At 44.2% G+C, this 54,385-nt stretch carries 53 protein-coding genes and 1 tRNA gene; 33 read left to right on the forward strand and 21 right to left on the reverse strand.

Annotated elements, in window-relative coordinates; all coding sequences use genetic code 11:
• Positions 1 to 327: hypothetical protein (locus QZX97_RS03965; RefSeq protein ID WP_295664217.1), on the forward strand; the 327-nt coding region annotated here is incomplete at its 5' end.
• Between the two features lie 34 nt (positions 328 to 361).
• Here QZX97_RS03965 and QZX97_RS03970 read toward each other — a convergent pair.
• The gene (locus QZX97_RS03970; RefSeq protein ID WP_295664219.1) at positions 362 to 1,915 is read right to left on the reverse strand and encodes a PglZ domain-containing protein; all 1,554 of its coding nucleotides are present in this window, start codon (positions 1,913 to 1,915) and stop codon (positions 362 to 364) included.
• Between the two features lie 135 nt (positions 1,916 to 2,050).
• On the opposite strand from QZX97_RS03970, the gene QZX97_RS03975 reads away from it, so the two are divergent.
• From QZX97_RS03975 to QZX97_RS04015, 9 genes are all read left to right on the forward strand, one after another.
• On the forward strand, positions 2,051 to 3,274 hold the full coding sequence (locus QZX97_RS03975) for an HD domain-containing protein (RefSeq protein WP_295664220.1): 1,224 nt from the start codon (positions 2,051 to 2,053) through the stop codon (positions 3,272 to 3,274).
• A 65-nt stretch (positions 3,275 to 3,339) separates the two neighbouring features.
• Positions 3,340 to 4,383 (forward strand): UDP-3-O-(3-hydroxymyristoyl)glucosamine N-acyltransferase, encoded by a 1,044-nt coding sequence (gene lpxD, locus QZX97_RS03980; RefSeq protein WP_295664222.1) that lies wholly within the window; start codon positions 3,340 to 3,342, stop codon positions 4,381 to 4,383.
• Between the two features lie 30 nt (positions 4,384 to 4,413).
• Positions 4,414 to 5,820 carry a bifunctional UDP-3-O-[3-hydroxymyristoyl] N-acetylglucosamine deacetylase/3-hydroxyacyl-ACP dehydratase gene (locus QZX97_RS03985; protein ID WP_295648045.1) on the forward strand — a complete coding sequence of 469 codons (1,407 nt, stop codon included), beginning with the start codon at positions 4,414 to 4,416 and terminating at the stop codon, positions 5,818 to 5,820.
• Positions 5,817 to 6,599: an acyl-ACP--UDP-N-acetylglucosamine O-acyltransferase gene (lpxA, locus tag QZX97_RS03990; protein ID WP_295648049.1), complete on the forward strand. Its 783-nt coding sequence runs from the start codon at positions 5,817 to 5,819 to the stop codon at positions 6,597 to 6,599. The genes QZX97_RS03985 and lpxA overlap by 4 nt, the downstream gene beginning before the upstream one ends.
• A 75-nt stretch (positions 6,600 to 6,674) precedes the next feature.
• Entirely contained in the window at positions 6,675 to 7,298 is a 624-nt protein-coding gene (locus tag QZX97_RS03995; protein WP_295648053.1) for an ABC transporter ATP-binding protein, read from the forward strand.
• Positions 7,299 to 7,380: 82 nt separating this feature from the next.
• Positions 7,381 to 7,944 carry an elongation factor P gene (gene efp, locus QZX97_RS04000; protein ID WP_295648055.1) on the forward strand — a complete coding sequence of 188 codons (564 nt, stop codon included), beginning with the start codon at positions 7,381 to 7,383 and terminating at the stop codon, positions 7,942 to 7,944.
• Between the two features lie 311 nt (positions 7,945 to 8,255).
• Positions 8,256 to 9,236, forward strand: a complete 981-nt coding sequence (locus QZX97_RS04005; protein ID WP_295648059.1) for an ATP-binding protein — start codon at positions 8,256 to 8,258, stop codon at positions 9,234 to 9,236.
• A 9-nt stretch (positions 9,237 to 9,245) separates the two neighbouring features.
• Positions 9,246 to 11,702, forward strand: a complete 2,457-nt coding sequence (locus QZX97_RS04010) for a S8 family peptidase (protein WP_295648061.1) — start codon at positions 9,246 to 9,248, stop codon at positions 11,700 to 11,702.
• Between the two features lie 1,161 nt (positions 11,703 to 12,863).
• Complete coding sequence (locus QZX97_RS04015; protein WP_295648064.1) at positions 12,864 to 13,442, forward strand: 5-formyltetrahydrofolate cyclo-ligase; 579 nt, start codon at positions 12,864 to 12,866, stop codon at positions 13,440 to 13,442.
• On the opposite strand, the gene QZX97_RS04020 is transcribed toward QZX97_RS04015, so the two are convergent.
• The 3 genes from QZX97_RS04020 to QZX97_RS04030 form a co-directional block, all read right to left on the reverse strand.
• Positions 13,439 to 13,576, reverse strand: a complete 138-nt coding sequence (locus QZX97_RS04020) for a hypothetical protein (RefSeq protein ID WP_295648067.1) — start codon at positions 13,574 to 13,576, stop codon at positions 13,439 to 13,441. The genes QZX97_RS04015 and QZX97_RS04020 overlap by 4 nt on opposite strands.
• An 87-nt stretch (positions 13,577 to 13,663) precedes the next feature.
• Positions 13,664 to 13,987 carry a hypothetical protein gene (locus QZX97_RS04025; RefSeq protein ID WP_295648069.1) on the reverse strand — a complete coding sequence of 108 codons (324 nt, stop codon included), beginning with the start codon at positions 13,985 to 13,987 and terminating at the stop codon, positions 13,664 to 13,666.
• Positions 13,988 to 14,063: 76 nt separating this feature from the next.
• Positions 14,064 to 15,011 carry an SPFH domain-containing protein gene (locus QZX97_RS04030; RefSeq protein ID WP_295648071.1) on the reverse strand — a complete coding sequence of 316 codons (948 nt, stop codon included), beginning with the start codon at positions 15,009 to 15,011 and terminating at the stop codon, positions 14,064 to 14,066.
• 93 nt (positions 15,012 to 15,104) lie between these two features.
• Between QZX97_RS04030 and QZX97_RS04035 the strand changes: the two genes are divergently transcribed.
• Entirely contained in the window at positions 15,105 to 15,290 is a 186-nt protein-coding gene (locus QZX97_RS04035; RefSeq protein ID WP_295648074.1) for a hypothetical protein, read from the forward strand.
• A 64-nt stretch (positions 15,291 to 15,354) separates the two neighbouring features.
• Here QZX97_RS04035 and QZX97_RS04040 read toward each other — a convergent pair whose 3' ends face one another.
• Complete coding sequence (locus QZX97_RS04040) at positions 15,355 to 15,954, reverse strand: NlpC/P60 family protein (RefSeq protein WP_295648076.1); 600 nt, start codon at positions 15,952 to 15,954, stop codon at positions 15,355 to 15,357.
• 235 nt (positions 15,955 to 16,189) lie between these two features.
• Between QZX97_RS04040 and pdhA the strand changes: the two genes are divergently transcribed.
• Both pdhA and QZX97_RS04050 read left to right on the forward strand, forming a co-directional pair.
• The gene (gene pdhA / locus QZX97_RS04045) at positions 16,190 to 17,182 is read left to right on the forward strand and encodes a pyruvate dehydrogenase (acetyl-transferring) E1 component subunit alpha (RefSeq protein ID WP_295648078.1); all 993 of its coding nucleotides are present in this window, start codon (positions 16,190 to 16,192) and stop codon (positions 17,180 to 17,182) included.
• A 28-nt stretch (positions 17,183 to 17,210) separates the two neighbouring features.
• Positions 17,211 to 18,833, forward strand: a complete 1,623-nt coding sequence (locus QZX97_RS04050) for a pyruvate dehydrogenase complex dihydrolipoamide acetyltransferase (protein WP_295664225.1) — start codon at positions 17,211 to 17,213, stop codon at positions 18,831 to 18,833.
• Between the two features lie 70 nt (positions 18,834 to 18,903).
• On the opposite strand, the gene QZX97_RS04055 is transcribed toward QZX97_RS04050, so the two are convergent.
• Positions 18,904 to 19,968, reverse strand: a complete 1,065-nt coding sequence (locus QZX97_RS04055) for a branched-chain amino acid aminotransferase (protein ID WP_295648081.1) — start codon at positions 19,966 to 19,968, stop codon at positions 18,904 to 18,906.
• A gap of 149 nt (positions 19,969 to 20,117) precedes the next feature.
• Here QZX97_RS04055 and QZX97_RS04060 point away from each other — a divergent pair, with 149 nt between their 5' ends.
• The 3 genes from QZX97_RS04060 (at position 20,118) to QZX97_RS04070 (ending at position 21,913) form a co-directional block, all read left to right on the forward strand.
• A complete protein-coding gene (locus tag QZX97_RS04060; protein ID WP_295648084.1) occupies positions 20,118 to 20,501 on the forward strand; it encodes a hypothetical protein in 384 nt (127 codons plus the stop codon).
• Between the two features lie 81 nt (positions 20,502 to 20,582).
• Entirely contained in the window at positions 20,583 to 21,101 is a 519-nt protein-coding gene (locus QZX97_RS04065; protein ID WP_295648086.1) for a cation transporter, read from the forward strand.
• On the forward strand, positions 21,101 to 21,913 hold the full coding sequence (locus tag QZX97_RS04070; RefSeq protein WP_295648089.1) for a hypothetical protein: 813 nt from the start codon (positions 21,101 to 21,103) through the stop codon (positions 21,911 to 21,913). The genes QZX97_RS04065 and QZX97_RS04070 overlap by 1 nt, the downstream gene beginning before the upstream one ends.
• Here QZX97_RS04070 and aat read toward each other — a convergent pair.
• The 3 genes from aat to mqnB all read right to left on the reverse strand — a co-directional run bounded on the left by aat (position 21,896) and on the right by mqnB (position 24,175).
• Entirely contained in the window at positions 21,896 to 22,531 is a 636-nt protein-coding gene (aat, locus tag QZX97_RS04075; protein WP_295648091.1) for a leucyl/phenylalanyl-tRNA--protein transferase, read from the reverse strand. The two genes, QZX97_RS04070 and aat, sit on opposite strands and share 18 nt — an antisense overlap.
• Positions 22,532 to 22,705: 174 nt before the next feature.
• Positions 22,706 to 23,548 (reverse strand): 1,4-dihydroxy-6-naphthoate synthase, encoded by an 843-nt coding sequence (locus QZX97_RS04080; RefSeq protein WP_295648093.1) that lies wholly within the window; start codon positions 23,546 to 23,548, stop codon positions 22,706 to 22,708.
• A 9-nt stretch (positions 23,549 to 23,557) separates the two neighbouring features.
• Entirely contained in the window at positions 23,558 to 24,175 is a 618-nt protein-coding gene (mqnB, locus tag QZX97_RS04085) for a futalosine hydrolase (RefSeq protein ID WP_295648095.1), read from the reverse strand.
• A 70-nt stretch (positions 24,176 to 24,245) separates the two neighbouring features.
• On the opposite strand from mqnB, the gene QZX97_RS04090 reads away from it, so the two are divergent.
• The 5 genes from QZX97_RS04090 to QZX97_RS04110 all read left to right on the forward strand — a co-directional run bounded on the left by QZX97_RS04090 (position 24,246) and on the right by QZX97_RS04110 (position 30,101).
• Positions 24,246 to 24,662: a 6-carboxytetrahydropterin synthase gene (locus QZX97_RS04090; RefSeq protein WP_295648163.1), complete on the forward strand. Its 417-nt coding sequence runs from the start codon at positions 24,246 to 24,248 to the stop codon at positions 24,660 to 24,662.
• A gap of 8 nt (positions 24,663 to 24,670) precedes the next feature.
• Positions 24,671 to 25,306: a GTP cyclohydrolase I FolE gene (folE, locus tag QZX97_RS04095; RefSeq protein WP_295648098.1), complete on the forward strand. Its 636-nt coding sequence runs from the start codon at positions 24,671 to 24,673 to the stop codon at positions 25,304 to 25,306.
• A gap of 102 nt (positions 25,307 to 25,408) precedes the next feature.
• Positions 25,409 to 26,290, forward strand: a complete 882-nt coding sequence (gene fabD / locus QZX97_RS04100) for an ACP S-malonyltransferase (RefSeq protein WP_295648100.1) — start codon at positions 25,409 to 25,411, stop codon at positions 26,288 to 26,290.
• Between the two features lie 68 nt (positions 26,291 to 26,358).
• Positions 26,359 to 26,589: a hypothetical protein gene (locus QZX97_RS04105; protein WP_295664228.1), complete on the forward strand. Its 231-nt coding sequence runs from the start codon at positions 26,359 to 26,361 to the stop codon at positions 26,587 to 26,589.
• 86 nt (positions 26,590 to 26,675) lie between these two features.
• Positions 26,676 to 30,101: a HAMP domain-containing sensor histidine kinase gene (locus QZX97_RS04110; protein WP_295664232.1), complete on the forward strand. Its 3,426-nt coding sequence runs from the start codon at positions 26,676 to 26,678 to the stop codon at positions 30,099 to 30,101.
• Between the two features lie 15 nt (positions 30,102 to 30,116).
• Here the strand turns inward: QZX97_RS04110 and QZX97_RS04115 are convergent, their stop codons facing one another.
• Positions 30,117 to 31,040: a hypothetical protein gene (locus QZX97_RS04115; protein ID WP_295648106.1), complete on the reverse strand. Its 924-nt coding sequence runs from the start codon at positions 31,038 to 31,040 to the stop codon at positions 30,117 to 30,119.
• Positions 31,041 to 31,371: 331 nt separating this feature from the next.
• On the opposite strand from QZX97_RS04115, the gene QZX97_RS04120 reads away from it, so the two are divergent.
• Positions 31,372 to 32,907 (forward strand): family 10 glycosylhydrolase, encoded by a 1,536-nt coding sequence (locus QZX97_RS04120; RefSeq protein ID WP_295648109.1) that lies wholly within the window; start codon positions 31,372 to 31,374, stop codon positions 32,905 to 32,907.
• A gap of 3 nt (positions 32,908 to 32,910) precedes the next feature.
• Here QZX97_RS04120 and QZX97_RS04125 read toward each other — a convergent pair whose 3' ends face one another.
• The 5 genes from QZX97_RS04125 to QZX97_RS04145 form a co-directional block, all read right to left on the reverse strand.
• Complete coding sequence (locus QZX97_RS04125; protein ID WP_295648111.1) at positions 32,911 to 33,690, reverse strand: MlaD family protein; 780 nt, start codon at positions 33,688 to 33,690, stop codon at positions 32,911 to 32,913.
• A gap of 6 nt (positions 33,691 to 33,696) precedes the next feature.
• Positions 33,697 to 34,461, reverse strand: coding sequence for an ATP-binding cassette domain-containing protein (locus QZX97_RS04130; RefSeq protein ID WP_295648114.1), 765 nt, complete (start codon positions 34,459 to 34,461; stop codon positions 33,697 to 33,699).
• A 1-nt stretch (position 34,462) separates the two neighbouring features.
• Positions 34,463 to 35,236 (reverse strand): ABC transporter permease, encoded by a 774-nt coding sequence (locus QZX97_RS04135; RefSeq protein ID WP_295648116.1) that lies wholly within the window; start codon positions 35,234 to 35,236, stop codon positions 34,463 to 34,465.
• Positions 35,237 to 35,328: 92 nt separating this feature from the next.
• Positions 35,329 to 36,036: a pirin family protein gene (locus tag QZX97_RS04140; protein WP_295648118.1), complete on the reverse strand. Its 708-nt coding sequence runs from the start codon at positions 36,034 to 36,036 to the stop codon at positions 35,329 to 35,331.
• 145 nt (positions 36,037 to 36,181) lie between these two features.
• Positions 36,182 to 37,255, reverse strand: a complete 1,074-nt coding sequence (locus tag QZX97_RS04145) for an NHL repeat-containing protein (RefSeq protein WP_295648121.1) — start codon at positions 37,253 to 37,255, stop codon at positions 36,182 to 36,184.
• Between the two features lie 178 nt (positions 37,256 to 37,433).
• On the opposite strand from QZX97_RS04145, the gene QZX97_RS04150 reads away from it, so the two are divergent.
• The 4 genes from QZX97_RS04150 (at position 37,434) to QZX97_RS04165 (ending at position 43,237) form a co-directional block, all read left to right on the forward strand.
• Entirely contained in the window at positions 37,434 to 39,311 is a 1,878-nt protein-coding gene (locus QZX97_RS04150) for an ABC-F family ATP-binding cassette domain-containing protein (RefSeq protein WP_295648124.1), read from the forward strand.
• Complete coding sequence (locus QZX97_RS04155) at positions 39,308 to 39,559, forward strand: hypothetical protein (protein WP_295664235.1); 252 nt, start codon at positions 39,308 to 39,310, stop codon at positions 39,557 to 39,559. Before QZX97_RS04150 ends, QZX97_RS04155 begins: the two co-directional genes overlap by 4 nt.
• Before the next feature lie 49 nt (positions 39,560 to 39,608).
• Positions 39,609 to 41,471 carry a tRNA uridine-5-carboxymethylaminomethyl(34) synthesis enzyme MnmG gene (gene mnmG / locus QZX97_RS04160; protein WP_295648129.1) on the forward strand — a complete coding sequence of 621 codons (1,863 nt, stop codon included), beginning with the start codon at positions 39,609 to 39,611 and terminating at the stop codon, positions 41,469 to 41,471.
• 155 nt (positions 41,472 to 41,626) lie between these two features.
• Positions 41,627 to 43,237 carry an Ig-like domain-containing domain gene (locus tag QZX97_RS04165; RefSeq protein WP_295648130.1) on the forward strand — a complete coding sequence of 537 codons (1,611 nt, stop codon included), beginning with the start codon at positions 41,627 to 41,629 and terminating at the stop codon, positions 43,235 to 43,237.
• On the opposite strand, the gene QZX97_RS04170 is transcribed toward QZX97_RS04165, so the two are convergent.
• Positions 43,227 to 43,742, reverse strand: coding sequence for a gamma carbonic anhydrase family protein (locus QZX97_RS04170; RefSeq protein ID WP_295648134.1), 516 nt, complete (start codon positions 43,740 to 43,742; stop codon positions 43,227 to 43,229). The genes QZX97_RS04165 and QZX97_RS04170 overlap by 11 nt on opposite strands.
• A gap of 33 nt (positions 43,743 to 43,775) precedes the next feature.
• Between QZX97_RS04170 and QZX97_RS04175 the strand changes: the two genes are divergently transcribed.
• A tRNA-Gly gene (locus tag QZX97_RS04175) sits at positions 43,776 to 43,848 on the forward strand.
• Between the two features lie 5 nt (positions 43,849 to 43,853).
• On the opposite strand, the gene nadB is transcribed toward QZX97_RS04175, so the two are convergent.
• Positions 43,854 to 45,449 (reverse strand): L-aspartate oxidase, encoded by a 1,596-nt coding sequence (gene nadB / locus QZX97_RS04180; RefSeq protein WP_295648137.1) that lies wholly within the window; start codon positions 45,447 to 45,449, stop codon positions 43,854 to 43,856.
• 409 nt (positions 45,450 to 45,858) lie between these two features.
• On the opposite strand from nadB, the gene nadA reads away from it, so the two are divergent.
• The 3 genes from nadA (at position 45,859) to QZX97_RS04195 (ending at position 48,973) form a co-directional block, all read left to right on the forward strand.
• On the forward strand, positions 45,859 to 46,851 hold the full coding sequence (gene nadA / locus QZX97_RS04185) for a quinolinate synthase NadA (RefSeq protein ID WP_295648140.1): 993 nt from the start codon (positions 45,859 to 45,861) through the stop codon (positions 46,849 to 46,851).
• 104 nt (positions 46,852 to 46,955) lie between these two features.
• A complete protein-coding gene (gene thiL, locus QZX97_RS04190; RefSeq protein ID WP_295648142.1) occupies positions 46,956 to 47,999 on the forward strand; it encodes a thiamine-phosphate kinase in 1,044 nt (347 codons plus the stop codon).
• Positions 48,000 to 48,109: 110 nt separating this feature from the next.
• Positions 48,110 to 48,973: a hypothetical protein gene (locus QZX97_RS04195; RefSeq protein ID WP_295648145.1), complete on the forward strand. Its 864-nt coding sequence runs from the start codon at positions 48,110 to 48,112 to the stop codon at positions 48,971 to 48,973.
• On the opposite strand, the gene rmuC is transcribed toward QZX97_RS04195, so the two are convergent.
• On the reverse strand, positions 48,970 to 50,307 hold the full coding sequence (gene rmuC, locus QZX97_RS04200; RefSeq protein WP_295648148.1) for a DNA recombination protein RmuC: 1,338 nt from the start codon (positions 50,305 to 50,307) through the stop codon (positions 48,970 to 48,972). The two genes, QZX97_RS04195 and rmuC, sit on opposite strands and share 4 nt — an antisense overlap.
• Before the next feature lie 126 nt (positions 50,308 to 50,433).
• Between rmuC and QZX97_RS04205 the strand changes: the two genes are divergently transcribed.
• The gene (locus QZX97_RS04205) at positions 50,434 to 50,649 is read left to right on the forward strand and encodes a hypothetical protein (RefSeq protein ID WP_295648151.1); all 216 of its coding nucleotides are present in this window, start codon (positions 50,434 to 50,436) and stop codon (positions 50,647 to 50,649) included.
• Complete coding sequence (locus QZX97_RS04210; RefSeq protein WP_295648153.1) at positions 50,643 to 51,014, forward strand: type II toxin-antitoxin system VapC family toxin; 372 nt, start codon at positions 50,643 to 50,645, stop codon at positions 51,012 to 51,014. Before QZX97_RS04205 ends, QZX97_RS04210 begins: the two co-directional genes overlap by 7 nt.
• A 3-nt stretch (positions 51,015 to 51,017) precedes the next feature.
• Here QZX97_RS04210 and QZX97_RS04215 read toward each other — a convergent pair whose 3' ends face one another.
• Genes QZX97_RS04215 through QZX97_RS04225 form a run of 3 tightly spaced genes read right to left on the reverse strand, consistent with a single transcriptional unit; the run spans position 51,018 to position 53,997 of the window.
• Positions 51,018 to 51,506 carry a gliding motility lipoprotein GldH gene (locus tag QZX97_RS04215; protein ID WP_295648156.1) on the reverse strand — a complete coding sequence of 163 codons (489 nt, stop codon included), beginning with the start codon at positions 51,504 to 51,506 and terminating at the stop codon, positions 51,018 to 51,020.
• On the reverse strand, positions 51,506 to 52,846 hold the full coding sequence (gene ricT / locus QZX97_RS04220) for a regulatory iron-sulfur-containing complex subunit RicT (protein ID WP_295648159.1): 1,341 nt from the start codon (positions 52,844 to 52,846) through the stop codon (positions 51,506 to 51,508). The genes QZX97_RS04215 and ricT overlap by 1 nt, the downstream gene beginning before the upstream one ends.
• 2 nt (positions 52,847 to 52,848) lie before the next feature.
• On the reverse strand, positions 52,849 to 53,997 hold the full coding sequence (locus QZX97_RS04225; protein ID WP_295648161.1) for a hypothetical protein: 1,149 nt from the start codon (positions 53,995 to 53,997) through the stop codon (positions 52,849 to 52,851).
• Between the two features lie 147 nt (positions 53,998 to 54,144).
• Between QZX97_RS04225 and ruvX the strand changes: the two genes are divergently transcribed.
• The coding region (gene ruvX / locus QZX97_RS04230; RefSeq protein WP_295648165.1) for a Holliday junction resolvase RuvX at positions 54,145 to 54,385 on the forward strand (241 nt) is incomplete at its 3' end.

Here is a 54,385-nt window from a genome sequence, read left to right on the forward strand (position 1 = left end):
ACTTTGATTGTTACTGCCGGCTTTGCCTTTAGCGTAAACGCACAGGGTTTAAAACAACAGCCAAAACTGTTTAATGCCGATACTTTGCATAACGCCGATTCATCGTTGCTTTCGCATTACCTAAAGCACAACCCCAATCTTTTTAAGGCGCAACCAATGGATACCGTTACTGCAAATATCGATAGGTTAGTGGTTTATAGCACGATGCCGGTAGCCCACATTGGCCAAAGTGCAGACCGTATGCCGGTAGACCACCTTAGCAGCAGCGATAAAATGCCCGTTAAAAAAGTAGAAGTGCAGCGCCCTTTTAATAAGCTGACCCCATAAATTTTTCCGGATAATCTTAATTCCTCCTTTGGGCTTACTTCGGCCCGTAGATAGCTATGGGTATAATCATCTCCTCCAACGATATGCCGCCGTGCTGGAAAGTCTCGTTATAAAAGTTTACAAAGTGGTTGTAGTTGTTGGGGTACACAAAGTAATTATCAACCTTGGCAAATACAAAACTTGAGCTTAAGTGCAGCTTTGGCAGCATGGCATCGTGCGGGTTGCGGATGTGGAATACCTCTTTTGCATTAAAGTTGAGGTTTTTACCTTGTTTGTAGCGCAGGTTGGTATTGGTGTTGCGGTCGCCGACAATTTTACTTGGGTTGCCCACTTTTATGGTACCATGGTCGGTGGTAATGATGACTTTTACCTGTTTGGTGCTCAAAAACTTTAACAAGTCGAACAGGGGTGAATGCTCAAACCACGACAGGGTTAAAGAGCGGTAAGCAGCATCGTCGCTGGCCAGTTCGCGTATCATCTGCATATCGGTACGGGCGTGCGACAACATATCGACAAAGTTGTATACCACTACGTTTAAATCGTTGCCCATCAGGTTGCTTACGCTTTCGTTTAGGGCGCGACCTTCGTCAATGTTCAGTATTTTGGTGTATGAGTGTTTGCACTCTTTTCGCCAAACGCGTTTTAGCTGATCGGTTAAAAAATTCGATTCAAATAAATTCTTTCCGCCTTCGTCCTCATCGTTCTGCCACATTTCGGGGTAGCGTTTTTCCATATCGAGCGGCATCAGTCCGGAGAATATGGCATTACGGGCATACTGTGTAGCCGTAGGTAAAATACTGAAGTAGGTGTCCTCTTCCTCCAGACGGAAATATTCGGATATGATGGGGTTGATAATCCTGAACTGGTCGTATCTTAAATTATCTATCAAAATAAAAAAGACGGGCGTTTTGCTTTCCAATTGCGGGAAAACCACCTTTTTGAACAGGCCAGGCGACAAGGTTGGCGCATTGTCGGGGTTTTTTACCCAATTGAGGTAGTTCTTCTCTATAAATTTTGAGAATTGTACGTTGGCTTCGGCCTTTTGCATGGTTAATATCTCGTGCATGCCGGCATCTTCCAGTTTCTCCAGTTCAAGTTCCCAGTATATCAGTTTTTTGTATACGTCCACCCATTCCTGGTAGCTCAGGTTTTCGTTCAGGGTCATCCCCAGGGTCTTGAAATCCTGCTGATAGGCCATGGTGGTTTTTTCGGTAACCAGGCGCTTGTTTTCGGTAAACTTTTTAATGGTGAGCAATACCTGTTTAGGGTTTACCGGTTTGATGAGGTAATCATCTATTTTCGATCCGATGGCATCTTCCATCAGGTATTCTTCTTCGTTTTTGGTAATGAGCACCACCGGCACATCGGCATTGATGTTTTTTATTTGGGCAAGCGTTTCCAAACCGGTTAGCCCGGGCATATTCTCGTCTAAGAAAACAAGGTCGATATATTCGTTTTTAAACACGTCTACTGCGTCGTTGCCGTTAGTTACGGTTTTAACGATGTAGCCCTTTTCCTTTAAAAAAAGTATATGCGGTTTTAGCAGGTCAATTTCATCGTCGGCCCATAAAATGGTGGTCTCTTGCATGTTTTTCGTTCTATTGCTATTTAACCCGTAAACTTAGCTTTTGTTATAAACAAAAGTGGGCATTAACATAAATTAACTAAAATAAAACAGCAAACATGTAGTATAATTTAACATTTTTGTATCATTATAGATAAATTGAATAAAAAGAAAATTATAAACGACCCCGTTTACGGTTTTATCAGTATTCCATCGGAACTGATATTCGACCTGATAACGCATCCGTATTTTCAGCGCCTTCGGTACATCAAACAATTGGGCATGACACACCTGGTTTATCCCGGTGCGTTGCACACACGCTTTCACCATGCTTTAGGTGCCATGCACCTGATGGGCATGGCTATTGAAACCCTGAAAAGCAAGGGCCATCATATTACAACACAGGAAGAGGAAGCGGTAACTATAGCCATATTATTGCACGATATAGGCCACGGCCCTTTCTCGCACGCGTTGGAGCAAACCATTGTGGAGGGTATTTCGCACGAGGATATCTCGTCGTTGTTTATGGATAGGCTGAACGATGAGTTTGACGGCCGGCTGAATATGGCCATCGATATTTTTAAGGACACCTATCCGAAAAAGTTTTTGCATCAACTGGTATCGAGCCAACTGGATATGGACCGTATGGATTACCTGATGCGCGACAGTTTTTTTACCGGCGTATCGGAAGGGGTCATCAGTTTCGACCGCATCATCAAGATGTTGAATATTAAAGATGACCAAATCGTTGTTGAAGAAAAAGGCATCTATTCTATCGAGAAGTTTTTGGTGGCGCGGCGTTTAATGTATTGGCAGGTATATCTGCACAAAACCGTCATCGCGGCGGAACAATTATTGGCCAAAATTTTAGAACGGGCACGCGAGTTGGCGTTAAACGGTGAGGAATTGTTTGCTACGCCCGCTTTAAGTTACTTTTTGAACAATAATATCAATATAAAGACATTTATACATAGCAAGCCTGATTTGGATACCTTTGCAAGTCTTGATGATACAGACATTCTGTCGGCCATTAAAGTTTGGTGCGGGCATGATGACTTTATCTTATCGATGCTTTGCAAGAACCTGATCAACCGGAATTTGTACAGGGTGGAAATCAGTAATGAGGCGCCATCGGCCGAAAGGGTGAACGAACTGGTTTTGCATGCGATGGATAAGTACGGTGTAAATGAAGATGAAGCCTCGTATTTTGTATTTACCGACAGCATAACCAACAAGGCCTATAAAGTGGGCGATGGCAGTATAAAAATACTGATGAAAGACGGAAGTGTGAAAGATATTACCCTGGCAAGCGACCATTCCAATTTGGAGCCGTTGGCCAAAACCGTAAAAAAATATATATTATGCTATATAAAGGGCTTGTAGAGGGTTGTAATAGCACCGGGATTATTATAATTTGCTGCTTTAATTTTAACGTTTAAATTTGTCCGATGCAATTCACCGCGCAGGAAATAAGTTTGATGCTTGAAGGTACCGTTGACGGTGACCCAAATGTGTCGGTTAACCAATTAGCTAAGATCGAGGAAGCCGCTTCGGGGTCCTTGTCATTTTTGGCAAACCCAAAGTATGAACAGTTTTTGTATACCACCAATGCTTCGGTGGTGATCATCAATAAAGATCTGGTTTTAAATGAGCCGGTTTTAACAACGTTGGTCCGTGTTGAGAATGCCTATAGCGCGTTTACGGTACTGCTCGAAAAATACAATACCATCAAAATGAATAAAAGCGGCATTGAATCGCCGAGTTTTATCCATCCCACCGCAAAAATCGGCAAAAACGCGTACATCGGTGCATTTGCATACATAGGCCCCAATGTGGTTATTGGCGATGACTGCAAGATATTCCCGAACACGTATATTGCCGATGACGTGATTATTGGCAATGGCGTTACCTTATATGCCGGTGTAAAAATTTCTTTCGATTGCCATATCGGCAACAACGTTATCATCCACTCGGGTGCGGTTATTGGCGGCGATGGATTCGGGTTTGCGCCGAAACCGGATGGTACTTACACCAAAGTAAGCCAGATTGGCAATGTGATATTGGAAGACAATGTTGAGGTTGGTGCGAATACCACCATCGACAGGGCAACGTTGGGCTCGACTATCATCCGTAAAGGAGTGAAATTAGACAACCTGATACAAATAGCCCATAATGTTGAAATTGGCTCGGATACGGTTGTCGCTGCGCAAACCGGCATATCGGGCAGTGCTAAAATTGGCGAAAACTGCATTATTGGCGGGCAGGTGGGTATTGTTGGCCACATTAACGTAGCCAAAGGGTCGCAGATACAGGCAAAATCGGGCATCAGCCGCTCGATAGATGAAGAGGGCAAAAAATGGGCGGGTGCGCCGGCGACCTATTACCAGGACCATATGCGTAGCCAGGTGGTATTGAACCGTTTGCCCGACCTGGAAAAGAAAATAGAAGAATTGGAAAGAACAATTGCCGCGCTGAAAAACGAGGCAAAATAAATAATTGCAACACAGCCGATCACGAATAGTATGAACGCAAAGCAAAGAACCATCATGTCGGAGGTTACTGTTTCAGGTACCGGTTTACACACCGGCGAACCTGTAACGATGACCTTCAGGCCTGCAGCCGAAAACCATGGTTACAAATTCAGAAGGATAGACCTGGAAGGGTCGCCGGTAATTGACGCCGATGTGGACAATGTTACCGATACTTCGCGGGGTACCACCATTACCCAGAACGGGGCAAGCGTAAGCACCATCGAACACGTTTTGGCTGCACTGGTGGGCCTCGAAATAGACAACGTGCTGATAGACCTTGACGGGCCTGAAACACCTATTATGGACGGCAGTTCTATTTTATTTGTGGATGCCATTTTAGAGTCGGGAATAATGGACCAGGCCGCCGACCGGGAGTATTACCATATTACCGATAACATACACTACTCGGAGCCCGACCGCAAGGTGGAAATGGTGGCCATGCCGTTGGACGATTACCGCTTTACCTGCATGGTGGATTATAATTCGCCGGTGTTGGGCAGCCAGCATGCCAGTATATCGACGATATCTGAATTTAAAAAAGAAATAGCTTCGAGCCGCACTTTTTGCTTTTTACATGAGCTGGAAATGCTGTTAAAGCACGACCTGATAAAAGGCGGGGATTTGAACAATGCCATTGTGGTAGTTGATAAACACGTAAGCCCCGGCGAACTGGACCATTTGGCCAAGTTGTTTAACCGCAAAGATATTGATGTTGCCCCGCAAGGCATTTTGAACAATATTGAGCTTCGCCACCAAAACGAACCGGCCCGCCATAAACTATTGGATATGATAGGCGATTTGGCTTTGGTTGGTGTGCCTATCAAGGGCCATATTATGGCAGCGCGCCCCGGCCATGCGGCCAACGTGGCTTTTGCCAAAAAAATAAAGGCTATTATCAAAAAAGAACGCAGCCGCAAGCATTTTAAAGTTTACGACCCTAATGCCACCCCGGTTTACGATACCGTTCAAATTATGAACATGCTGCCGCACCGCTGGCCGTTTTTGATGGTGGACAAAATACTCGAACTATCCAAAACACATGTGGTTGGACTGAAGAATGTAACCATGAACGAGGATTTGTTTATGGGCCATTTTCCGGGCTCACCGATTTTCCCGGGGGTATTACAAATTGAAGCCATGGTACAAACAGGCGGTATTTTGGTATTGAACACCGTTCCCGATCCGGAGAATTATTTGACGTTGTTCCTTAAAATAGAAAATGCCCGCTTTAAAAGTAAAGTGGTGCCGGGTGATACCCTGATATTTTATTGTAACTTGCTGCAACCTATCCGCCGTGGCATTGCGCAAATGCGGGGCGTGGGCATGGTAGGCGAACGTATTGTTGTTGAAGCCGAATTAATGGCACAAATTGTAAAAGTAAAAGGTTTAGAAGCATGATCCAACCATTAGCATACATACATCCACAGGCGAAAATTGCCGGCAATGTGGTTATCGAACCATTTGTAACCATCGACAAGGATGTTGTTATTGGCGAAGGTACCTGGATTGGCCCCAATGTGGTCATTATGAACGGTGCCCGCATCGGTAAAAACTGCAGGATATTTTCGGGCTCGGTTATTTCGGGTATACCGCAGGACCTGAAGTTTGCCGGCGAAGACACTACTGTTGAAATTGGCGACAACACCACCATCCGCGAATGCGTAACCATTAACCGCGGCACAAAAGACCGCTGGAAAACCGTTATCGGCAGTAACTGCCTTATTATGGCTTATTGCCACGTAGCGCACGATTGCGTGGTGGGTAACAACTGCATCTTCTCGAACAATACCACCCTGGCCGGCCACGTTACCATTGGCGACTATGTGGTGCTGGCGGGTATGGTGGCCATACACCAGTTTTGCCACGTAGGTTCGCATGCTTTTGTTACCGGTGGTTCGCTGGTGCGGAAGGATGTGCCGCCGTATGTGAAGGCCGCGCGCGAGCCGCTATCGTATGTAGGCATCAACTCTGTGGGTTTGCGCCGCAGGGGCTACTCGTCCGACCAGATAAACGAGATACAGGATATTTACCGTACTATTTTTGTGAAGAAACACAACTTTAGCAACGCCCTTGATATTATTGAAGCCGAACGCCAGCCCACCGAGATACGCGACGAGATACTGGATTTTATCCGCAACTCCAATCGTGGGATTATGAAGGGGTTTGGTAATCAGTAGATTTTAGTTCATGGTTCATAGTTGATAGTTCATAGTAACCCATCGCTTCATTCCATGAACCATGAACCATGAACCATGAACTTCAGTATTTCCCTCCAAAACATTGGCCGACGTTTTAACCGCGAATGGATATTCAGGGGGATAGACTACACTTTCGAAAACAATCAATCGTATGCCATATTGGGGCCTAACGGGTCGGGGAAGTCGACTTTGTTGCAGGTATTGAACGGGAGCCTGGCGCCATCTGAGGGGACCTTGGGTTATGCTTACAACGGCTCGGTTGTGGAGGTTGAATCGGCGTATCTGCATTTAAGTTTGGCCGCGCCTTACCTGGAGCTGATAGAGGATTTTACGCTCGAAGAAATGGTGGAGTTCCATTTCAAATTCAAAAAACACATCGCGGGTTTTGATACTGATGCGGTGATAGACCTTTTGGGTTTGCAAAGCAGCAGGCATAAGCTCATCAAATACTTTTCGTCGGGCATGAAACAGCGCACCAAACTGGCTTTGGCTTTTTGCGCCGATACCCCCATGTTGATGCTGGACGAACCGACCTCGAACCTGGACGTACAGGGTGTGGACTGGTACCTGAGCCTCATCAAAACCTATACGGCCAACCGGCTGAGCATCATCTGCTCGAACCAGCCGAACGAATATGCCTTTTGCGATAAGGTTTTGAACATTGCCGATTATAAATAGTTGGGCTATGGCCGCTATTTGCAATTTGTAAGTTTGGAAGCAAGTGTATAAGTTTGCGGTTCAATTTTTTTAAGCGTATTTTATGGCTAAAGCGTCAGATATTAAAAATGGAAGTGTACTTCGCTTTAACGGCGAATTGGTACAGGTAGAGGAGTTTTTGCACCGCACACCGGGTAACCTGCGTGCTTTTTATCAGGCGCGTATGCGCAACATCAAAAGCGGTAAACTGGTTGAATACCGTTTCCGTACGGATGAAGAGGTGGACATTGCCCGTGTTGAAACCAACGATTACCAATACCTGTACGACGAAGGCGACTCGCTTGTAGTAATGGACAATAGCACTTACGACCAGTTTTCGGTACCAAAATCACTGTTTGGCAATGCGGTGCGCTTTTTGAAAGAAGGCAGCAATGTAATTGTGGCCTTGGAAAGCGGCGAGGCCATTATGGGCACCGTGCCTAACTCGGCCGAATTGTTTATTACCTACACCGAGCCCGCCGTAAAAGGCGATACCTCCAGCGGTGCCATGAAAAATGCGACCGTTGAAACCGGTGCCGAAATTAAAGTGCCCTTGTTTGTAAACATTGGCGATAAAGTAAAAGTTGATACCACAAGCGGTGCTTATGTGGAGCGTGTGAAAGCGTAAGATGCCCGATAGTATATAGAAGTAAAGCTCGTTATGGGCTTTTTTTGTTTGGGGTGTCGCCAATCAGTCTTTAATTCTAAACTTTGGCGAGCTGGTGGGTCAGAATAAACTTACCTTATATACATGCTAATATTTTTAGTATATTTACGAGGGATAAAATAAGATGATTGGATAATTATTCTCAACAGTTTATATAGTTACTCACAATTGATGTTTACTTAAATTATTTATTGATAACATCGTATATTATCGTTCTATTAATTCGTTGAATCTTTAATGCAGATTAATAGTTGTTATTTTGTAACCTAACTATGGCAGCGGCAGAACAAATAAAAAGTTTAATTAAATCATTTGGCGAAGGTGATGATAGCCGTTTTTACGCTACCGCTATGCAAATTGCAGCGACGGAAGCAAAAAAGGGGCATATCGCGCTGGCAGATGAATTAAAGAAATTAATCGATAACGCCAAATCGGGTAAAAGTAAATTTCACGGCATTATCAGAAATATGCCGGTTAACGCTGCTCAAAAGGAACTTTCTGACCTTCTTGAACTTGTGCAACCAGAGATTAAGCTAAAACAAATGGTTTTGGCTCCTGAAATCACAAAAGCGATAAAACGAATACTTCAAGAACAAAATAAACTGGAGTTGATCAAGCAACATAATTTACAACCCAGAAAAAAATTGCTATTTACAGGGCCTCCGGGATGTGGAAAAACCATGTCGGCAAAAGCACTAGCTAGCGAATTGGCTATTCCTTTATTTATTATACGACTAGACGGATTGATTAGTCGTTATATGGGTGAATCAATTGCAAAACTTCGATTGATTTTCGACGCAATGAAGCAATTTAGAGCTGTGTATCTATTTGATGAATTTGATAGCATAGGGACGACGAGAACGAATGGTAATGAGGTAGGCGAAATTAAGCGCGTATTAAATAGTTTCCTTTTACAAATTGAAAAAGATGATTCTAACAGTCTTATCATTGCAGCCACAAATCTTCCGGAATTTCTTGACAACGCTCTGTTTAGAAGATTTGATGATATAATTGTTTATAGATTACCGGAATCAACCGAAATTCGTCATTTATACGAAAACAGATTAAAAGAATTAAAATTACATCAAAACTTCGATTTGAATGTTATCACCCGGGAATCAATGGGTTTAAGCTATTCAGATATATCAAGGATATGTGAAGACTTAGCGAAGGATGTCTTAGTTTATGGAGAAGAAGAGGTTTCACAAGATATCTTCATTGAAAATATCAGACAACGAAAGAAGCCTTTTTAAACCTATGATATGCCTGAATTTTACAGAGACCACATCCTTTTAAACGAAAATACCCTAACTCTACCTTATACTTCGATAAATCAAGGTCGTAGCAACGTTGTTCCACGGACAAACATAGATCGAATCGAACAAGGTAATAAGGTAAGAACAGAATTCAACGCCGCGGTTGAAGCCTTTACTTTGGATGCTCCAATTGAGGATTTTGTTTATATTGTCTTTAAGTCAGTCCCTGGTTTTTTTCTTGACCTTGACAAGTTCGATAAAGGTAATTTTCGTTTGGCATCCTACCGAAAAATTAACCAAGACCCCGGAGATGAAACGTACGAGGCTACTGTGTATTTAAACAGAAAGGCTATAGCACAATTCCTAACAAAAATTGAACAGTATATTGCTATTGATACGGCAGGCGGTAATCCCAGGCATAAATCCTTATTAGCTAATTTGGATGAAATTAGGGTAGCAACGCTCGAAAGTTTTTGGCAGGAACCCGAACTGCCTTTTCCAGATATTCAAGATAGTACTTGGTGGGAAATATGGCTAAGCCGCGATTTAGATAGATCAGTAGAGGATCAACTTACTCCAATATTTAAATTATTAGAAACGGCCGATATTCAGGTTGGAAGTAACAGATGGCTGGCTTTTCCTGACAATTTAGTTTTTTTGGTTCGGGGTACATCGGAGCAATTAGGGGCCACGTTGCTATATACGGATCGTTTAGCTGAATTGCGCAAACCCCGTGAAACAGCGGAATATTTCACTTATTTGGATAAACCAGAGCAAGGAGCCTGGATAGCTGATTTACTAGGTCGGCTGGAATTAAACAATTTAGGAAGTAATGTTACCATTTGCTTATTGGATACAGGAGTAAATATTAACCATCCACTTTTAAATAACATTATCCCCCAAAATCACCTTGATGCTATTGAGCCCCATTGGGATAGGTCGGATACCCATTTACAGGGACATGGTACGCCTATGGCAGGTCTTGCGATTTATGGAGATTTGTCTGATGTTTTTCCATATAATCTCCCCGTCAGAATATTTCATCATTTTGAAAGTATTAAAATTATAGAGCGTAACCAACCCAATAACCCTGAATTGTATGGTGCAATAACCCAAGAAGCAGTTGGACGCGCAGAAATCATAAATCCCGAGTTTAAAAGAATTGTCTGCATGGCTATAACTTCAGCGGATTTAGTCCATTTAGGTCAGCCTTCATCATGGTCAGCCGCTATTGACCAGTTAAGTTTCGGTGATGTTAACCAACTTAATCAATCAACCTTGTTTTTTATTTCCGGGGGTAATTTACCATTAATGGAAAGAATTAATTTTCCAATAGCGAATGATGGTGCTTCTATCGAAGATCCAGCACAATCATTCAATGCGATTACAGTAGGAGCATATACACTTAAGGATCAAATAGATTTACAACAGTTTCCCAATGCTTTAGTCATTGCTCAACATGGCGAAATGGCACCTTCAAATACTACTTCTATGCCGTGGTTACAAGAGTGGCCGAGAAAACCTGATATCGTTATGGAGGGTGGAAATCATGGTATTTATAACGGTTCACTAATCGACCCGGATTCTTTGCAATTGTTATCAACAGGAAAGGGTGGGTTGGGTAGACCATGGTTTACTGCATTTGGCGATACAAGTGCAGCTACTGCCTTAGCAAGCAAATTTGCCGCAGAATTGTATTATTTCTATCCAGCTTATTGGCCAGAAACAATTAGAGCATTGATAATACATTCAGCTGACTGGACACCTGCAATGTTAGGCGGACACCAGTTAAATGAATTAACTCCTCATCAAAAACTCAAATTAATTGCTACTGTCGGTTATGGTGTCCCAAGTTTCTCAAAAGCAAGATACAGCGCGAGCAACTCACTTTCGTTAATTATTCAAAGAACACTTAAGCCATACAAATTTGATGATGGCAGAGTCAAAACAGACGAATTCCATATACTTAGTTTACCATGGCCGGTCGAGGCCTTGCAGGAAATGCTTAACACCGAAGTTCAACTTAAAGTAACACTTTCTTATTTTATTGAACCTAATCCTGGTAATAAACAGTATGAAATGGCGGCAAGCTACCGTTCGCATGGTCTTCGATTTAAAATGATTGATACCTATGAAAGTGATGAGGCTTTCGCTGCAAGAATTAGCAGGGAATCAAGAAACGAAGAGTATTTGCCTGAAGGAGGTGAACATTGGATATTAGGTAATCAAATTAGGGACAAAGGTTCCGTTCACAAGGATATTTGGCACTCTACTGCTGCTGACTTAGCTACAAGAAGTAAAATCGCCGTGTATTCTGTTGGCGGCTGGTGGAAAAACCGGAAAGCCTTAGAAAGGTTTGATTTTACAATCCGTTACAGTTTAATTGTAACAATTGATACTCCTGACAATGGAATTGATATTTATACACCCGTTCTAATAAGTATTCCTATTGAACTGCAATAAATACAAATTTCGTTAGTCCGGGTTTTTCATCTAGAATAAAAAAAGTAGAAGATTCGTAAACTGCAATCTGACTCCCCCCCACCGGACGAAGGTTGCACCTTCGTCCTAAAATATGTTAAGCTCTGCCTGTCGGCAGACTGGTTTCAGCTTAACTACGCAAGCAGAATGCTTGCAACATTGTAGCACGAAGTTACGCTGCGCTAAACTTCGATCACGACTCGAATTTGACTCACCCCGACTGCGCTACGCTGGCCGACCCTCTCTTCCGCGTGCGGGAAAGAGGGTGAAAAGAAGCTCTTGGGGTGGCTGCGGTTGTTGGTGATAACACCCAACAACGGCAGCGGGGGCATAGTTTATAGCGATGGGTTTGAAACCCATCGCTATGGAGGTGCCGACGGTGGGCGTTGTAAACGCACAACCATGTTAAGCACTCGTTGCAAACGAGCGCAAGAAATGCAGGTATTTTTTGGATATGAGGTCAAATTTTCGTACATTGTAGAGTTTTGAGCAAGGAACAATGATGAGAGCACAGGGCGAAATGAAAGTTGAAATATTTCTTACTTTTTCCCCCCTATGCTCAATGATTGAATGATTGATTGACTGAATGATTGAATGGAAAAAAGGTTAAATATTTCCTACAATTTCCCCCCTGCGGGAAGAGTTGCAGTTGCAGTGGCGAGTGGCAGGAATGGGGAAGGGTTGAAAAGTTCTTACAATTTCCCCCCTGGGCAGTCATTGGTCATTGGGTCATTGCATGGCGGGTTATCTATCGCGTGGAATGCTGAAACAAGTTCAGCATGACTTGGTTTTTTTTCTTACTTTTTCCCCCCTGTTGTGGGTCATTGGGTCATTAAGTCATTGCATGGCGGTTGAAAGGAATGAGGATAATAAAATGTTTGAAAAGTTCTTACTTTTTCCCCCCTTGGCAGTCATTGGTCATGGGGTCATCCCGATAGCTATCGGGAAGTCATTGTATGGCGGGTTACTTAGCATGTGGGGTGCCGAAACAAGTTCGGCATGACTTGGTTTTTTTTCTTACTTTTTCCCCCCTGGGGTGGTTCATTGGTTCAATTGTTCATCCCGATAGCTATCGGGAGTTTATTGGTGATGAAGGATGGCTAATATTTCCTACTTTTACCCCCCACGAGGGTGGTAATTGATATGATTACATCGACAAAGCAACAACTACGTAAACAATACCTGGCCAGGCGGCTTGGGCTTTTGGCGGATGAGTATGCGCGGTTGAACGGGCTGTTGCTGGCCGGGTTTAAGGGGCTGGACCTGCGGGGCGTGGGGTGTATCCATATTTACCTGCCCATGCTGCAGCGTTTGGAGCCGGATACCAGACTGATGATTGATTGGTTGAAGGGACATCATCCCCATATTAAAAGGGTGTTCCCCAAAACCGACTTAGCCAGCCTGCGGATGGATGCCTATGCGGATGACGGGGCGCTTGAATTGGAAGAGAACTCGCTGGGCATTTTGGAGCCCGTGGCGGGTAATTTGGTTGACGTTGGGGATATTGATATGGTGATTGTCCCCTTGCTGGCCTTTGACAAAAAGGGTTACCGGGTGGGTTATGGCAAGGGCTTTTATGATCGGTTTATGGCGCAATGCAAGCCGGGGACGCGGTTTGTGGGCCTGTCGTTTTTTGAGCCGGTGGAGGCCATAGCCGATATTGACGGGTATGATATTCCATTGCATCTATGCATTACGCCCGAAAAGGTGTGGGTGTTTTAGTTGGCGCTGGCCAGTTCAACATTGTCGAGCTGTTTTGAGAACCATGCGTTCCATTTGTCCTGGTTCAGCACGTTAGTCATGTGGTTGGTACTGGCTTCGTAGTCGCTGTTGAGCTTTTGGTACTTGGCCTGCACCTGGTTAAACAGGTAAGCAATCTCGTTATGGTAGTTGGCGGTATAACGGTGGTGGGTTAAAACGGTGTAGGCTTCGCATTTAAGCAGCTAGGCGATGTTGTAATGGCCCTGTTCGTGGCGGAGTATCTGCTGCAGCTGTTCGCGGCTGTTAACCTGGTCGAGCCGGATGTACGACTTGTCGTTATCCATGGTGAGCTGCACGTAAAAGCGGATGTCGTAGTTATCGGCTTTGTGGATGACCTCGTAGGTATAGTCGACGTGGCAATTGGTATAGGCAATATCGCCGTTATATTGAGGCGCGTTGCCCCCGAAATCGGCAGCAGCCAAACGATGGTAAGATTGCGCCCCGGCAAAAACCGGAGCGGCTGTCAACAAAAGTACCAATAGCCATCGCGTTGTCTTATTTTCCATCTATGCTGTGTTGTCAACACGATAGACTAAACGATTATCCGTTGGTTTATTGTATGCCCCTAAATAGAATTTGGTGTTAAGATTTAGCGCTGCCGTCGGTTTGCTGGCCCAATACGTTGAGGGCCATCATTTCCTTCATGGTTTTCTGCATGTTCTCGCCCGAACCGTCCAGGAATATGACATTGCCCTTGGAGTTTTCGGAGAAGTGCTTGATGGCTTCCGTCCACATGGTAAACAGGATGACCGAGGTATCCATATTGGCTTCCTGCATTTCTTTCGCGGCAACGGTCATACCTTTGGCCACTTCCTCGCGGAACAACGCGATACCTTGTCCGCGGAGTTGGGCAGCCTGGCGCTCGGCTTCGGCGGCTATCTTGATGGCATTACCTTCGGCTTCGGCGGCCTTTGTTTTGGTGATAAGGAGGGCCTGGCCTTCGTTTTCGGCAGCAGCTTTGAGGTTATTGGATGCCACTACCTGGCTCATGGATTTCATAATGACATCATCGAAGGTGATGTCGTTCAGTTGTAAGTCTTGCAGGTGGTAGCCCCAGCTTTCCAATATCTGGTCTATCTGCCCTTTAACGTGCTCTACAATGTCGCGTCTTAAAATCAGTACATCGGCCTGCTTTTTTGTGGCCACAAAGGCACGGATGGAACCTTCAACGGTGCGTACAAGGGCCTGCATAAGGTTGCGTTCGTCGATAAATTTGAAGGCTACGTTCTTGATGCTTTCTTCCTGCTGGTCGAGCACCGAATAGAGCAGCATGGCTTTAAAATAAACGTTGGCCTGATCGATAGTTACGGCCTGGAACTCCAGCTCCACCGAACGGTTCTGGATGGAAATACGCGTATAGATGGACTCGATGAAGGGTATCTTAAAATTTAACCCCGGAAACAGCAGGCGGCTGTATTTCCCGAAAACCGTAACAACGGCGATAGTGCCTTGCTGCACCGACACGAAGGCGGTAAAAACAAGGACGAGGATAATGAACACAATGACGGCCAATATGGGTAGTGCTTCCATGGTTTTGTTGAATTAGTGAACGAATATATAGAAAGGTTTTCAATACTGGTTGGCTTTTTGATAGGATAATATCAACTTAACACAACCAGGATTATGAACTTGAAAAGAACCTTTGGCGCGATACTGACTGTACTGGGAATTGCGGGCCTAATATACACCGGCATCAGCATTATTCAACATAGCGGACAATATACCACGCTTATTGTGGTGGGTATTATAGCCGTGTTGTTCTTCTTCTCAGGCATTAGCCTGGTAAGGACGACGAAGGATGAGGTATAGCAACAGGTACAAACAAAAATCCTCCGGTAATGCCGAGGGATTCGATATCTTGCAATAAGGTTTTTTACTTCATTGGTACTTCTTCCAACTTATCGTCGGCAGCCGATTCTTTTTCCAGTTCCTTTTTAAAGGAATCCAACACACGGCCACCGCGGTAAAAATAATGGGCGTAGTATTCGTCATCAAGGCTCGAAACCTTTACACCACTTGCCGAAGCATGCGCAAATTTGTTGTTGCCCAAATAAATACCCACATGCGATATCCTGGTGGTGTGTATCTTAAAGAAAACCAAGTCGCCTTCTTTCAGTTCGTCCTTTTTAACGGGGCTAACCATGCTAAAAATGTCGCGGGAGTTGCGGCGTATATCTAAATTGAATACTTTACTGTACAATTCCTTTGTAAAAGCAGAACAGTCGATTCCTTTGTGCGAGTTTCCACCGAAACGATATGGAGTACCTACCCAGTCATACACAAATTGGAACAACTTAACATTAGAGGTTGTAGACAACGCTACGCCCATAATTTGCGAGAAATAATCTTTTATAAGACTTTTGTCCTCGTCGGCAGGTTTTTCTGTCGGGGTGTTTGGTACGGCTTTTGTTTGTGCTTGCACTGTAGTTAAAACACTAACAAACAAGAGGGTAACAATTAATACTTTCTTCATCTAAAACTTTGTTTGTTGTGAGGGGTGCAACAAATTACTTATTTAATTGATAGCATTGCAATTATTTGCAGTGTATCCCTATGTATACACTATTTCCGCTATCAAGCTTCGAAGATAGTTTTAAAAATCGCTTTTCCAAAAATTATTTAATAAAATGTAAACAATGTTTCCAGTTTTTCGCTTTTTACGCGGATATAATTAGATTTGCGCATCATTTTAAAAACGTTTGTAGCACATGGCGATTGCGATTACTAAAGACACCTACCTGCATTGGTACGAATCAATGCTTCTAATGCGAAAATTCGAAGAGAAAGCAGGTCAATTATACGGACAACAGAAGATAAGGGGCTTTTGCCACTTGTATATCGGCCAGGAAGCCGTTTTGGCCGGAGCATCCTCTGTTTTAAGGCACGATGACAGCCTGATAACCGCTTATCGCGACCACGCGCATGCCCTGGTGAAAGGCACATCGCCAAACGCGGTAATGGCCGAACTGTATGGCAAAGCTACCGGCTGCTCAAAAGGCAAAGGCGGTTCAATGCACATGTTCGATAAAGAGAACCACTTTTATGGTGGACACGGTATAGTAGGCGGCCAGGTACCTATGGGTGCAGGCATTGCTTTTGCCAACCAATACAGCGGCCGCGACAACGTGAACGTTGCCTATATGGGCGATGGTGCCGTGCGTCAGGGCGCGTTGACTGAAACCTTTAACATGGCTTCGTTGTGGAAACTACCTGTTATCTTCATCTGCGAAAACAATGGTTATGCTATGGGTACTTCGGTTGCCCGGACCACTATACAACCCGACATCTACAAATTAGGTCTGCCTTACGATATCCCTTCATCGGCTGTTGATGGTATGGACCCTGTTGCTGTACACAACGCCATGGATGAAGCCGTTGACCGCGCCCGTCGTGGCGATGGCCCGACATTCCTCGAAATGCGCACCTACAGGTACAAAGGGCACTCCATGTCTGACCCTCAAAAATACCGCACCAAAGAAGAGGTAGAAAGCTATAAAGCCAAAGACCCTATCGAAACCGTTAAGGCAGCCATTTTAAAAGAAGGCTATGCCGACGAAAAATGGATCGAAGAGATAGATGAAAAGGTAAAGCACATTGTCGAAGAATCGGTAAAGTTCGCAGAAGAATCGCCTTGGCCCGAAGCATCCGAGCTGTACACCGATGTGTACGTTCAAAAGGATTACCCCTATATCAGAGACTAATACTATTTACTAAAACAATATACAAGCTATGGCTGAAGTAGTTAAAATGCCAAAAATGAGCGATACCATGACCGAAGGGGTATTAGCTAAATGGCATAAAAAGGTGGGCGACAAGATAAAATCGGGCGATGTGATGGCCGAGATTGAAACGGATAAAGCCACAATGGACTTTGAGTCTTTCCAGGACGGTACCCTGTTATATATCGGCGTCGAAGAAGGCAAAGCCGTTCCGGTTGATACCGTGATAGCTGTTTTAGGTAAAGAGGGCGAAGATTATAAAGCCGCTTTAGCCGCAGAAGCTCCTGCCGCTCCCAAAGAAGACGCTAAGCCAGCCGCTGATAAAGCTGCCCCGGCACCTGTGGCAGAAAAACCAGCCGCCCCCGCCGCCCCAAAAGTCGACCTGTCCAAAATACCTGCTACCGTAATACGCATGCCCGCCCTGAGCGATACCATGACCGAAGGCATCATTGAGAAATGGAATTTCAAGGTTGGCGATAAAGTAAAGAGCGATGACTCGCTGGCCGATGTTGCTACCGACAAAGCCACTATGGAAGTTGTTGGTTACGAAGCCGGCACCTTATTATACATTGGCGTTGAAGAAGGTAAAGCCGCACCTGTGAATGGCATCATCGCTATAGTAGGTAAAGAAGGCACCGACATTACCCCATTATTACAGGACGCCGCTGCACCTGCCGCCGCTACAGCCGCCCCTGCCGAAGCGCCTGCTGCTGCTGAGACTGCGCCTGCCGCTGCTACTGCCACTAACGAAGATGACAGCCGCGTAAAAGCATCGCCTTTGGCACGCAAAATAGCCAAAGACAAAGGCATCAACCTTACCGCTGTAAAAGGTAGTGCCGAAGGTGGCCGCATCGTTAAAAAAGACGTGGAAGCTTACACACCATCATCTGCTCCGGCAGTTGCTGCACCTGCCGCTGCTGCTGCAACTCCGCTACCCGTGTTTACCGGCACCGAAAAATATACCGAGAAACCGGTTTCGCAAATGCGCAAGGTTATTGCCAAGCGCCTTTCCGAAAGCTTGTTCACCGCGCCGCACTTCTATGTTACCATGTCTATCGATATGGATCAGGCAATCGATGCGCGCAACAAGATCAACGCCTACGCCCCAAGCAAAGTGTCGTTTAACGACATGGTGCTCAAAGCAACTGCCATAGCCCTCAAATCGCACCCGGTGATCAACTCATCATGGTTGGGCGATAAAATTCGTTACAACGAACATGTGAACATCGGTGTTGCTGTAGCCATCGAAGATGGCCTGTTGGTTCCCGTTGTGCGTTTTGCCGATGGCAAATCCTTAAGCCACATCAGCGCCGAAGTAAAAGACTTCGCTGCTAAGGCCAAAGCCAAAAAACTGCAACCATCCGATTGGGAAGGTTCAACCTTTACCATATCCAACCTGGGCATGTTTGGTGTCGACGAGTTTACCGCCATCATCAACCCGCCCGATTCATGTATCCTGGCCGTTAGCGGTATCCAATCAGTTCCCGTTGTTAAAAACGGCGCTGTAGTACCGGGCAATATCATGAAGCTCACCCTCAGCTGCGATCATCGCACCGTTGATGGCGCTTCAGCTGCCGCGTTCTTAAATACCCTGAAAGCTTTATTAGAAGAACCTGTTAGGTTGCTGTTCTAATTTTAAAAGCCTATAAAACAAAAAAGCGGCCCGATTGATTGTGCCGCTTTTTTTTATATTTAATGGTGCTTTACACCATATAATTCCATCCATAAGTATCTTCTACAACACCGTAACGTATATCGTTAAGGGTTTTCAATACTTTATTGCTAAACTCACGTTGCGATGGCTCGCTCAGGGTATACAAGTGCCCTTCATGCTCAATCTGGCCAATGGGCGCTATAGTAGCCGCGGTTCCGGCACCAAAAGCATCATCCAGCGTACCGTTTTTGGCAGCTTCCAATACTTCGGCCACGCTCACACGGCGTTCTTCAATTTCGTAGCCCCAATCGCGCGCCAGGGTCAATACCGTATCGCGGGTAACGCCTTTTAAAATAGTATCGCGCGTCGATGGCGTAATCAGTTTACCGTTTATCATAAACATCACGTTCGCAGCACCCAACTCCTCAACATAGGCATGGTCGCGGCTATCGGTCCAAATCAACTGGTCGTAACCTTGTTGTATGGCCATTTTTAATGGCAGCATGGCGCCACCATAATTTCCGGCAGCTTTAGCGTAGCCAAAACCACCTTCGGTAGCGCGCGAAAATTCGGTTTCTATCTTCACCTTTACCGGCTTGGTAAAGTATGGGCCAACCGGACCTGTAATCACCATATACTTATACGTTTTTGATGGCGTAACGCCCAAATAAGGGTCGGTAGCAAACATAAAGGGGCGTATGTACAATGTATGGCCTGCTTTGGTAGGTATCCAGTCGCTGTCAACATCAACCAGAGCGGCTATGCTGTGCGTAAAAATATCTTCGGGCAACGTTGGCATGCACAAACGCTCGGCCGATTTATTAAAACGCTCCGCATTTTTGTACGGACGGAAAACCGACACCTTGCCATCCACATGTTTGTAGGCTTTTAAACCTTCAAAAAACGATTGGCCGTAATGCAGCGCCGATATGGCCGGGCTCATCATAATATCGCCATAAGGCACAATCTGAAAATTCTTCCACTCGCCGTCTGCGTAATCCGCAATAAACATGTGGTCAGAAAACGTGTGGCCAAAAGGCAAATTATCAAAATCCGTTTGCGCCAAACGCGAGTTTTGATTCCGGGTGATGCTGATGTCGAGTGTCTCTGTCATAACCTTTAGAGATTAATGTATACGCACAAAATTACGATTAATTGTCAAAAAAAATAGCCGTACAGCCACGCAATCAGCATTTTGTGTCCGACTAATATCATATTTGGTATGTTTTTACCGTTGAAACGTTTTACGCTTATCTTTGCTATATGATAAAAAAGATGATGATTTGCGGCTTAGCTATGGTTTACCTCGCGGTAAGCACCGGCTTTACTGTAAATTTTCATTACTGTTTCGGGCAATTGTCTTCTACCTCCCTTGGTGCGCCCACATCCTGCGCCAACGGCAAAATGAAGTTGAAACGCCCTTGCTGCAAAACCACGCATATTACCATATCTGTTAAAGAAAAACATCTTTCGGGCACAAGCAATACGCTATTGCCGCTATTTGCAGCATTATTGCCTGTTGTTCAATACCACGAACAAACTCGTTTTACCGCTATAGCGGATATAGCCAAAAGCAACTCCAACAAGGCCCCGCCTGAGGGTTCGCTAATCCACTTGTACCTTTCGTTCCGCAACTTCCGTATCTGATTTCTTCTTCATCCTCAGACCATAATTGTTTTGCCTCATGGGCAGACCGCATCTGTTTATCAAAAATTTATTTATACTGAAATGAAAAAAATCACCTTGTTTTTTGCCCTTGTCGCGATGTTCGCGCAAGCGAAAGCCCAATTTATAAAAGCCGAGCTCGAAGTAAGCGGCTTAACTTGTTCCATGTGTTCGCTGTCCACACAAAAATCGTTGAACACACTCGATTTTATCGGCCAGATAAAACCCGACCTCAATAAAAACATCTTTTACATCACCTTTAGAGCGGATAAAGCTGTTAGCCTCGATGCCCTTAAGCAAAAGGTTCAAGCTGCCGGTTTTTCGGTCAGTAAGCTTATCGCGATATATGATTTTAAAACCACACAAGATAACGCGTCGTTTCAGTACAATGGCGACACCTACCAATTCACCGTCTTGCCGGGCAAACCTTTGAGCGGTGAAATCAGGCTACAGGTGCTTGATAAGGACTTTGTTCCAACATCAACCTTTAAAAAACTGGGCGCTCAAATAAAAGATGCTTCCTACGCCACCGGCGGCACTAACGACAAAAAACAACGCGTATATCATATTTCACTTTCGTGATGAAAGCCGGTTGGAAACACCTGCTTTGCCTCGCAGCCATGCTATGGGGCAAAGCTTACGCGCAGGAACTGTACGTAAACACCGAGCCGGCCAGTAACATGGCAGCCAAGGCCATCGGCATCAGGCTCAATAATGAGTTTGAGCCTTTACAGGATAATCGCACAGGCTACCGCTTAAGCCCCGAGGTCATGTTCGGTTTCTCAAAAAACCTGATGGTGCATGTTAACCTCTACGCCTCGTCCATTTACCAACCCTCGTTCAACTTTGAAGGGGCAAGCGTATATGCCAAATACCGTTTCCTGGCGCTCGACCAGCCGCAATCGCATTTCCGCGTAGCGGGCTTCGGCCGTGCATCGCTCATCAACGATCCGGTAACATTTAACATGATCAACCTGCAGGGCGACAACTCGGGCTACCTTGGCGGCTTGGTTGTTACCCAATTACTGCACAAACTGGCGCTTTCGGCAACAAGCAATGTTAGCCATAGTCTGGACAATATCTCAAACCCCATAGCTCCCGGCATTGGCCGCAACCAGTTGGATTATACCTTTTCGGCTGGGTATTTATTGTTGCCCAAAACCTATACCGACTATAAGCAAACCAATCTGAACTTGTATGTAGAGTTATTAGGTAAAAACAGTCTGGACGGCAAAGGCAGCCTCATGGATATCGCCCCCGCCGTCCAGTTCATATTCAACAGCACCACCCGTTTGGACCTGAGTTACGAAACCCAATTGAGCGGTAATTTGAGCCGCCCGTCGAATACAATTTATTTAATAAGATTGGAACACAATTTATTCAATGCCTTTTAATGTCGCCAGGTATTCATCCCTGCCGATTATCTTCGCGCCAAGCGAGGCCAGGTCGTCGGTAGGGAGTTGGCAATCTATTAAATCATAACCCCCCGTTTGGCAAAGCGCTATAAGCGCCTGTTTCGATGCATTGCTTGCTTTACTGAACATGCTTTCGCCGCAAAACACCTTTCCTATCGGGATGCCATACAGGCCGCCCACCAATTCGTCGCCCAGCCAAACCTCGACCGACCGTGCATTGCCCAAGCGATGCAGGTTGATATACGCCTCTTGCATATCCCCGGTTATCCAGGTGCCATCCTGTCCCTCGCGCGGCATGGCGGCACAGGCCCGTATCACCCCCGCAAAATCATTATCAAAAGTTATTTTGAATTTGCCCGAACGCATCAACTGCCGCATGCTTTTCGAAATACGTAATTCATCCGGGTAAAGCACAAAGCGCTCATGCGGCGCAAACCAAAGGATGGGCTCATCCTCGCTATACCAGGGAAATATCCCGTTTTCATAAGCCAGCATCAACCGCTCCGCCGATAGGTCGCCGCCAAGGGCCAACAAACCATCCTCCTCGGCCAATACCGGGTCCGGGAACATCAACCGTTCATCAAGCCTGAAGATCATCTTTTTTTTATTTCCTCATTAAACCTTTATAAAACGTGTTAGTCTATAAATCAACATTCATCTCATAAGAAAAGGCAGCCATGGGGATGGCTTCATCCTACACTGCCTGATGTTAGTATTTTAGTTTAATTTGGCGAGGTTGCGGCTGGTTACCGCAACCTCATTTTTTTGCCCTTACGTCAAAAAAATATTCCCCTTTACCGGCGGGATGATTTTGTTTTCGAGTGCTTTATCAAACAACAATTGTATCGCTTTTCGGCCTTCTTCGCCTAAATCAACGGAGTATTTGTTTACATACAAGTCAATATGTTTGTACATCACATCTTCGCTCATTTCCTGCGAATGTTCGCGAATAAACTCTAGGCCCGATTTTGGGTTGGCAAAAGCATACTCCACCGATTTGCGCAAAACCCGGTTCACTTTGAGCTGTACATCCAATGGGAGTTTACGGTTTATCACAATGCCCCCCAGCGGAATAGCGCAGCCGGTTTGTTTTTCCCAGTAGTCGCCCAGGTCTATAATTTTATGCAGCCCTTTCTCTTGGTAGGTAAATCGGTTTTCATGGATGATAAGGCCGATGTCTATCCGGTTTTCCAGCAAAGCGTTCTCGATATCCGAAAAAACAAGCTCCGTTTTGTTCTTTGCTTCGGGGAAAGCCAGGCCTAACAAAAAATTGGCTGTAGTATATTTTCCGGGGATACCTATATTGTACTTCATTGAGTCCGACTGCAAATCCGAAATTGAAATTTCGAAATTCGAAATTAAAAGTGGCCCCACTCCAAAACCCAATGCGCTGCCCGCATCTAACAACACATATTTATCGGTAACATAAGCAAAAGCATGGTAGCTCAGCTTGGTAATATCCAATACGCCCTTCATCGCTTTTTGGTTCAGGGTTTCCACATCATCAAAAAATACTTCAAAATCCAATCCTTCCGTGTCTATCTTGTGATGGATAAGCGCGTCGAAAATAAAGGTATCGTTTGGGCAGGGCGAAAAACCGAGGGTGAGTTTCATAGTATTTGATTACACTTTGCCGGATATCAATCCTTCCAGCAAGGTTATCGCAAAGTTATTCAGATTTTTGATGGCCAGCCCTATCTGCCAGTTATCCCGGTTACGTTTTTCTACGTAATTTGACACGGCCCTGATTTGTATCGAAGGAAGTCCAGCTTTTTTGCAGGCATAAAAAAACGCCGCGCCCTCCATACTCTCCAGTTGCGGCTTTAGCCTGTTTATTATTTTATTGATTGACTCTTCGTTGCCATGTACCGTATTCACTGTAATGCCGTTTACCTTTCGTAAACCGGTATCCAGTTTTGATGAAGAGGTATACCGGCTTTCACCAAAGCCCATTTTCGTTATCGGGAGAAAATCCAGATCATCCTCCGCACCCAATTCCGATAGCTCGTCCTGGGTAACTTCAACAACCTCGCCTAACGTAATATCGCGGTTAAAACCGCCCGCAATGCCCAGATTAATGGCCAAATCACATTTTTTTACCTGTAAATGACCGCCCAAGGCATAGGCCGTAGCCACCATGCCCACGCCTGTAATCAATACATCAAAGGGCTTTATCGGGTTAAAATGCCGGGTTAAAGGTTCAATTTCCGCTTCGGTTGCGGCTACAACAAGTATTTGCATGGCCATTGGGGCACTAATATAAAACTATTAGCCGTTTTTTGTTTTATATATTTGCAGCAGCAATATCATGATGATTTACATTACACGAAAAGAGCATTTTAACGCGGCCCACAAAATGTACCGCGACGAATGGAGCCCCGAGAAAAACGCGGAGGTTTTTGGCAAATGCGCCAACCCCAACTGGCACGGACATAATTACAACCTGTTTGTAACCGTAAAAGGCGAAATAACCTATGCCACAGGTTACCTTATCGACCTGAAAGATCTGAAGGTGATTATAAACGATTACGTTATCGAAAAGCTCGACCATAAAAACATTAATTTGGATGTGCCCTTTATGAAGGGTAAGATGGCCTCAACAGAGTTGCTGTGTATCGAGATTTTTAACCAGTTAAAAGCCCCGATTGAAGCAAACGAGGGTGTGTTTTTGCACTCCGTTAAGTTATACGAAACCGAAAACAACAGCGCTGAGTATTTTGGCGGATAAGTAAATCTATGAGCAACCATAACCACGACATTGACGATGATGAATTGGACGGTTATATAAAAATAGACCGTTATAACGCCGAACTTATTGAAAACATTTCGGGCCATTACCACGAGGTGTTAAAAAACCTGGGCGAAGACCCGGAGCGCGAGGGCTTGCTCAAAACACCCGAGCGGGTGGCAAAATCCTTGCTGTACTTAACCCACGGGTACGACTTGAACCCCGAAGAACTGTTACGCTCGGCCATGTTCACCGAAGAATACAGCCAGATGGTGGTGGTAAAGGATATTGAGGTGTACTCGATGTGTGAGCACCACATGATTCCGTTTTTTGGCAAGGCTCACGTGGCCTACATACCCAACGGGCATGTGGTTGGCCTAAGCAAAATACCCCGTGTGGTTGATGCGTTTGCCCGCCGCCTGCAGGTGCAGGAGCGCCTCACCAACCAAATACGCGATTGTATACAAGAAACCTTAAAGCCAATGGGCGTTGCCGTAGTAATAGAGTGCCGCCACCTGTGCATGAGCATGCGCGGTGTCCAAAAACAAAACTCGGTAACTACTACATCAGCCTTTACAGGCGCGTTTTTGTTGGAGAAAACACGGGCAGAGTTTTTGCAGCTGATATCATCAAAGTTGAGTTAACCTCCCGACCCAACTAAAAGGGGGGAGAATAGGAATTTTAATACGCAATAGCTTAGTAACTGAATAACCAATAAATTAGTAACCAACTAACCAAAACCCAAATTGAAAGCATACGTATTCCCCGGACAAGGCGCCCAGTTTATCGGCATGGGTAAAGACCTTTATGAGCAATCGGCCCAAGCTAAAGAACTGTTTGAACAAGCCAACGAAATTTTAGGTTTCCGTATAACCGACATCATGTTTACCGGTACTGATGATGAGCTGAAACAAACCAACGTTACCCAACCCGCTATCTTTTTGCATTCGGTAATATTGGCCAAAGCTATGGGCCATGCCTATCAACCCGAAATGACTGCAGGCCATTCGCTGGGCGAATTTTCGGCACTGGTTGCTGCCAACGCATTATCTTTTCAGGATGGTTTGCGTTTGGTAGCCGCGCGCGCCAACGCCATGCAAAAAGCATGCGAGGTACAACCATCAACCATGGCTGCTATTTTAGGCCTGGATGATTTTACAGTTGAAGATATTTGCAAACGCGTAAGCGACATTGTGGTACCCGCCAACTACAATTGCCCGGGCCAATTGGTTATATCCGGCACTATTGCCGGGGTCGATCATGCCTGCGAACTGCTATTGGCTGCCGGTGCCAAACGCGCATTAAAGCTGAATGTTGGCGGTGCATTCCACTCGCCATTAATGGAATTGGCTCGTGTTGAACTGGAGACTGCCATTTTAGCTACCGAAATAAAAAGCCCCGTTTGCCCCGTTTATCAAAATATTGACGCAAAACCCTATACCGATCCCGAAAGCATAAAAGCCAATCTGGTTTCGCAATTAACAGGCCCCGTACGCTGGACACAAACCATGCAACGCATGCTGCAGGATGGCGCCACCTCGTTTACCGAAGTTGGACCCGGCAACGTATTGCAAGGACTTGTAAAAAAAGTGGACCGTGCCGTTGTTACGGCAAGTGCCGCAATATAAATTTTTCGCAGGCCAAACACTGTCTGCTTTTATTTGTATTTTGACTGTACATTATAAAAATATACAATTTGGACGCTGCCGTTAAAATCCGTTGGTTACTCGGGCTTATTTGTTTAAGTCTTTTTTTAACGGCTATTATAGCAAAGCAAACCTACGGACCAGCAAACAATCTGGAGAGCAGTGCCAAAACCCTCGAAGACCACCTACACGAAAAAGAAACACGCGTACACCGTTTCCTTGACGATAAGGCTGAGTTTTTTAAATTAAAAACGCTGATAACGATGAGCAATATGCTTTAAAGCTCGTCGCCATTGCCCACGAAGAAAAAATATACATCGCGACCTACCAAAAAGACAGCCTGATTTTTTGGAGCGGCGTAAGAGTATTGCCCGACAATATCAACAACGTAAAAAACGGGAGTTCGTTTATCCAGGACGCCAACGGCTATTATGAAGAAATCAGAAAAACGGAAGGGGCCTTCTCCGTGGTTTTTTTCATCCCCGTTAAAAACCAGTACTCATATCAAAACACCTACCTGCAAAACGTATTTTCGCCCGACCTGCTGCAAGACGACAATATTGATATAGCCGATTTTACCGACCACAATACCTACAGCATACATACTATTGATAACCATTACCTCTTTACCGTAAAACTAAAACCCAACGACTGGAACCATACCTTCCAATACATCCAGTTAATGTTATGGCTGTCGGGTTTGTTGTTGATGTGCGTGCTGGTAAACAACCTGGCCAATTATATTAACCGCAAGGGCCATATCCTTATGTCTTTTAGCGTTGTTGGCGGCTTTATAGCTGCAGTAAGGTTTATGGGCCTGTATTACCACTGGCCCGATATCTACTCCGAAATCGACCTGTTTAAACCCGGTTTTTATCATTTAAACTGGCTGTTCCCGAATGAAGGTGATTTTATGATCAATACTATCTTACTCACATGGCTTGCGCTTTATGTTTACCAAAGCCGCGATAAGATAATTGGTTATGTGAAAAGTCGGTCGCGCAGTTTCATCGTTTGTGTTGCCTGTGTTGTTTTCCTTGTTATTGTTTCAAGGCTGCTGTTGGTACTTGCCCAAAGTCAGGTTTTAAATTCAACCATCAATTTCGACGTCAATAATGTGCTCAACCTGAGCGCGCTGAGTGTAGTTGGCATTATTGCGCTGTGTTTGTTTTTCTTTTCATTTGTTTTGCTAACTGAAACCTGCATTGCCATTGGTTCAAAACTGAATATAAGCCATCGCAACAAATTTTATGTACTGATGGCCGTTGTTTTGCTTGCTACCATACCCGATGTTTTGCAAAAGGATTATTCGTGCTTTTACCTGTTATGGTCTTTAATCATTATTATACGCGGTTGGTCTGTTTTTTACGGCAATGGCAAGTTTACCCCGGTTGTGTATATCGGTATCATCATCGTGTGCTCTACCTTATCATCTATTAAGCTGTACAATTTCGAAAATATCAAAGAAAAAGAAACGCGGAAGCAGTTGGTAAAACAACTTGAAACCGATGATGACCCCGATGCCGAGGCCCTTTTTAAAGAGGTAGAAGACCGTGTGTTAAAAGACAATTCGCTGGTCGCATTTTTTAAAAATCCCTCCGGCAGTACCGTTTATCTTCAAAACAGGTTCAAAAAACTATATTTCAACGGTTATCTCACCAAATTCGACCTCTCGACGTACGAGTACAATCTCCATGACGAACCCTTGTCGGGCAACAACACCGACCCGTTGAACGAGTTTAAATACATGGTGGAAATGAGCGGCACCAAAGTAATTCCGACTCGTTATTTTTATAAAGACAATAACTCGTTTGGCTCGCGCGAATACTTTGCCATCGTCCCCATCACATCAAAAGGCGAACAAATCGGTACCGTTGTTTTCTACCTTAAATCCAAATCCACAAAAAACGAAGAGCTTTTCCCCGAATTGTTGGTGGAGGGTAACGCCGATAACGCTGACAACCTGAAGGAATATTCATATGCTTATTATCTGGACGGGAAGCTCATCAACCAAAACGGCAAATATGTTTACAGCTTAGTCAATTCAGAGTTTGAGGGCAAACCCGGTCAATATATTTATAAAAACACAAGTGATAATGTGGCCAATAACAGCGATACCGGTTATTCGCATTTGATTTACCAACCCGGCGAACGAAAAATAATTGTTGTAAGCAAAGAAGATGACAAATTGTTTACCGGCCTAACTTCACTTACGTTCTTCTTCCTTGTTTTTGCCATATTCAATTTGTTGGTGTTGGGCGTTGGCCAGCTTTGGGAAAACATTAGGCACTTTAAACGGCCAAAATGGGGGTTTTGGTACAATTTTGACAAGGTGCTATACCAAACCCGCATACAATTGTCGATGGTTTTTGCGGTAGTTATAACCCTCATCATCATCGGCGTACTCACTTTTTTCTCGGTTAGGGCTCAATATATCAATCAGCAGGACGATGAGATACGCGACAAAATTACGCGCATTGCTTTGGCTTTTGAAAAAGCGGGGTTTGATAAAACCCTCAACGACAACGATGAAAATACCTTATTGGCCTTTAATTCCTTCGCCGACACCTACTCGTCAGACCTCACATTGTTCAATATCGATGGCAAAGAAATATTGACCACCCAGCCCAAGCTGTATGAAGCGGGCTTGATTGAACCGCGCATGAACGCAAAGGCCTTTATATATCTGGCCCGCTTAAAAAAGTCGGGGTTTATAAATCCGGAACTTATTGGTTTGCTCGACTATAAATCGGCTTATGCACCGGTGCGCAATTCAAAAAAGGAAGTTACCGGATTTTTACAGCTGCCCTATTTTTCGAACCAAAACCAATATAAAGAACATATCGGCGCATTTTTAAATACCATGATCAATGTATACGCTTTGGTATTTGTGGCCATTGGTCTGTTCGCCATCGCTGTTGCAAGGCAAATAACTACCCCTTTAACCATTATACAACAAAGCCTGAGCAAAACTATTTACGGCCGCAAAAACGAACCCATAGAATGGCACCATAACGATGAATTTGGCTCGCTGATCAAAGAATACAATAACATGATAGCCGCGTTAGAGGATAGCGCGAGCAAACTTGCCCAAAGCGAACGCGAACATGCCTGGCGCGAAATGGCCAAACAAGTGGCACACGAGATAAAAAACCCGTTGACTCCCTTAAAGCTTGGCTTGCAGTTGCTCGAAAAAGCATGGAAAGATAAAGACCCCCGGTTTGACCAAAAATTTGAACGCTTTAGCAAATCATTTGTTGAGCAGATTGACAGCTTATCCCGCATAGCCTCCGAGTTCTCCAATTTTGCCAAAATGCCAGAAACACATATCGAGCGCATCGATATTTTTGAGCTGCTGACGCAAGCTGTTACCATTTTTAAACAAGCAGACGGCCTCGAGATTGTTTACACGCAGCCAACAAGGGCATTGTATATAATGGCCGATCGCGACCAGATATTGCGCTGCTTTAATAACCTGTTGAAAAATGCTACAGAAGCCATTCCGGCTGAGAGGGTCGGTATCATCGAGATTACTTATACCGTTAAACCGGGCGAAGTATTTATCCAAATTAAAGATAACGGTAACGGTATACCGGAAGCGCTGCGCGAAAGGATATTTGTGCCCAACTTTACCACCAAAAGCTCGGGCACAGGTTTGGGACTTGCATTGGTAAAAAATGCCATTACTTATGCCGGAGGTACCATATCTTTTGATACGGAAATTGGGAAAGGCACAACGTTCTACATCAGCTTTCCCGAAGTATCGCAGCCAACCGGCCATAACCTTCACTAAACATCCGCCCTTTTTTTATTTAAGCGTTACGCTCGATTTCCCCATGGTATACCCGTCCGAATAAAGCAATACGGTATAGGTGCCTTTTTGGAAATGGTTAGGGTTGATCCAGTCGATCGTAAAGCCACTGCCGTCATCTTTAAAATCCACCGGTGCTTTATAGGTGTATTGCAGGTCCTGCCCGTCAACCTGAAACGTAGCTGATTCTGGTGCTGTAATAAGGTTACCCGTTGGGTCTATCACCCGAACAAAAATATCGTGCAGGCGTTTTTCGGCCAAGGGGTTGCTGGCAACGGTAAATTCTATCTTAAATTTCTTAACTACCGCAGCACGGTTATTGTCCGATTCTTTGCCATTGTCCTTTACTTTAAAGGATTTGATGTTCATGGTACCCATTTTCAGAGCAGCACCCATTTGTACTTTGGTCGAAAGGTCCTCGTTTTGTTTTTGCAGGTTAGTTGCTTTTTCTTTAACTGTGTTCAGGTTGCTGCTTACCACGTTCAGGTTCGATTTTAAAGTATCCCTTTCTGTGGTCAGGTCTTGGTTTTGCTTTTTTAGTTCTTCAATATCGGCAGTGTATTTGGTAACAAAGTAGCGCAGCTGTTTAACGTCCTCCTGAGCCTTGTTCAATTCGGCTAAGGTCAGTTTCCCTTTGTCCAACTGAATCCTCAGTTCCCTTATCTTAGTTTTCAGAGAATCGTTTTTCGCCTGCATTTCGGCCGACAATTTAGCTTTGCCGGTATTTACCTGCTCAATTTGCAGTTCCAGACTGTCCAATTCCGATTGGAGCCTTGTTTTCTGATCGCTCTGTACGCTAACTGTCCGATCCGTCTGATTTTTCTTTATAAGCAGATAAACGTCGGTGCCCACAAGGGCTAAAATAACAACGATCAAAAAATAAATTACATTCGAGTTTTTTTGGGGTGCCTTGGTTTCCATAGTATGTGTTTAGTTTGGTATGGCGTTACAAATACTGGTTATTAACATGCCGACATAATAATTATGCCAACTTTTTACAATTGTGCCCTAAGATATTGTTTTTTTGACTTGTAAAGCGCAAAAAAACATCAAAACAAGTTACAACATTCATTTAGAACTATTTTCAACATTCCTTATTTCCGCTGAGGCTGAACTGTGTTTAACATACATAAAGTTAAAAAAGGTGCCTTTTGTTTTAATAAAAGCACAGATGTTAGTATGTTTAAAACTGGATGGTCAATAATAATCGGCCTTCTTATCTGTTTAATATCTTTGCAAGCAAATTACGCCAATGCTGTTACCTGTGAGATATTTCTTCCTCTTCGTGTTGTTTTTTTTGCAGATTTGCATTGTTTCGGCGCAAGTGCCAAGCGAGCCGAAACGTGAGTTCAGGGCGGTTTGGCTGGCTACAGTTGGCAATATCGACTGGCCCGCCAAGCCACTCGCCCCATCCGACACTCAGAAAAAGGAATTGACGGATATCATCGAATTTCATCATCAATCGGGCATCAACGCCGTTTTTTTTCAGATAAGGCCTGCCGCCGATGCGTTTTATGCCAAAAGCCGTGAGCCCTGGTCGCAATGGTTGACCGGCAAACAAGGACAAGCCCCAAGCCCCTTGTTCGACCCACTTGAAGTGGCCATAAAAGAAGCCCATAAACGCGGCATGGAGCTACATGCCTGGTTTAACCCTTATCGCGCAACGTTGAGCGCTAATGAAACCAATCTTAGCCCAACGCATATTACACGTTTAAAACCTGAATGGTTCTTGACTTATGGCGGGACAAAATTGTTTAACCCCGGCCTGCCTGAGGTGCGCGAATACATTGTACAAGTAGTTTTGAACGTGGTTGATAATTACGACATTGACGGTGTGCACATGGACGATTATTTTTATCCGTACCAAATAGCGGGTCAAAAAATAAAGGACAGCGCTACTTTTGCCAAATACAACAATGGTTTTACCGATATTGAAGACTGGCGCCGCAACAATGTGGACCTGCTCATTAAAACGCTGACGGATAGCATACATAAACATAAACCCTTTATGAAATTTGGTATCAGCCCGTTCGGGATATGGAAAAACAGTTACCGCGACCCGGAAGGCTCTGATACGCACGGCGGCGATTCATATTACGAGCTTTATGCCGATACCCGCAAATGGGTTAAAAACGGCTGGGTGGATTATATCAACCCTCAATTATACTGGCCGATAGGCTATGGCGCTGCTGATTATGCTAAATTATTAAACTGGTGGAGCTTAAACACGTACGACAGGCATTTGTACATTGGCCACGGCGCTTATCGGGTAAACGAGATCCGTAACGCCGGCTTTAAACAACCCGGGCAGATTCCCGAACAAATAAAACTGCTGCGCAAAAACCCACGGGTGCAGGGCAGTGTGTTTTTCAGTTCAAAATCCCTTATTAACAACCCGTTAGGTGTAAACGATTCGCTGAGCGATAATTATTATAAATACCCGGCACTGCCGCCGCAAATGCTCTGGCTCGATTCTATAGCCCCTAACCGTCCGCAGGAATTAGGCTACAAAGTTCAAAAACGTTCCATTATACTTATCTGGAAGGCGCCGCTGCCCTCAAAAGACAAAGATCCGGTATATGGTTACGTGGTTTACCGGTTTGAAGGCGATGAAAAAGTAGCACTGGATGACCCAAAAAACATCCTGCACATACAATACGATACCACGCCATATTTTGAGGATGCCACCATCGAGCGGGCCAAAAATTATAAATATGTGGTTACTGCCATCGACAGGCTAAAGAACGAAAGTTATCCATCAAACGTACTGGCAATTAGTACACAGTAGTTATTATCCTTTACCCAAACCCAAAAAGCCTTTTTTCTTTTTCTTCGTCGTATCCTGCGCTGCTTTTGCTTTGTCTATCGAGTCTTGCTTTGCTTTGGCTTTCTTTTTAAAGAAGCCCTTTAACAAAAAGTTGCTTTGAGCGGCTTTCAAGTCCTGATTTAAAGTCCCGGTACTTGTTCTTACAGAGCTCATGGTACTTTTAGCCTCATTTACGGTACTTTTCATGTCTTTGGCCATCTTATCGTTGTTTAGCAGACGGCCAATACTGCCTTTGCCGTTATTGATTTTGTTGACAATTTGTGAAAGGTCGCCCGTCAAATTGGCTGCATTATCAATAATAACCGTGGCCCGGGCTATCAGTTTATCGGTATCAAACGGTGGTACCGTGCCCAGCTGCTGCCCGTTTTGGGCTACCTGTTGCGATGTAATGCCTCCCGGCGAAATATTGATCAGCTTGTCGCCGATAAAGCCATCGCTGCCGACCGCCAATCGGGCATCGGTTTTTATAAACTTTTGGTATTTGGTGTTCAATATGATGCTCACCTTGGCGGTCGAGTCGGTGATGAGCTCGATATCGTCAACAACGCCTACGTTTATGCCTGCCAGCCGCACATTGTTGCCTACTTGCAGGCCACCAACATTTTTAAACATGCCGCTTAAACGGTAGGTCGAACTGAACAGGTTTTTTTGGCTACCTATCAAAAATATAGCGATAAACAGGATAACTATCCCCGTAAGGGTAAATATTCCTATCTTAAATTTTTGTGCAATGGTGGTTTTCATACTTCTTTACTTAAAAAATGATCTTACTATCTTTTTATCTGAGCTTTCCAGCTCCTTATAACTTCCTTCGGCTATAAATTCGCCGTTATCCAAAACCAAAATGCGGTCGGCAGTAATCCGTGCGCACTCCATGTCGTGGGTGATGATAATGGACGATGTTTTATATTTTTTCTGCATCTGCATAATGAGTTCGCTTATTTCGCGCGATGTTATCGGGTCAAGCCCTGTGGTCGGCTCATCGTACAACATAATTTCGGGCTTTACAATTAACGTACGTGCTAAACCAACACGTTTGCGCATACCACCCGACAAATCGGACGGCATTTTGTCTATCGCGTCCTTCAAGCCTACGGCTTCCAGTACTTCGTCTACGTTTTTATCCAGTTCGTCTTGTTCGCGCATCCTTAACACCCGTGTAAGTGGAAATTCCAGGTTCTCGCGCACGCTCATCGAATCGTACAGCGCCCCGCTTTGAAACAAAAAGCCTATCCGGGTGCGTAGTTCTTTTAGTTCGGTTTCATTTTTTTCGGAAACCTCGTCGCCAAATACTTTAACCGAACCTTCATCCTGTGTCAACATACCCACAATACATTTTATCGCTACCGATTTTCCCTGACCCGAACGGCCTAAAATCACAAGATTTTCGCCCCGTTTCAGTTTAAGGTTTACTCGCTTAAGCACGATTTTTTCGCCGAAGCCCAGGCGCACGTCTTCCATATCAACAACTATTTCATTGCTTTTAGGTTCTATTTCTTTTTTTATCCGTTCCATATCAATAAAAAAGTATCTGGCTAAGCTGCACCGCAACCACGTCTAAAAAAAATATCCATAATGATGCGTTTACTACTGCCGAATTGGCGGCAATCCCCACGCTCTCGGTACCCTTGTTTGAGTTGAACCCCTTGTAGCAGCCAATAAAACCAATGGCAAAGCCAAAAAATATGGTTTTAGTAAAAGCGGGCAACAAATCGGAAAAACTGATGGCTTTAAGGCATTTGTTAAAATAAAGCATCCAGCTCATGTGGTCGGATATGTTGACCGCCAAAAAGCTGCCGAACAGGCCAATGGCATCGCCCAACAGGGTAAGCAGCGGTATCATTAGCGTTGTGGCCAATATGCGGGTAACCACCAGGTACTGCATGGGGTTAGCGCCCGATACCTCCATGGCGTCGATTTGCTCGGTAACTTTCATGCTGCCCAACTCGGCACCAATGCCCGACGATATTTTACCTGCGCATATCAGCGCGGTAATAACCGGCCCTATTTCGCGGATAATGGAAACGCTCACCATAAGAGGCAGCATACTGTTTGCTCCAAATTTTACCAGCGTTGGCCGCGATTGTAAGGTCAACACCACACCCATAATAAAGGAAGTAATACCCACCAGCGTAAACGAGCGGTAACCAATTTGGTAACATTGGCGCACAAACTCGTTCCATTCAAATCCGCCCGTAAATACATTCCTGAAAAAGGCCCCGAGAAAATTTACCTGTTCCCCCGATTCTTCCACCCATTTTTTCCAGCCGCTAACTTCCTGTTCTGCCATATTGTACTTGTTGTGAACAGGTATAACAAACAAAAGGGCAATTGTTTTGCAATTGCCCTTTTGTGATTTTTTTAACGTGGTGATTCTTCCTGTTACATCGGTATCTCTATAATCAATACTTGTGTTTTATCGTTTGTGCTGATGCTGAATTTATCTGTATCATAAATGCCCAAAGCATCCCTTTTGTTCAATGTGGTACCATCAATGGTTACGGCGCCATCTATCACGAACACATAAGCGCCATTTCCAGGGGTTTTTATGGTATAATCCACCTGCTTGCCTGCATCAAACTGCCCTATGGTAAAGCGCGCATCCTGGTTTATCCATAAGGCGTCGCCTGTTTTTTCAGGTGCGATGAGCGTATTCAATTGGTTGTATTTTAAAGCGTCGATAAAGCTTTTTTGGTCATAGCGTGGTTCAATGTCGTTTTCTTTGGGGAAAACCCATATCTGCAACAGGTTAACCGTCTCTTTGTCGGATGGGTTATACTCTGAATGTCGGATGCCTGTTCCGGCCGACATTACCTGTACTTCGCCTGCGTGGATAATCCCTTTATTGCCCATGCTGTCGGCATGTTCCAGTTGCCCGGATAGGATAATGGTGATGATTTCCATATTGTCGTGCCCATGCATACCAAAACCTTTGGATGGCGATACATAGTCATCGTTCAATACCCTTAAAGCACCGAAATTCATCTTTTCGGGGTCGTACCAGCTGCTAAAGCTAAATGAATGCCATGTGTTTAACCATCCTAAATCATTGTGCCCGCGTTTGTCAGCGGGGTGTAATACTTTTTTCATGATTGTTTCTCCATTTAATTACATGTTACAACACGCAATTTTTATGCCGGGGTGTTTGTTCCGTTGCTTTTTTATAATTTTTATGATTTTAGATGACAATATATCCGGATTTTAGAGGTCTTCCGACTATCTGTCGCTAAAAAACCTACCTGCTTAGTTTCCTTATCTGGTTTGCCAGGTCGGTTACATAGATATTCCCCTGAGCATCTTTGGCTACTTGTTGCGGTGTTGAGAACGTGGCCACGTTGCCAAACCCATTGGCTACACCGGTGCTACCGGTTCCGGCAAACGAAGTTACCACAGCACCCGGGGTAATTGTCCTGACCAAATTGTTTGCACTGTCGGCCACGTACAGATTACCGTCGCTATTAACAATAAGCCCGTCCGGGTCGGCAAATGAGGCATTAATACCCATTCCGTTCAAAATGCCGGGGTTGCCTGTTCCGGCAAGCGTACTTACCATACCCGCCGGGGTTATTTTGCGGATGGAACAGTTGTAAATATCTGCTACGTACAAATTGCCGGCTGCATCAAAGGCCAGGCCGCCAACCCCATTAAAGCTGGCCGACAGTGCCGGGCCATCATTTCTGTCGAACGCGCCGGAACCTGCAAATGTGCTCACTATTCCGGCTTTGCTTATTTTTCGTATCACATTATTTCCATAATCGGATACAAAAATATTGCCCGCGCCATCGATCACCATATTACCCGGGATAAAAAATGTGGCTGCAGACACAGGTCCGTTAGACAGACCGGGTTGTGCACTTCCCGCAAAGGTGCTCACCACACCCGCCGGGGTTATTTTTCTGATTTGATTTCCGTCGGTAACGTATAAATTTCCGGCGGCATCAATCACGATACATTCCGGCTGATTAAAAGTGGCCGATGTGCCCGGCCCATTGTCCGACCCACTCACCCCAGTTCCGGCAAAAGTGCTCACTATCCCGCTGGTACTGATTTTACGAATCTTATTATTGCCCGAGTCGACCACGTACATATTCCCCGCGGCATCGAAAACCATGCCCAACGGCGAGTAAAATGTGGCAGTACTTACCGGCCCGTCTGCTGCACCTTTCATCCCCGTACCGGCAAAGGAACTTACAATCACGTTCTTGTCGCCGCTTTGCCCGTCGTACGGCGCTTTATTGCAGGCCGCAAACACACCACAAAGCAATATCGCTGCAAAGGCACAAATTTTATATAAACTACTCTTTTTCAATTGATTGGCTTAAATTTAGCTGCGATTGGCTGATTGGTATACCCAAATATAAGTATTCCCGTTTATATTCAGTATCATAACAAAACCACCAGCACAACTGTTTTATCGGCTATAATTTATATTTCCGTACTTTTACAGCGAATTTGGGCGTTATATCCCATTATATAAAAGCATCATTGTGAGTACATATATATCAGCTGAAGGCCTTGGCCACTCTTTTCATGATACCTGGTTGTTCCGTCAGTTAACCTTTGGTATTAACCGCGGCCGCAGGGTTGCATTGGTTGGTGCCAATGGCGCCGGTAAATCAACCTTATTAAAACTGTTATCGGGCCAACTGGCACCAATGGAAGGCAAGGTTGTACGCAGTAAAGAGCTAAAGCTGGGCTATTTAGAGCAAGACCCTCAATTTGTTAAAGGAGCAACCATCAGCGATTTTATTTTTGCTTCGGATAATGTGCAGCAGCAGCTTATCCGTCGGTACGAAGAGTTATTGGAAGATGATCCCGAAAACTATGCCGAGATAGAGCGTGTTACCGAAGAAATAAGCAATAACGACGCCTGGGAATACGAACACAACATCAAAACAATATTGGGCCGCCTCGATATCCACCATCTGGAGCAAAAAATAGAGACACTTTCGGGTGGGCAAAAAAAACGTTTAGCCTTGGCGCAGCTGCTTATCGCGAACCCGGAAATTTATGTTTTAGATGAGCCCACCAACCATTTGGACATTGATACCATAGAATGGTTGGAGAGTTTATTGACTGAAGGCAACAAAACCATCCTGCTGGTAACGCACGATAGGTACTTCCTCGATAATGTATGTAACGAAATTATTGAGATAGAGCGCGGCAAAATATTCAACTATAATGGTAACTATGGTTACTATTTGGAGAAAAAAGCCGAGCGCGAGGCGACCGACGTGGCACAGTTTCACAAAAACTCACAATTGTTAAAAAAGGAATTGGATTGGATGCGCCGCCAGCCACAGGCGCGGGGTACTAAATCACAATCGCGCATTAATTCGTTTTACGAGTTGGAAGAAAAGACAAAGAATGCCGGTCCGCTGGAAAAAGTGGAATTGACCATGAAGGCTGCACGTCAGGGCAACAAAATTATGGAGATAAACCATTTGGCCAAAGGTTTTAATGGTGCCAAACTGATAGACAACTTTAGCTATACCTTTAAAAAGGGCGACAGGATAGGCCTTGCCGGCAAGAATGGTAGTGGTAAATCCACCTTCCTCAATATGATAACCGGGGCTTTACAGCCCGACAGCGGCAAAATAGATAAAGGTGAAACCACGGTGATGGGTTACTTTCACCAGGGCGGTATTGTTTTTAAAGAAACCGACCGGGTAATTGATGTAGTGAAGAACGTTGCTGAATATATTTTAATGGCCGACGGCAAAACCATTACCGCATCCAGCCTGCTTACGCAGTTTTTGTTCCCCCCTGCAAAACAACATGGTTTTATATCGAAACTAAGCGGTGGCGAAAAGAAACGCCTGCAATTGATGCACATCCTGATGAAAAATCCTAATTTTTTGATTTTGGATGAGCCGACCAACGATTTGGATATAGATACCCTGAATGTATTGGAAGATTTTTTGACAAATTATCCCGGCGTTTTGGTTTTGGTTACACACGACAGGTATCTGTTAGACAAGCTAACCGACCAGCTTTTTATTTTAGAAGGCAATGGGGTTACCAAAATATATAATGGCAATTATTCGGATTACAGGATAGAGCTGGACGAAATGAAGGCCGAAGCCAAGCGCCAAAGCAAAATTGAAGCGGCCAAGCCTGTGGTAAAAGCGCCCGAACCAAAGAAAAGCAAGCTGAACTTTAAGGACCAGCAAGAGCTGCAACAACTGGATAAAGACATTGCAAAGATTGAACTGGAAATAAAAGAGAATACCAAACTGCTTAATTCGGGAATAACCGACCATAACGAATTGGGTTATTTGGCCGAGCAAATTGAAAAACTAAATGGCATGCTCGATGATAAAACAAGCCGTTGGTTGCAATTAACCGAATTGAGTGAAGCATGAGCTTGGCTGACATCATAGCTTCGACCGGTGTTTTGATACTATTGGCGGCTTTCTTTTTGAATTTGTTTGGCAGGATAGCGAGTAACAACAAGTTCTATATCTTATCAAATATAATTGGCGCCGGGCTTTGTTGCCTGTCGTCGTGCATGATCCGGTTTTATCCGTTTGTAGTATTGGAAGCCATTTGGGCGGGTGTTGCTATAGTGTCATTGTTTAAGCATGTTCCACGTGGAACATCAAACGACTGAGTTTATTAATTAGTTTTGCAATGTTCCACGTGGAACATTGCCATATAAGATGTTTAACAAGTATAATGTTATTGTAGTGGGTGCCGGCCATGCCGGATGTGAGGCTGCTGCCGCCGCGGCCAACCTCGGCTCAAGCGTGCTTTTGATTACCATGAACATGGAAACCATAGCGCAAATGAGCTGCAACCCCGCTATGGGCGGCGTAGCCAAAGGCCAAATTGTACGGGAAATAGATGCATTAGGTGGCTATTCGGGTATCATATCCGACAAAACAAGCATCCAATTCCGCATGCTGAACCGCTCAAAAGGCCCTGCCATGTGGAGCCCGCGCACACAAAACGACAGGAAACGATTCTCGGAAGAATGGCGTTTGGCTTTAGAAAGAACGCCAAACGTTGATTTCTGGCAGGAGATGGTATCCTCGCTTATCATCAAAAATGGAAAAGTTTGCGGTGTTAAAACCTCATTAGGGATAGAGATAGAATCGGATGCTGTGGTGTTGACCAACGGCACATTCCTTAACGGCGTCATCCATATTGGCGAAAAACGCATGGGCGGCGGGCGTGCAGCCGAGCGGGCAGCTACCGGAATTACCGAACAATTAATAGAACTGGGTTTTGAAGCAGGGCGCATGAAAACAGGCACACCTCCTCGTGTGGATGGTCGCTCGCTAAACTATTCCCTAATGGAAGAGCAATGGGGCGACGAAGAACGCGGCCGTTTCTCGTACACCGATGTAAAACTGGCCGAAGAACAACGTTGCTGCTGGATAACCTATACCAACAGTAATGTACACGAAACCCTGAAAGAAGGCTTTGAGCGTTCGCCGATGTTTACCGGGCGCATCAAAGGACTTGGGCCGAGGTATTGTCCATCCATAGAAGATAAGATAAACCGTTTTGCCGAACGCGAGCGCCACCAGATATTTGTTGAACCCGAAGGCTGGAACACCTGCGAGATATATGTCAATGGTTTCTCCACCTCCTTACCCGAGGATGTACAATACAAAGCTTTGGTACAAATACCCGGTTTTGAAAATGCCAAAATGTTCCGCCCGGGTTATGCAATAGAATACGACTATTTCCCACCTATCCAATTGGGCTTGACTTTAGAGACAAAGCTCATATCGAACCTGTTTTTTGCCGGGCAGATCAACGGAACAACCGGTTATGAAGAAGCTGCTTCACAAGGATTGATAGCGGGCATCAATGCACACCAAAAGGTACACGACAAACACGAGCTCATTATGAAACGCTCGGAATCGTATATCGGAGTGTTGATTGACGATTTGGTCACCAAGGGCACTGAAGAACCATATAGGATGTTTACCTCGCGCGCCGAACATCGCTTGCTGCTTCGACAGGATAATGCAGATATCAGGCTAAGCCCGATTGGACATCAACTGGGCCTCATCAACGATGAGCGATTGGACAAAGTAAACAAGAAGATTAAAGACTCGGATGATATCGTAGCATTCACCCGCACCAAGTCGATACAAATGGGCGAGGTAAATTCGTTGCTCGAAGACCTGGGCACAAGCCCGGTTAGCCAGGCTGTAAAACTGTTTGCCTTGCTCGGCCGGCCACAGGTTGGTTTTGACGATTTGCGAAAAGCTGATGAAACATTGAACGACTTACTATCGAACTATAATAAAGAAACTATAGAGCAGGCCGAAATCAAAATAAAATACGAAAGCTATTTTGAGAAAGAAATGGATATTGTGGAGCGCATGAAAAAAATGGAAGACAAGGAAATCAATCCGGAGTTCAACTATCATCAACTCGGCTCGCTCTCGAAAGAAGCACGTGAAAAGCTGATGCGCATCAAACCGCGGACACTCGGGCAGGCGTCGCGTATTTCGGGCGTATCGCCATCGGATATTTCAGTTTTGATGATACATGTAAGCCGATAGCGATATAATTACTTAATTATCAATTAATTATAAAATATCGTTTATACCGGAAGATTTTAAAAAAGTAAGTATAATCTTCATAAAAAGTTAAAAATCGATTATAACGCTTAAAAATGACCTTAAATAAAAAGCCGCCGTTTTTGTTTCAATTTTTCATGGTTTTAATTGCCTTTTTGGCGCTAAACGGCTGCGCGAACATACAAAGGCCGCAAGGCGGGCCCCGCGACCGCACCCCGCCAAAATTATTGAAGGCAACTCCAGAAAATCCCACGCGAAATTTTTCGGCCAAAATTATCCAGCTCGACTTTGATGAATATTTCAGGCTGAACAATCAGTACACCGAAATTACCATTACGCCCAACATCGAAAAATTCCCGGAGATATACACCCGTTCCAAAAGTTTGTTCATTAAGTTCAACCCGAAAGACACGCTCGCAAAAAACACCACTTATGTCATCAATTTCGGGAAAGCCATCGCTGATATGAACGAAGGCAACGTACTGAAAAACTTTACCTATGTTTTTTCGACAGGGCCAAAAATCGATTCGCTCAGCATAAGCGGCAACGTCATCAACACACTTACCCAGGTAAAAGAAAAAGATGTAACCGTTTTGCTTTTTCCGTTAAAACAGGACTCGGCCATGTTCGGCAAAAAGAAGCCGGCCGTTTATACCACAACAGATACCTCCGGCAATTTTAAACTGGGCAACCTTCGACCCGGAGATTATACCCTTTACGCTTTAAAGGAAACGACCGTCAATAAAATTTATGACAACGAAGACGAATTGATTGCTTTCCTTAAAAGTCCTGTACACCTTACTAAGGACACGGCAAATATACATTTGAACCTCTTTAAGCAAATACCCGCCAAACTGCGACCCATCGACCGCCGGATAGACGATGACGGCAAGCTGTTCTTTACCTTTAACAAAAGCATACCAACTATCGGTGTAAAAATACTGGATCCAACTTTGGATGCCATTAAACAGGTAAATTTTAACAAAACATCCGACACTACCACCATCTACCTGACCAGCATGGCCTTCGATTCCGTAAAGGTTTCGTTCTTAAGTAACGGTAAGCCGCTTGACACACTTACTTTGAGGAGACGGAAAAACGACACCTACAAGCATGTACTGCAATTAGGGTATAATGTTGGTTCGGATGAACGCCTGAAACCGGGGGCCGATTTAAACGTTTTTACCAGTTACCCCGTTACCTCGGTAGACCCTACCCGTGTTATTTTAATGGAAGACAGCATTGACGTTAGTAGCGACTTAAAACTTAGCAAAAACCCCGAAAACCCAAAAGCATTTAGTGTTAAATACCCATGGAAAGATGACAAGAATTATTCCATCAGTTTCAATGTGGGTACGTTTACAGATATCTATGGGAATAGGAATTTGCTATCGAACAAAAAATTCCATCTGGACAAGCCCGAAAATTATGGAGAACTGAACTTACGGGTTGTTTTGCCCGATACAGGAAAAACCTATGTCGTCCAGTTGCTTAGTTCTGATAATGTAACGGTACTTCAAAGCAACGTGGTTACCAAAACGGGTATCGTGTCGTACAAAAACTTCCCGACTACGAAATACAGGGTGCGCGTAATATACGATACCAACAAAAATGGCAAGTGGGACACAGGAAATCTCAAAACCAAAACGTACCCTGAGAATATTTGGTACTATAGTAAACCCTTTACCATTAGGCCAAACTTTGATGATAACGAAGACTTAACTGTACCAAAAGAACCTACTCCTTAAACCAGCTTGAATACATAATGTAGTTATTAGGAAGACGCTTTAACAGCTCACGCTGCTCATCGGTAATGGGCTTTATTTTTTTGGCAGGCATGCCGGCATAGAGGTAACCCGATTCGCAAACAGTATTCTCTAACACAACAGCACCGGCCGCTATAATTACAAATTCCTGTACATCGGCATGATCCATTACAATAGCGCCCATGCCTACCAACACATGGTCATGCAGCGTACAGCCGTGCACCAGGGCGTTATGGCCGATAGACACATTATTACCTATATTGGTGGCCGCACGCAGGTAGGTAGCGTGTATCACTGCGCCATCCTGTATATTGGAGTTGTTACCTATCTTGATATAATTAACATCGCCGCGGATGACGGCATTGAACCAAACGGAACAATTATCGCCCATTGTCACATCGCCAACAATGGTGGCATTATCGGCAATATAACAGTCAGCACCCCATGTGGGCATTTTATCTTTAACCGGCAATATCAAGGGTGGCATATTGTAAAATTTTTTCTAATTTAGCATTTATAAGCGGGAATAGCTCAGCTGGTAGAGCATCAGTTTCCCAAACTGAAGGCCGCGGGTTCGAATCCCGTTTCCCGCTCTTTATTATCTCAAAACCGTATCCTCCACAACTTCCAAATGGTTTGGGTAGTCGGTGGTATAATGGAGACCACGGCTCTCTTTACGCAACATCGCCGATTTGATAACAATGTACGATACCTGTATCAAATTGCGCAACTCGCACAGTTTAACCGACAGTTTTGTTTTCTTGTAAAAATCTTCTGTTTCTTCGTATAGCAGCCCCATCCTTCGCATGGCCCTTTCCAAACGGAAATCGGACCGAACTATGCCCACATAATCGCTCATCACTTTTTGCATTTCGCGGATATTGTGCGTAACCAGGATGTCCTCGTTAGAGAGCTGCACTCCTTTTTCATCCCAGTCGGGTATATTTTCCGGTATTATATTCTGTCCAAATTTTATGATGGCATCTTCATATATCCGGTGCGCAAAAACCAATGCCTCCAGTAATGAGTTAGAAGCCAAACGATTGGCACCATGCAATCCAGTTGATGATGTCTCGCCACAAGCATACAAACGCAATATGGATGATTTACCGCGTTCGTCAACCATTACCCCACCACACATATAATGGCAGGCAGGCGCAACTGGTATCATATCCTTGGTCATATCAATACCAATTTCCAAACACTTGGCATAAATATTAGGGAAATGGGCTAAAATATCGTTTTTACTTCGGTGTCGTATATCAAGATAAACAAACTCCTCGCCCGACCGTTTCATTTCATTATCTATTGCCCGGGCAACAATATCACGAGGAGCTAACGAACCACGTGCATCATACTCCCGCATAAATTCATCACCATTCCTCCTTTTTAGTATCCCGCCAAAACCGCGAACAGCTTCTGATATCAAAAAAGAAGGGTACTCTCCCGGATTATACAAAGCTGTGGGATGGAATTGGATAAACTCCATATTTCTCACTTTACCCTTGGCGCGATACACCATGGCCACACCATCGCCGGTTGCTATAGTTGGGTTAGTTGTAATAGAATAAATATGCCCGGCACCACCCGAAGCCATTACTGTTACTTTCGATAATATCTTTTCAACCGTACTGGTTTCGGTATTGAAGGCATAAATACCATAACAAGTGATATCGGGCGATGATTTATCTACAAATTCTCCTAAATGATGTTGGGTTATTAAATCCACAGCAAAATAGTGGGTCAGTATTTCAATATTAGGATCCAGGTGAATCTGTTCTAATAAAGCACGTTCAATTTCAAAACCGGTGATATCCTTATAATGCAGTACCCGAAATTCGGAATGGCCGCCTTCTTTTGCCAGGTCAAAAAGTCCTTGGTTCGTCTTATCAAAGTTGGTACCATAGTCAATAATCTCCTGAATACGCTCCGGACCCTCTTTAACAACTATACTCACCACGTTTTTGTCGCACAAGCCATCACCCGCTATTAGGGTGTCTTTTATATGCTTCTCAAACGAATCTTCTTTTTTATCCACAACCACTGCAACACCGCCTTGTGCATATTTTGTGTTCGATTCGTCCTCGTTCGATTTGGTAACTATCAGTACTTTACCATGTTTAGCTGCTTTTAACGCAAAGCTTAAACCGGCAATACCCGAACCTATCACCAAAAAATCAACATCCCTGTTCATGTTTTATCAATAAAATGTAGAAAAAATTATCGGCTGTTAATAAGCCGCTATAAAGATGTTAATTTTGCGTGTGTAAAAAATCAACAAATAAAAAAATAGTTAACAACTGACAATTCTATCCCAAAATATCAAAACTTGTCATCAAATTGTCAGCCAAGTTCCTGTGGTAATCCACATTTAAACCCCTCACAAACTTTTAACAATTCACTTGGTGAAAAGTTATTTTGAAAAATAAATGTTACAGTAAATCAATCACATAAAGTAAAAATTAAATGAATTTAATGTTAACAAATTACTACAAACTTTTTTTATGCATGCATACCATACTACTTTTGCACATTACCAACACCCTAATAAGCAATAGCTTTCTTTTATATAAAAAGTAATTGTAATTATTAAAACGTGAAGAATGGATACATTTGATGAAATAAAACCAAAAGGATTTGTGGACGAAGAAATAGACCCGCGGCTGGATTTGTTTGCCGAGATAGACCGTTTAAAAAAAGAGAAAAATGCTGTTATTCTGGCTCATTATTATCAGGATGGCGATATACAGGACATTGCCGATTATATTGGCGATAGTTTGGGTTTATCGCAGCAAGCTGCAAAAACCGAAGCTGATATCATTGTTTTTGCGGGCGTCCATTTTATGGCCGAAACAGCCAAAATACTATCGCCAACAAAGAAAGTTTTATTACCGGACTTGAAAGCAGGATGCTCATTGGCCGATAGCTGCCCGCCGCATTTGTTTAAAAAATTTAAAGAGCAATACCCTGACCATTTGGTGATTACTTATGTAAACTGTACAGCCGAGTTGAAAGCGATGAGCGATATAGTTTGCACTTCGAGTAATGCGGTTCAAATAGTGGAGAGTTTACCAAAAGAGCAGAAAATAATTTTCGGACCTGATAAAAACCTGGGGGCTTATGTCGCTAAAAAAACCGGTCGCGATTTAGTTTTATGGAATGGAGCCTGTATGGTGCATGAAATATTTTCCCGTGAAAAGATTACCAAACTGAAGGAGCGCTACCCGAAAGCTAAATTGCTGGCACACCCTGAATGTGAAGATGTGATTTTGGAAATGGCCGATTACATAGGTTCGACAACGGGTTTGTTAAAATACAGTTCGAAAAATGAAGCGACGGAATTTATAGTAGCAACAGAATCGGGCATATTGCACCAAATGCAAAAAGAAAACCCGGGCAAAACATTTATACCGGCACCACCCAATAACAATTGCGCCTGTAACGATTGTCCGCATATGAAACTAAATACACTCGAAAAATTATACCTGTGTATGAAAAACGAAAGTCCGGAAATATTTGTTCCACAGGATATTATTGTAAAAGCGGTAAAGCCGATAGAAAGAATGCTACAGATATCGGCCCAGTTGGGCCTGTGATTTCACCGATTTAAAAGAAGTTATTTCACTGATTTAAAGATAGTTTGACCAAAAGTAATCGGTGTAATCATCACAAAAATCAGTGAAATCAAAAAAATAAAAATATGTTCGACAATAAAGGAAAAACAGAAATAGCGCAATTAGGTGAATTTGGTTTGATAGACCTTTTGACCAAAAGTATTACCCTTACCCAACCCAGTACCATAAAAGGCGCCGGCGATGACGCGGCAGTTTTGGATTTTAAAGATAAAAAAGTACTGGTAAGCACTGATATGTTGCTGGAAGGTATACATTTTGATTTGGCTTATACTCCATTAAAGCATTTGGGCTATAAAGCCATACAGGTTAACCTGAGCGATATTTACGCCATGAATGGTACGGCAAGCCAGGTTACCGTTTCCTTAGGATTTTCGAGCAAATTTCCATTAGAAGCCGTTGAAGAATTGTACAGCGGGATGTTATTGGCCTGCGATAAATATGAAATTGATCTGGTTGGCGGCGATACTACTTCATCAAAACAAGGATTGGTAATCAGCGTTACCAGCTTGGGTTATGCCGATGAAAACGATATTGTTTACCGTAATACAGCTATAGAAGGCGACCTGATTTGTGTATCGGGCGACCTAGGTGGAGCTTATATGGGTCTGCAATTATTGGAACGCGAGAAGTTGATTTTCTTGGAAAACCCCAACATCCAACCGGATTTGGAAGGGAAAGATTATATCGTTGAACGACAATTAAAACCGGAAGCGAGAAAAGATATATTAAACTTATTGAAAGATTTGAAAGTTAAACCGAGCGCCATGATCGATATTTCGGATGGTTTGGCCTCAGAAATTCTGCATATTTGTAAGCAAAGCAATAAGGGTTGTAATTTATACGAAGAAAAAATACCCATCGACCCGATGACGTATGATACCGCCCGAGAGTTTAACCTCGACCCAACGGTTTGCGCACTGAGTGGCGGCGAGGATTATGAGCTGTTATTTACCGTTAAACAAGCCGACTATGACAAGATAAAGCACAATGCCGACATCAGTATCATCGGGCATATTACCGAAGCCGCAGCAGGCTGCAACCTGGTTTCAAAAGCGGGCGTGGTACATGAGTTGAAGGCCCAGGGCTGGAATGCTTTTAAGGGCGAATAAGCGTTAATTTTCTTTTCAGAAAACACCCATATTTACCCATACTTTTATTTTTTATGGAGGTAATAATATGCCGAATTATTTTAACTAAGTTTATTGCAAAACTATAAGCCATGAAAAAGCTATTTATTCCACTTGTCCTTTTTTCTTTCACATTTACAGCACTAAAGGCACAAAAAGAATTGCTTTTTAAAATGCAGTATTTACCTAAACATGGTTATGCACTCTTAATGAAAATGGATATGAACATGGAAATGAATATTTCCGGTGATTCGACCATTATGAATAGTTTGAAAAAAAGCGGACAAAAGATGCCAATGATTATGCAGATGCAAAGCAATTCAAAAATGGATGTTCAAACCAGCGCTGCAACATCAGTTAATGAGGTTCCTATGGTGATGAACATTGCACAATTATCCGCAAAAATGACCATGAATGGGCAAGAAAGCAATTTACCGATACCGAATAGTGGCATACAGAAGATGTACGGAAAGTTTACCAAAGATGGTAAAATGAGCCTTGACTCAATTAGTGGCATAAAACTGACGGATAGTGTGAAGGAAGCAACTATGAAAATGATAAAAAATATGCAGGGTAATATTGTTTTCCCCGATAAAGCCATGAAAGTAGGCGACACATTTGTGCAGGATATTCCAATGGATATCCCGATAGCCGGCATGTCGGCCAAAATGTTGTCGAAAACAACCTACAAATTAATAGCCGTTGAAAGCAGCAAAGCATATTTTGATGTGAAGATGGAATTGACCATGGATATGACCGGAAAAGCGATGACTATGGACATGACAGGCGGAGGCGACGGTAAAATGATATTCGATACGGCAATAGGATACCCCACAACTGTTCAAAACAATATGAAAGTTATTTATTCATTTGCTATGCCGCAAGCAAAAAACATGAAAATGAATGGAAAAATGAATATGTTGATGGATATGCAAACAACCGTTGCCGCCAACTAATTTTCATCTTCATTTAAATATTTCTGGTCTATCTGTTTATCAGCTTTAGCGCCAAGATTTTTGATTTTATCGGCAGTACCAATCAAATTACCCCGGCCGGTGGTCAATTTGTTGATGGCTTTATCGTAATTTTCCTGGCTGTTTTTAATGCCCTTGCCAATCCCCTCCAAGTCGCCGATAAAACCGGCAAACTTATCGTACATTTCACCGCTAAGGCGGGCAATTTCGAGCACGTTGCGGTTCTGGCGCTCCTGCTTCCAAATGCTGGCGATGGTGCGCAGCGTGGCCAACAGGGTGGACGGGCTTACAATAACCACACGTTTTTCCCAGGCATAATTGAAGAGTTCGGCATCCAATTGTACAGCTATGCTAAACGATGACTCGATGGGCACAAACAGCAGCACAAAATCGGGAGAGCTGATCTGGTACAGGTCTTGATAGCGCTTGGAAGAGAGCGAGGAAATATGGTTGCGCAGCGATTCGATGTGCGCCTTGGCAAACAGTTTACGCTCTTCTTCCGTTTCGCAGTTTACCAAACGCTCGTATGCCACAAGGGATACTTTTGAGTCGACGATCAGGTGCTTGCCATCGGGCAGGTCAATGATGACATCCGGAAAAAATCGGGCGCCTTCGGCGCCATTTAAGCTGGTCTGGATGCGGTATTCCCGCTCGCGCACCAGGCCCGAACCTTCCAATACACGCTCTAAAATTACTTCGCCCCAATTACCTTGTTTCTTGCTGTCGCCCTTCAGGGCTTTGGTTAGGTTATGCGCCTCGTCGCTTATCTGTTTGTTCAGGTCCATTAGCTGGGTAATCACGCCCTTCAACACATTGCGCTCTTCGGCTTCGGTTTTGTATACTTTGTCAACTTTGTCCTCGAAGTCTTTCAGCTTTTCTTTAAAGGGATTGAGAATAACATCCATACTGCTGCGGTTATGCTCCGTAAACTTTTGCGATTTTTCGTCGAGCAGTTTATTGGCGAGATTCTCAAATTCATGCTTAAATTTTTCGTGCACCTGTTGCAGGTAAACATCCTGCTCGGCCAGGCGTTCGCGTTGCGCTTTCAGGGCCTCATGCGCCTGCGCGCTGATGTTCTTTTCGGCCATCAGTTCGCGGTTAAGCCGCGCTATGCCTTCTTCCAGGCGCAGGCGCTCTTTTTGTAGCTGCAGGGCAATATTGTCGCGCTCGGCTGTGAGGGATATGGCCCTTTCTTCGGCCCGGGCAAGTTGAATGTTCAACTCGCCGGACGCAGAACCTCCCGCAGGTTTCTTCATAAAAAAAATAACCGCCACAATAAGGATTACTACCGATACGCTTAAAATAACGACATCCATTTTGATAAAAATTTTAGCAAAACAAATGTAGGTGTTTTAGCAATAACTAAGAGTTTTTCTAAAAGGAACGATTGAATAATGTTTTGATGATAAAACCGTTTTAAGTATATTTGTTTACAGACAGTTATGTACAGACAAATTTTAACACCGGATAAAGAAAATCATAGCATTGAATTGCCGGAGGATTTGTATGGAAAAAAAATCGAGGTAATTGCTTTTGAAATAAACGAAATGCAACCATCAAATACCGGAGTGAAAAACTTTTTGGATGACATAGAACCCATCCCTGATTTCCCCGGGATCGAAAAAATACGTGAAAATGGCTGGCCCGAAAAATGGTAATCCTTGATTCCTGCATTCTTATCGAAATTCAGCGGGGCAACCCAACAATAATCAATAAAGTTTACGAATTTGAACAGGCCGACCTGCACATAACACCTGTTATCGTAGCCGAATTTTACCGGGGAGCTCGAAGCAAACAAGAGTTTTTGCAATGCCAAAAGTTGGTAAGCAAGTTTACTATTCTCTCATTAAACCATAATGTTACTTTGGTTTTTGATGATTTATTTATGAAATATTCTTTAAGCCATCGACCAGCGGTTCCCGATATGTTGATCGCTGCTGCAGCAATATTCTATAACGCCTCAGTTTATACATTAAACACCAAAGATTTTTTATTTATCGAAGGCCTTGAGCTCCTATCGTAGCCTCTACTGCACCTTTTCCACCCTCAAGCCAACATCGCTCACCTCATGCAAAGGATTATCGCGCATGTTTTGTTCTATTTCGAAGTGGTAAACGCCCTTGGCTGGGAATTTATAATGCGTGCGTGAAGGTATCTGGTAGTTGTACAAATTTCCTGAACCATCGCCCAGCCATTCGCCATCGGGGTTGGCCAAAGTATATTCCTGGCGTATGGTTTTGGTCTTTTTATCAGGACCGGTTTGATGTATCAACACAAACAGGTTGGCATACTTATAATCGGCCGTAATTCGTAAATTGAAGTAGATGTTATAAAAAGCCGAGGCGTCGTCAATCTTTACGTCAAACTTCATCCTGTCGGCATACGACCAGTTTTGATTGGACATTTCGATATTTTTGTCGATAACAGTATTGGGGTCATTCCCCATGCAGCCATCAACAAGTAGTATCGTACCTGCCCAAACTAAAACCATAAGGCATTTTATCACTCTTTTCATTATTCGGTTTTTGGCGTATTGCTCCCGTTGGGGTTATTCCTGTTCCTGTTTTTATTACGGTTTTTGTTCCGTCGTTTGTTGGGGTTTGCCGCAGGTGCCGTTGCCACACCGCCTGCCGCTTTTGCGGCATCGATAGGTACGCCTTTTGGCATATTGAGTTGGCCCTCCCTACGTTGTTGAGGTTGCTGGTTGCCCTGACGGTTATCGGGGTTGCGGCTTTTACTCTTGTTGTTCCTGTTTTTATTGCGATTGCGCTCGTCGAGGCGGGTAAGGCTGTCTTGCCCAACCACGTTTTCATAGTCGAGCACTTTGGCCGCTTTAGTTTCAGGCTCGCGCATTTCGCCTAAGTCGGCAGGAATTATCCCCTCTTTGTTCTGTTTTTGTATTTCTTTTACGCGGTCAATTTCAACAGGCACCCAGTTATCGTCTTTAGGATAGCTAAACCACATCAATTTTTTAAAGATGTCGGTTTTCTGCAGGCGGGCATCGCCTTTTTCGGTCTTGAGGTAGTTTACATTATCCGGAATGTGTTTCAGCGCATCCATGTAAGTATCCAACTCGTAGTTGAGGCAGCACTTTAGCTTGCCGCATTGGCCGGCAAGTTTTAAGGTGTTTAAACTCAGGTTTTGGTAACGGGCCGCCGAAGTGGAAACCGTTTTAAAATCAGTAAGCCAGGTGGAGCAGCACAGCTCGCGACCGCATGAGCCGATGCCGCCTAAACGGCTGGCTTCCTGGCGCATCCCTATCTGCCGCATCTCGATACGTATCCTGAAAGCCTCGGCCATTTTTTTGATCAGCTCGCGAAAATCGACGCGGCCTTCGGCCGTATAATAAAATGTGGCCTTGGTTTTATCGCCCTGATAATCCACGTCGCTTATCTTCATTTGCAAACCCAAATCTAGCGCAAGCGTGCGCGATTTGTGCATGGCTTCCCACTCCAAATCTTTAGCGGCTTTCCACTTGTCAACATCGGCAGGGGTAGCTTTGCGGTATATTTTTTTGGCTATGTCGGCTTCGTTAACATGGCGCTTTACCAATTGCATGCGCACCAGTTCGCCGGTTATGGATACGTGGCCAACATCAAAGCCACCGGTAGTGGTTTCAACAGCAACCAGTTCGCCCAGTTCCAGGTAAAGGTTATCGGTATTGAGGTAAAATTCCTTTCTCGATCCTTTGAATTTTACTTCAACAACGTTAAAAGGCTTATAATTTGTTGGCTTATCCATGTTGGCAAGCCAATCGTAAACATCCAGTTTACTGCATCCGTTGGTGAGGCACGAGCCATTACTTTTGCAGCCTGCAGGCGCACATCCGCCTGTTGAGCAACTTCCACATCCCATAATTAGTTCGGTATATATTGATTCCCTTGCGGGATTATTTTAAAATTTAACACACTTACAAGCTGTAAAGATACATCTAAAAATAAAATTTTCGGGTTTGCATTTCTTTCCACATGATAATGAGCCTTTTCGAGGATATTCCCAATGGCTTCGGCCATTGGCAAACTCATCACTTTTGTCATTTTTTGGGCCGTGTCCAGCTCGTCGGCAGGCAGATGTACCAGGTTGCTTGCACCGGCCAGTATCATACAACATTCGCGGATATAGCTGATGCCGTACCGCATAAAATTCTTTTGGTTTTCGCGGCCTATCTTGGCCAATTCATCAACAAAGGAAAGGATATCGCTGCCTTTTTTGTTGGCGTAGCACATGCGCAGCCAGTTCACAAACATATCATGAAAGCTGTTTTCGTTTTCGCCAAGCATGGCCAAAGCTTCGGTTAAATTGCCGCTGCTCAAAAAAGCAATTTCGGTCGCCGCGTGCTCGGTTTGGTTATGTTCGGCAATCAGGTATTCTTTTATTACCTCGTCTTTCAACCGTGGTATTTTCACCAATTGCGTGCGCGATAAAATGGTGTTCAATATCTGGTCCTGGTTTTGGGCCACCAGCAGGAACAGGGTGTTGGGCTGCGGCTCTTCAATAATTTTTAAAAGGGCGTTGCCTTCTTTGTCCAAATATTCGGGCAACCAAAGGATCAATATTTTGTATGGCGACTCAAAGGGTTTAAAGCCCAGCTTTTTGATGATTTGGTGGCACTCGGCAATGTTGATGTTGGCCTGTTTGTTTTCGGCCTGCAGATAGCTGCGCCAAATATCGAGGCTCAGGTATAGGTTGGCCAAAAATGCGTCGCGCCATTCTTCAATATAGTTTAATGCCGTTTCGTCGCTTTTTTTTGCGAAGAAGGGATATGAAAAATGCAGGTCGGGATGTACCAGCTTTTGATATTTACGACAGGATGAACACACCCCGCAGGAATCATTTTCCTGTTTATCCTCGCACGAAACATATTGGGCATAAGCCACGGCCAACGCCAGGCTGCCGGACCCTTCGGGGCCTAAAAACAATTGTGCATGGCTCACCCTGTTCTCTTTAACGGTGTTAACGAGGCGTTGTTTGATTTCCTGCTGGCCTATAATGGTGCTAAACTGCATTTGGTGCAAAATAGCGAAATTGTATTGCGATTGGCGTATAGCGTACTGAGATTTTTTAATTATGACAAAAAACGAACGCCGAAGAGCAACATTCAGCTACATTTGTAAATGGCGCAATACGCAAATCGCATTACGCAATACGCTCCGATGAGGATTATGGCTTTTGATTATGGTACCAAACGCATCGGCATTGCCGTTACTGACCCTTTACAGATCATTGCCAACGGACTGGATACCATACACCCGAAAGATATTGTAGACTATCTGAAAAAATACATCGCCACCAACCCGGTTGAACGTTTTGTGGTGGGCGAACCCAAACAAATGGACGGCACCGAGTCGCAATCGGCGCAGCATGTGCGGGGCTTTGTAACCATCCTGAAAAAGA

The organism is uncultured Mucilaginibacter sp. (assembly GCF_903893715.1).
Classification (GTDB): Bacteria; Bacteroidota; Bacteroidia; order Sphingobacteriales; family Sphingobacteriaceae; genus Mucilaginibacter.

Excerpts from the sequence above, each read along its gene's own strand:
- QZX97_RS03970 (WP_295664219.1), bottom strand. The coding sequence starts at position 1,915 with ATGCAAGAGACCACCATTTTATGGGCCGACGATGAAATTGACCTGCTA.
- lpxD (WP_295664222.1), top strand. The coding sequence starts at position 3,340 with ATGCAATTCACCGCGCAGGAAATAAGTTTGATGCTTGAAGGTACCGTT.
- QZX97_RS03985 (WP_295648045.1), top strand. The coding sequence starts at position 4,414 with ATGAACGCAAAGCAAAGAACCATCATGTCGGAGGTTACTGTTTCAGGT.
- lpxA (WP_295648049.1), top strand. The coding sequence starts at position 5,817 with ATGATCCAACCATTAGCATACATACATCCACAGGCGAAAATTGCCGGC.
- QZX97_RS03995 (WP_295648053.1), top strand. The coding sequence starts at position 6,675 with ATGAACTTCAGTATTTCCCTCCAAAACATTGGCCGACGTTTTAACCGC.
- efp (WP_295648055.1), top strand. The coding sequence starts at position 7,381 with ATGGCTAAAGCGTCAGATATTAAAAATGGAAGTGTACTTCGCTTTAAC.
- QZX97_RS04005 (WP_295648059.1), top strand. The coding sequence starts at position 8,256 with ATGGCAGCGGCAGAACAAATAAAAAGTTTAATTAAATCATTTGGCGAA.
- QZX97_RS04010 (WP_295648061.1), top strand. The coding sequence starts at position 9,246 with ATGCCTGAATTTTACAGAGACCACATCCTTTTAAACGAAAATACCCTA.
- QZX97_RS04015 (WP_295648064.1), top strand. The coding sequence starts at position 12,864 with ATGATTACATCGACAAAGCAACAACTACGTAAACAATACCTGGCCAGG.
- QZX97_RS04025 (WP_295648069.1), bottom strand. The coding sequence starts at position 13,987 with ATGGAAAATAAGACAACGCGATGGCTATTGGTACTTTTGTTGACAGCC.
- QZX97_RS04030 (WP_295648071.1), bottom strand. The coding sequence starts at position 15,011 with ATGGAAGCACTACCCATATTGGCCGTCATTGTGTTCATTATCCTCGTC.
- QZX97_RS04035 (WP_295648074.1), top strand. The coding sequence starts at position 15,105 with ATGAACTTGAAAAGAACCTTTGGCGCGATACTGACTGTACTGGGAATT.
- QZX97_RS04040 (WP_295648076.1), bottom strand. The coding sequence starts at position 15,954 with ATGAAGAAAGTATTAATTGTTACCCTCTTGTTTGTTAGTGTTTTAACT.
- pdhA (WP_295648078.1), top strand. The coding sequence starts at position 16,190 with ATGGCGATTGCGATTACTAAAGACACCTACCTGCATTGGTACGAATCA.
- QZX97_RS04050 (WP_295664225.1), top strand. The coding sequence starts at position 17,211 with ATGGCTGAAGTAGTTAAAATGCCAAAAATGAGCGATACCATGACCGAA.
- QZX97_RS04055 (WP_295648081.1), bottom strand. The coding sequence starts at position 19,968 with ATGACAGAGACACTCGACATCAGCATCACCCGGAATCAAAACTCGCGT.
- QZX97_RS04060 (WP_295648084.1), top strand. The coding sequence starts at position 20,118 with ATGATAAAAAAGATGATGATTTGCGGCTTAGCTATGGTTTACCTCGCG.
- QZX97_RS04065 (WP_295648086.1), top strand. The coding sequence starts at position 20,583 with ATGAAAAAAATCACCTTGTTTTTTGCCCTTGTCGCGATGTTCGCGCAA.
- QZX97_RS04070 (WP_295648089.1), top strand. The coding sequence starts at position 21,101 with ATGAAAGCCGGTTGGAAACACCTGCTTTGCCTCGCAGCCATGCTATGG.
- aat (WP_295648091.1), bottom strand. The coding sequence starts at position 22,531 with ATGATCTTCAGGCTTGATGAACGGTTGATGTTCCCGGACCCGGTATTG.
- QZX97_RS04080 (WP_295648093.1), bottom strand. The coding sequence starts at position 23,548 with ATGAAACTCACCCTCGGTTTTTCGCCCTGCCCAAACGATACCTTTATT.
- mqnB (WP_295648095.1), bottom strand. The coding sequence starts at position 24,175 with ATGCAAATACTTGTTGTAGCCGCAACCGAAGCGGAAATTGAACCTTTA.
- QZX97_RS04090 (WP_295648163.1), top strand. The coding sequence starts at position 24,246 with ATGATTTACATTACACGAAAAGAGCATTTTAACGCGGCCCACAAAATG.
- folE (WP_295648098.1), top strand. The coding sequence starts at position 24,671 with ATGAGCAACCATAACCACGACATTGACGATGATGAATTGGACGGTTAT.
- QZX97_RS04115 (WP_295648106.1), bottom strand. The coding sequence starts at position 31,040 with ATGGAAACCAAGGCACCCCAAAAAAACTCGAATGTAATTTATTTTTTG.
- QZX97_RS04120 (WP_295648109.1), top strand. The coding sequence starts at position 31,372 with ATGCTGTTACCTGTGAGATATTTCTTCCTCTTCGTGTTGTTTTTTTTG.
- QZX97_RS04125 (WP_295648111.1), bottom strand. The coding sequence starts at position 33,690 with ATGAAAACCACCATTGCACAAAAATTTAAGATAGGAATATTTACCCTT.
- QZX97_RS04130 (WP_295648114.1), bottom strand. The coding sequence starts at position 34,461 with ATGGAACGGATAAAAAAAGAAATAGAACCTAAAAGCAATGAAATAGTT.
- QZX97_RS04135 (WP_295648116.1), bottom strand. The coding sequence starts at position 35,236 with ATGGCAGAACAGGAAGTTAGCGGCTGGAAAAAATGGGTGGAAGAATCG.
- QZX97_RS04140 (WP_295648118.1), bottom strand. The coding sequence starts at position 36,036 with ATGAAAAAAGTATTACACCCCGCTGACAAACGCGGGCACAATGATTTA.
- QZX97_RS04155 (WP_295664235.1), top strand. The coding sequence starts at position 39,308 with ATGAGCTTGGCTGACATCATAGCTTCGACCGGTGTTTTGATACTATTG.
- mnmG (WP_295648129.1), top strand. The coding sequence starts at position 39,609 with ATGTTTAACAAGTATAATGTTATTGTAGTGGGTGCCGGCCATGCCGGA.
- QZX97_RS04165 (WP_295648130.1), top strand. The coding sequence starts at position 41,627 with ATGGTTTTAATTGCCTTTTTGGCGCTAAACGGCTGCGCGAACATACAA.
- QZX97_RS04170 (WP_295648134.1), bottom strand. The coding sequence starts at position 43,742 with ATGCCACCCTTGATATTGCCGGTTAAAGATAAAATGCCCACATGGGGT.
- nadB (WP_295648137.1), bottom strand. The coding sequence starts at position 45,449 with ATGAACAGGGATGTTGATTTTTTGGTGATAGGTTCGGGTATTGCCGGT.
- nadA (WP_295648140.1), top strand. The coding sequence starts at position 45,859 with ATGGATACATTTGATGAAATAAAACCAAAAGGATTTGTGGACGAAGAA.
- thiL (WP_295648142.1), top strand. The coding sequence starts at position 46,956 with ATGTTCGACAATAAAGGAAAAACAGAAATAGCGCAATTAGGTGAATTT.
- QZX97_RS04195 (WP_295648145.1), top strand. The coding sequence starts at position 48,110 with ATGAAAAAGCTATTTATTCCACTTGTCCTTTTTTCTTTCACATTTACA.
- rmuC (WP_295648148.1), bottom strand. The coding sequence starts at position 50,307 with ATGGATGTCGTTATTTTAAGCGTATCGGTAGTAATCCTTATTGTGGCG.
- QZX97_RS04205 (WP_295648151.1), top strand. The coding sequence starts at position 50,434 with ATGTACAGACAAATTTTAACACCGGATAAAGAAAATCATAGCATTGAA.
- QZX97_RS04210 (WP_295648153.1), top strand. The coding sequence starts at position 50,643 with ATGGTAATCCTTGATTCCTGCATTCTTATCGAAATTCAGCGGGGCAAC.
- QZX97_RS04215 (WP_295648156.1), bottom strand. The coding sequence starts at position 51,506 with ATGAAAAGAGTGATAAAATGCCTTATGGTTTTAGTTTGGGCAGGTACG.
- ricT (WP_295648159.1), bottom strand. The coding sequence starts at position 52,846 with ATGGGATGTGGAAGTTGCTCAACAGGCGGATGTGCGCCTGCAGGCTGC.
- QZX97_RS04225 (WP_295648161.1), bottom strand. The coding sequence starts at position 53,997 with ATGCAGTTTAGCACCATTATAGGCCAGCAGGAAATCAAACAACGCCTC.